Consider the following 46,947-nt stretch of genomic DNA (forward strand, 5'->3'; position numbering starts at 1 on the left):
CGCGGCGATCATCGAAGACGAGGTGAACCGTCACCTCGAGGGCGAGAGCCGCCTCGAGGACGACGAGCACCGCGCGGAGGTCACCGCCTCGAGCGAGAAGACGTTCCGCCAGCAGATCCTGCTCGACACGATCGCCGAGGCCGAGAAGGTCCAGGTCAGCCAGGACGAACTGACCCAGTACCTGATCCAGGGTGCGAGCCAGTACGGCATGGACCCGAGCGAGTTCGTCCAGGCGCTGAGCAGCAACGGCCAGATCCCGTCGATGGTGGCCGAGGTCGCCCGCAACAAGGCGCTGGCTATCGCCCTGGGCAAGGCGAAGGTTGTCGACTCGAACGGCAAGACCGTCGACCTGTCCGAATTCAGCGCGGTCGAAGACGACGACACGGCAGAGGATGCCGCGGCGGACGAGACCACCGAGGACGACAGCACCGAGGACGAGAACACCGCTGCGCCGGTCGAAGCAGAGGCCAAGGCCAAGGCCAAGAAGAAGGCCGCTGCCAAGAAGTAGCACGCGCGCGCTCCGTCACGAGCGAGCGCCTCCGGGCCGGATGTCACACGACATCCGGCCCGTTCTGCGTCCCGCCCGTCTCCGCCCCCTGTATCTGGTGCCAAATCGGACAAATGTTCCCCGCGCACCGGCCACAGTTGTCCGCTTCGACAACAGTTGGCGGTTGAGGGGCAACGCCGCGTAATCTGCCGAGGGCGAACACAGCCGTTCTTCCGGCCGGGCTCCTATAGATTCATTCTGAAGCGACAAGCGAAACGGAGCGCGACATGGCCGATATGACACCGACACCCGGCGTATTTGACCGACTGCTGAAAGACCGAATCATCTGGCTCGGCTCAGAGGTCCGTGACGACAGCGCCAACGAGATCTGTGCCAAGATCCTGCTGCTGGCCGCCGAGGACCCCAAGCTCGACATCTACCTGTACATCAACTCGCCCGGCGGGTCGATCACAGCCGGCATGGCAATCTACGACACGATGCAGTTCGTGCCGAACGACATCGTCACGGTCGGCATCGGAATGGCCGCCTCGATGGGCCAGCTGCTCCTCACCTCGGGCACCAAGGGCAAGCGCTACATCACCCCGAACACCCGCGTCCTCCTGCACCAGCCGCACGGCGGCTTCGGTGGCACGGCCAGCGACATCCAGACCCAGGCGCAGCTCATCCTCGACATGAAGAAGCGCCTGGCCGAGATCACGGCGGCGCAGACCGGCAAGACGGTCGAGCAGATCAACGCCGACGGCGACCGCGACCGCTGGTTCAGCGCGCAGGAAGCCCTCGAGTACGGTTTCGTCGACCACGTCCGCGAATCAGCCACCGACGTCGCCGGCGGCGGCGGCACCGTGGCCGCGGACAACAATAAGTAGCCCACCGAACCGAAGAGGAAGAACACTATGACCATCCCCACATTCGGTGGAACCGCATCCAGCTCGCGCGGCGGCCCCGCCGCTTCGATGCCGGACTCCCGGTACATCCTGCCCACGTTCGAGGAGCGCACGGCCTACGGCTACAAGCGCCAGGACCCCTACGCCAAGCTCTTCGAGGACCGCATCATCTTCCTCGGCGTGCAGGTGGATGACGCCTCCGCGGACGACGTCATGGCCCAGCTCCTCGTGCTCGAGAGCCAGGACCCCGACCGCGACATCGTCATGTACATCAACTCGCCCGGAGGCTCGTTCACGGCCATGACGGCGATCTACGACACGATGCAGTACATCCGCCCGCACATCCAGACGGTCTGCCTCGGCCAGGCGGCCTCGGCCGCGGCCGTGCTGTTGGCCGGCGGAACGGCGGGCAAGCGCCTCGCCCTGCCGAACGCGCGCATCCTCATCCACCAGCCGTCGGTCGGCGGATCGGGCAGCGGGCAGGCCTCGGACATCGAAATCCAGGCCGCCGAGATCATGCGCATGCGCGTCTGGCTCGAGGAGACCCTCTCGCACCACTCCAACAAGTCGGTGGAACAGGTCAACAAGGACATCGACCGCGACAAGATCCTGGGCGCGGCCGAGGCCCTCGAGTACGGCCTGATCGACCAGGTCCTGACCAGCCGCAAGAACCTGCCGACTCTCGTCAAGTAGACGCGCCACGCAGCATTCGAAACGGCGCGCCACCTTCGGGGGCGCGCCGTTTCGCTTTGGGCACGGCGTACACGCGGTGTCACAGGCACAGGCTAGGCTCGATGACAGCGACACCGATGGAGGAGGCTACAGATGGCCCGAATAGGCGAAAGCGCCGATCTGCTGAAGTGCTCCTTCTGCGGAAAGAGCCAGAAGCAGGTCCAGCAGCTCATTGCGGGGCCGGGCGTCTACATCTGCGACGAGTGCGTCGAGTTGTGCAACGAGATCATCGAAGAGCGGCTCGCCGAAGCCGGCTCGGAGGAGGGCAGCGGCGAGTTCGATCTCCCGAAGCCCAAGGAGATCTTCGGCTTCCTCGAGGAGTACGTCATCGGCCAGGAGGCCGCCAAGCGCGCCCTCGCCGTTGCCGTCTACAACCACTACAAGCGCGTGCGCTCCCGGGCGACGCTGACCGCGGCCGACGCCATCCGCGACGACGTTGAGATCGCCAAGTCCAACATCCTGCTCATCGGCCCCACCGGCTGTGGCAAGACCTACCTCGCGCAGACCCTTGCCAAGCGCCTCAACGTGCCCTTCGCCGTGGCGGATGCGACGGCCCTGACCGAGGCCGGCTACGTCGGCGAAGACGTCGAGAACATCCTGCTCAAGCTGATCCAGGCCGCGGACTACGACGTCAAGCGCGCCGAGACCGGCATCATCTACATCGACGAGATCGACAAGATCGCCCGCAAGGCCGAGAACCCGTCGATCACCCGCGACGTTTCCGGCGAGGGCGTGCAGCAGGCCCTGCTGAAGATCCTCGAGGGCACCATCGCGTCGGTTCCGCCGCAGGGCGGCCGCAAGCATCCGCACCAGGAGTTCATCCAGATCGACACCACGAACGTGCTGTTCATCGTGGCCGGCGCGTTCGCCGGGCTCGAAGACATCATCTCCTCGCGGGCCGGTAAGAAGGGCATCGGCTTCGGCGCCCCGCTGCACAGCAAGGGCGACGACGTCAACCTCTTCGGCGAGGTGCTCCCGGAAGACCTGCACAAGTTCGGCCTGATCCCCGAGTTCATCGGGCGTCTTCCCGTCGTCGCCACCGTCACGCAGCTCGACCAGGTGGCGCTCATGCAGATCCTGACCGTGCCGAAGAACGCCCTGGTGCGCCAGTACCAGCGCATGTTCGAACTCGACGGCGTCGAGCTCGAATTCGAGCAGCCCGCCCTCGAAGCGATCGCCGACCTGGCCGTGCTCCGCAAGACGGGTGCCCGCGGCCTGCGCGCGATCATGGAAGAGGTCCTCGGGCCGATCATGTTCGAGGTGCCGTCCAGCACCGAGGTGGCCCGCGTCATCGTCACCCGCGAGGCTGTGCTCGACAACGCCGAGCCCACGATCGTGCACCACAAGGCCCGGCGCGAAGAGAAGTCCGCCTGACCCCCGACCCGTGGAGATCACCCGCCCGCCCCGCCTGAGCGCGGGGGATCGCGTCGCCGTCGTCGCGACGTCCTGGCCGGGATCGAGCGTCTACCCGCACGTCTACCGAGCCGGACCGGCCACCTTGCGCGACGTGTTCGGCCTCGACGTCGTGGAGTATCCGTCCACCGTGGGTGCTCCCGCACAACGTCCTGGCCGAGCTCGACCCGGTTGCCCGGCGCTTCCGCCTGCTCGAGCCCGCCGTCTCCTAGCCCCCTTTCGCGCCTCCACCCCCGCGAAACCGCAGTTGTGCACGTTATTCGTGCCGTATTTCGCGCACAACTGCGGTTTCGCGGGAAGTTTTTGTTGACGGAGGGCGAACATTGTTCTAGGGTTTATTTAGTCCTAAACAAAGGGGAACAATGGTGTTTCGTCCCGCAGCGCGAACCGACGTCAATCGGTCCGCGATCCTGGCGCAATTGGGTGCGCACGGCCCCGCATCGCGGGCCGATCTGGCCCGCGTGCTCGACGTGTCGCCGGCGCTGATGACCCAGCTCACCAGGGACCTGCTCGCCGACGGCCTCCTCCAGGAACTGGAGCAGGCACCGTCGCAGGGCGGCCGACCGGCCCGGATGCTCGGGATCGTCTCGACCGCCGGGCACGCGATCGGCGTCAAGGTCGTCCTCGACCACGTCGCCTTCGTCGAGGTCGGAATCGACGGCGCCGTGCTCCGCTCGGCCAGTGAACCGTTCGACGCGTCGTCCTCCACCTTCCTCGCCGAGCTGACCGTGCTGCTGCGCCGCTTCATCGCCGGCGGGAGCTCGACACCGGTGCTCGGCATCGGCATTGGCGTGCCCGGCAGCGTGGACAACCAGGGCAGCGGCCTCGTCGACTCCGCCCAGCTCGGCTGGAGCCAGGTGCCGCTCGGGGCGACGCTGCAGCGCGAACTCGACCTGCCGGTGCTGGTCGAGAACAACGTCAACGCCCTGGCGATGGCCGAACGCCTGTACGGCGTCGGCCGCCGGCACGACAACTTCCTCGTCGTGACCATCGGCACCGGCGTCGGCGCCGGAATCGTCGTCGACGGCGCGGTGCTCCGCGGTTTCTCCGGGGGCGCCGGCGAGGTCGGCCACATCCCGGTCACCGAAGACGGCCCGGTCTGCTCCTGCGGGAACCGAGGATGCCTCGAGGCCTACATCGGCGAGGCCGCCCTCCTGCGCAGCGCCCGCACCGCCGGCGTCCTCGGCGCGCAGGGCGGCATGACCGCGCTCGGCGCCGCCGCGGACGCCGGCAACACGGCGGCCACGGCGATCTTCGGCCAGGCGGGCCACCGCCTGGGGCGCGCCCTGGCCGGCGTCGTACACACCCTCGACCCGGAGATCATCATCGTGCTCGGCGAGGGAACCTCAGCCTGGAAGCACTGGTCATTCGCCTTCGAGGTCGCGCTCCGGTCCGCGCTGATGCCCAGCCGCCGCCAGGTTGCCGTGGCCGTCGAGAACTGGCAGGACGAAAGCTGGGCGCAGGGTGCCGCGGCGCTCGTGCTGGCCACGCCCTTCGACTCCGACGGCCTCGCCGGCGACCAGGGTCGACTCGTTCGGGCCAGGCTGGTCGAGCAATCGGCACCGCAGGAGGCCGGATCGTGACGACCATCCCCGCCGTCCTCCCCGCCGTCGACGAGGTCGTGCAGCCGAACGCACCCCGGCCATCCGCCCGGCGCGGACGCTCCCGCAGGGCCCGCGTCACCTACGCCCTGACCGTGCTCGCCTTCATCCTGCCGAGCGCGATCCCGCTGGCCATGTTCACGCTCGGACCGATGGTCGCCGCGGCCTGGGTCAGCCTGCACGAATGGAACCTGCTCGCGCCGATGACCTGGGTCGGCCTCGACAACTACCGCTCGCTGCTCGCCGACCCGCGCACCGGCGACGTGTTCCTGCACACGATCTACTACATCGCGGGCTACCTGCCCCTCGTCTACATCGGCGGGCTCACCCTCGCCCTCGCCCTGAACACGGCACTCAAGGGCCGGTCGCTCCTGCGCGGGGTCTATTTCCTCCCGGTCATCACGAGCTGGATCGTCGTGGCCCTCGTCTGGCGCTGGCTGCTGAACCCGAGCAACGGCATCGTCAACACGGTCCTCGAGGCCTTCGGCATCGCCGGCCCCGGCTGGTGGTCCGATCCGGCCTGGGCCATGCCCTCGATCATCCTGGCCTCGGCCTGGAAAGACATCGGCTTCGTCATGGTGATCCTGCTGGCCGGCCTGCAGGCGATCAACCAGGACCTCTACGACGCGGCGAAGGTCGACGGCGCCGGCTGGTGGCGCCGCCTGGTCAGCGTCACCCTGCCGCTCCTGTCGCCGTCCACGTTCTTCGTCGTCGTCATCTCGCTGATCAACGGGTTCCAGGTCTTCGACCAGGTCTACGCGATGACCGGCGGCGGGCCCGGTGGCGCCAGCCAGGTGGTCGTGCAGCAGATCTACGACCTGACCTTCCGCTACGGCAAGGCGGGCGAGGCATCCGCACTGTCCTGGCTGCTCTTCGCCGTCGTGCTTTTCGTTACCGTCATCCAAATTCGTGGGCAAAAGAGGTGGGTCAACTATGGCTGATGCGACTATGGCTGATGCGACTACGACGGATGCGACTACGGCGGATGCCACGCCGGTCCGGTCGGTCGGCCGGCCGTCCCTGAAGCGGGACACCAGGTCGGGCACCCGCCGAACCGTCGGGTTCGTCCTGCTGCACGTCGTGATGATCATCGGCGCGCTGCTCATGTTCTTCCCGTTCCTCTGGACGATCATCACCTCGATCAGCCCGGGTGCCGGCCTGACCCTGGCGCCCGCGCTCTTCCCGGACAATCCATCGCTGGCCGCCTACCTGCAGCTGTTCACCGAGCGTCCGTTCGGCCAGGTCATGGTGAACAGCCTGCTGCTCGCCGTGATCACGACGGTCGTGCAGTTGTTCACCAGCGCCACGGCCGGGTACGCGTTCAGCCGGCTGCCCTTCCGCGGCCAGGGCGTCGTCTTCGCGATCTACCTCGCCACGATGATGATCCCGCTCCAGGTGCTGATCGTGCCGCTGTTCTCCGAGCTGAAGGCCTTCGGGCTGCTGAACACCTACCTCGGCGCGCTGCTGCCCACGTTCGCGACGGCGTTCGGCATCTTCCTGCTCCGCCAGGCCATCAACCAGGTGCCCCGGGAACTGGACGAGGCCGCCACGATCGACGGGGCCGGTCACTTCCGGATCTTCTGGACGATCATCCTGCCCAACATTCGGCCGGCCCTGGCCACCCTCGTGGTGTTCGCCTTCATGGGCAGCTGGAACAGTTTCCTCTGGCCGCTCGTCGTCCTCCGCTCGCCGGAGCTGCAAACCCTGCCCGTCGCCCTCGCCGGCCTCGTGGGTCAGTACACGACCCAATGGGATGTCGTCATGGCCGGCTCCGTCGTCAGCGTGCTGCCCATGCTGGCGCTCTACATCTTCGCCCAGAAGTACATCATCCAGGGCGTCGCAAGCTCCGGGATCAAGTAATCCCCGAGACCCCGCGCAATCCGTTTCACCCGATATCAAAGGAGATAGCAGTCACATGAATCGCAAACTCGTTGCCACAGCCGGCCTTGCCGCGTGCGCGGCCCTGGTCATGAGCGGATGCGCGGCGACCCCGTCAGCCGCACCCGCCGGTCCCGTCACCATCACCTACTCCAACTTCATCTCGAACGACGGCAACGAGGACAACCTCAGCAAGATCGTCGACGCCTTCGAGAAGGAGAACAAGAACATCACCGTGGACGTCAAGACGCTCCCGTACGGTGACTATGGAACCGCCCTGCAGACCGACCTCGCCGCCGGCACGGCCGCGGACGTCTTCGACATCGAGTACTCCAACTACGCCTCCTACCAGGCCAACGGCGTGCTGGCGGAGATCCCCGTCGACAACGCCGACGCCTACCGCGGGACGCTGCTGGACGCCTACGCCACCGACGGAAAGCAGTACGCCCTGCCGAGCTCCTTCTCCGACGTCGTGCTCTACTACAACGCCGACCTCTTCGACGCGGCCGGGGTCGACTACCCGACGAACGACTGGACCTGGGAGGACGAGAAGGCCGCCGCGCTGAAACTGACCGACAAGGCCAAGGGCGTCTGGGGCGACCACCAGCCGGTGAGCTTCTACGAGTACTACAAGGCGCTCGCGCAGAACGGCGGCGACTTCCTCGCCAAGGACGGCAAGTCCGTCGCGTTCAACTCCCCGGAGGGCATCGAAGCCGCCAAGTGGCTCGTCGAGAAGAGCGGCACCGTCATGCCGACCATCGAGCAGGGCCAGGGCACGGCGGACTTCGACACCAACCTCTTCAAGGACGGCAAGCTCGCCATGCTGCACACGGGCATCTGGGTGTTCGGCGCCGTCGCCGACGTTCCGTTCACCTGGGACATCGCCGTCGAGCCCGGCAACACGGACAAGGCCAGCGCTGTGTTCTCGAACGCCGTCGGCGTCTCCGCGACGTCCAAGCACACCGAGGCCGCGGCCAAGTGGGCCGAGTTCCTGACCAGCAGCGACACCATGGTGCAGACGCGCCTCGACGCCGGCTGGGAACTCCCGCCGATCAGCGACGAGGATGCCCTCGCCACCTACCTCGACAAGGGTGCACCCGCCAACCGCAAGGCCGTCTTCGATTCGCTGGACGGCATCGCCCTGCCGCCCGTCGTCGCCAAGGGCCAGACGGAGATGCAGGACATCACCGGTGAGGAACTCGTCGAGGCCCAGGCCGGCCGGAAGACCGTCGAGGAAGCGCTGAAGTCCGCCGAGAAGCGCATCAACGCCGTCATCGGCGGCTAGCAGCACCCCGGCCGTTCCGCGGCCGGTCGGAGGGTCCGGGGGCGCCTGTCCCCGGACCCTCCCACACACACACTTTCCGCACACATCAGCAGGAGAACCACGCCATGACCGAGGCCACCCTCAGACCCCGCCCGAGCGAAGCGCAGCTCATTGCCCTGGCCGGCTCCAGCTACGAGCTGATCCTCGAGTTGCAGGATGCCTCCGGCGCGTATCCGGCCAGCCCCACCTTCTCCGCCTACAAGGGCTACTCCTGGTTCCGCGACGGTGCCTTCATCGCCGACGGGGTCTCGAGCTTTGGCGGCGTCGACTCGGCCGGCCGGTTCTTCGATTGGTGCACCGGCATCCTGCTCGGCCGCGTGGACCAGGTGCGCCGGATCGTCGACGCGGCCGCGGCAGGGACCCCCGTCGGCGACGTGGAGATGCTGCCGACCCGGTTCACCTTCGCCGGGGAAGAGGGCGTGGATGACTGGTGGGATTTCCAGCTGGACGGCTACGGCACTTGGGTCTGGGCGGCCGTCGAGCACGCGAAGCGGCACGGGCAGGACCTGGCACGCTGGGAAGCCGCCATCGTGCTCAGCGTGGAGTACCTGGTCAGCTCCTGGCGGCGGCCGTGCTTCGACTGGTGGGAAGAGAACTCCGACCGGGTGCACGTCTCGACGCTCGGCTGCATCTCCGCCGGGCTGCGTGCCGCCCTGGGCTCGGGCTGCCTGGCCGATCCGCTGCGCGGCGCCGCCGAAGCGGCAGACGCGGACATCCAGGCGCTCATCCGGGAACGCGGAACCATCGACGGTCACCTCGTGAAATGGCTCGGCTCCCGCGATGTCGACGCGAGCCTGCTGGCCGTGGTCGCCCCGCTCGGGGCGATCGGCCCGTCGACCGACGTCGGCCTGGCCACCATCTCCGCGGTCTCCTCGGCCCTCAACGTCGACGGAGGCGTGCACCGCTACCTGGCGGACACCTTCTACGGCGGCGGCCAATGGCCGCTGCTCAGCTGCATGCTCGGACTGGCATATGCCCGGTCCGGGGAACCCGGCGCGGCGCTCGAGCAACTGGCCTGGGCGGCGGGGACGATCGGCGCCGACGGCTCCATGCCGGAGCAGGTGCGCGACCACCTGCTGGATGCGTCCCGGCGCGACGAGTGGGTCGAGCGGTGGGGCCCCGTGGCCCAGCCCCTGCTCTGGAGCCACGCAATGTACATTCGACTGGCCGTTGAACTCGACCTCAGCACACTGGAGAAGAAGCAATGATCCGCCACCGTCCCTTCGGGTCCGGCCACCCCTACTCCGTCGACACGGAGCAGCGCCGGCCGATCGACCCGGTCGCCGGCGCCGACCTCACCCTGGGCGTGCGCACCTCGGGCGACGTGGCCTCCGTCCTGTGCGAACTCGAACGCCGCACCGAGGGCCGGACCACCCGCGAGTCCCGGGAGCTCGCCCCGGCCCTGCGGTCCTCCCGCGGCCAGACCGTGGACGGCGGTCACCTCGCATCCGCCCAGGCCCGCCTGGCCCGGGCAAGCGGCGGCTGGCAGCTCACGCTGACCGACCTCGTCGCCGACGAGAACCTGCGCTACCGCTTCACCGCCACCGGCGCCGACGGGTCGGTGGAGAACACGCGCTGGTTCGAATGCGCCGTGTTCGGCTGGCGGGATGCCGCCGGGGCGGTCCAGGCGGACGGCAGCGACCGCATCGTCCCCGGCACCGTCAGCGTGCTCGTCGGCGCCGGCCGGATCCGCCGGGTGCGCTTCGCCCTGCCCCTCGCGGCGAACGAGCACGTCACCGGCCTCGGCGAACGCTTCGACACCCTCGACCACCGGGGACACGCCCTCGACTCGGTCGTCTTCGAGCAGTACAAGAACCAGGGCGCCGAGCGCAAAACCTACCTGCCGATGCCGTTCGCGCACGTGGTGGGGGAGTCCGGCTGGGGATTCCACCTGCGCACCTCCCGCCGGAGCTGGTTCGACTTCGGCGCCGAGCAGCCGGGCCGGATCCTCGTCGAGGCCGAGACGGATGCGCCCGACGACGGCACCCCGGTGCTCGCCGTCTCGTTCTTCGACGGCTCACCCGCCGCCGTGCTCGACGCGTTCCTGGCCGAGGCCGGGCGGCCGGAGGAACTGCCCGACTGGGTCTTCCGCCTCTGGGCCAGTGGAAACGAGTGGAACACCCAGGCCGAGGTGATGCGCCAGGTCGACCTGCACGAGCGGCACGAGATCCCCGTCGGCTCGGTCGTCATCGAGGCGTGGAGCGACGAAAGCACCTTCACCGTGTTCCGCGATGCCCGGTACGAGGTCGACGAGGAGGGCGGCCCGCTGCGGCTGGACGATTTCACCTTCCCGGCCGACGGCGCCTGGCCCGACCCGAAGGGCATGGTCGACGACCTGCACGAGCGCGAGGTGCGCCTGCACCTCTGGCAGATTCCGCTGGTGAAGATGCGGCCGCACCCCACCGGCCAGGCGGCGGCGGACGCGCGCGCGGCGGTGCGCGAGGGGGTGCTCATCCGGGAGGAAGCGCCCGACGGGTCGCTCCGCCCGTACCGCAACCGCGGCTGGTGGTTCCCGCTCGGCCTGATGCCGGACCTGACCGACGAACGGTCGGCCCGCTGGTGGACAGAAAAGCGGCGCTACCTCGTCGACGAGATCGGCATCGACGGGTTCAAGACCGACGGTGGAGAACACGCCTGGGGACGCGACCTCGTCTACCGGAACGGCCTGCGCGGCGACGAGGGAAACAACCTGTTCCCGGTGCACTACGCCAAGGCCTACGGCGACCTGCTCCGGTCGGCCGGCAAGGCGCCGGTGACCTTCAGCCGGGCCGGTTTCACCGGGTCCCAGGCGCACGGCGCGTTCTGGGCCGGCGACGAGAACTCCACCTGGGACGCGTTCCGCTGGTCGATGTTCGCCGGGCTGTCCGCGGCGTCGAGCGGCATGCTCTACTGGGGCTGGGACTTCGGCGGCTTCTCCGGGGACGTGCCGGACGGCGAGCTGTACCTGCGCGCGGCCGCCGCATCCGTGTTCGTGCCGATCATGCAGTACCACTCCGAGTTCAACCACCACCGCACCCCGTCCCGGGACCGCACGCCGTGGAACATCGCGGAGCGCAACGCGGATGACCGGGTGATCCCGGTCTTCCGGCGCCTGATCGAGGTGCGCGAACGGCTCGTGCCCTACCTCGCCGAGCAGGCGCGTCGCACGATCGCCACGAGCACGCCGCTGATGCGGGCCCTCTACTTCGACCACCCGCACGACGAGAACGTGTGGGCGCACCCGCTGCAGTGGATGCTCGGCGACGACCTGCTCGTCGCGCCGGTGCTCGAGGCCGGCGCCACCGACTGGCCGGTGTACCTGCCGGCCGGCGACTGGGTGGATGCCTGGACCGGCCAGGCCCTCGCCGGCGGCCGCACGCTGCGCCGCCCGGTGCCGTTGGACGAGATCCCGGTGTACTGCCGGGCCGAGTCGTGGGCGTCGCTGCGTCCCGTTTTCGGGAAGTGACGGGCATGACGGACCAGGCCGCCACGGAGACCGGTGACGCGGCGACCAGGGCGCGGTTCGACGCGTTCCTCGCCGAGCTGCGGGCGACGGCCGAGGCCGATCCCGAGATCGTCGGGCTCGTCGCGATGGGCTCGACGGCCGAACGCGACAGGGTCGACGAGTGGAGCGACCACGATTTCGCCCTGCTGACGGTTCCCGGCGCCGAGGACCGGTTCCGGGACAGCCTGGCCTGGCTCCCCGGGGCGGACCAGATCGCGCTCAGCGTGCGCGAGCATCACGGCGGGATGAAGGTCATCTACGACGACGGGCGCGTGCTCGAATTCGGGATCACCGACCTCCCCGGCCTGGCCGGGTGGCACGCGAACGCCTATGACGTGCTCTACGACGCGAACGGTGTGACGGATGCGATGGCGCGGGTCGCCGCCCGGCCCCTGCCGACCGGCGGGCCCGACGACGCGCGCGACCTGGCCCTTGTGCTCACCCAGCTGTTCATCGGGGTGGGACGCGCCCGCCGGGGCGAACTGCTCAGCGCCGGAAACAGCATCCGCTCGGAGGCCGTGGCGTACCTGCTGCCGGTGCTGGGTCGGCGCGTCCCGGCCACGGGGCCCGAGCGGCTCGACAGCCTCGACCCGAGGCGCCGCTTCGAGGCGGCCCATCCGGCCGTCGGGGCCCGGATCGACGACCTGCTCACCCTTCGCCCGGAGGACTGCGCGCGAGCGCTGCTCGACCTGGCCGAAGAGCTGCTCGCGCCCGGGTGGGCGGAGTTCCCGCACCGCGGCGTCGCCGCAGTCCGGGCCCGCCTGGGCTGGGACCCATTTCAATCCCGCGAAACCGCAGTTGTGCGCGCTAAAACGCCCGAATAAGGCGCACAACTGCGGTTTCGCGGTTAGTTGAGGCCGCGGCGGTCGAGGAGAGGCTGGATGATCGCGTCGCGGCCGCGGAAGTCGCGGTAGGCCTCCAGCGGATCCATCCGGCCGCCGACGCCGAGCAGGCGGTCGCGGAAGCGGTCGCCGTTCTCCCGGGTGAGCCCGCCGTTCTCGGTGAACCACTCGACCGTGTCCGCGTCGAGGACCTCGCTCCAGATGTACGAGTAGTAGCCGGCGTCATAGCCGCCGGAGAAGGTGTGCGCGAAGTAAGTGCTGGCGTACCGGGTGGGCACGAGCGGGTTGTCGAGGCCGACGGCGGCGAGGGCGGATGCCTCGAACTCGGCGACATCCGTCACCACCGTGTCCGCACCGATCCGGTGCCAGGCCTGGTCGAGCAGGGCAGCGGCGAGGTACTCGCTGGTCGAGAAGCCCTCGTTGAACGTGGCGGACGCGTGGATCCGGTCGACGAGCTCCTGCGGCATCGGCTCACCGGTTTCGTGGTGCCGGGCGTAGTTGGCCAGCACCTCCGGCTGGAGCATCCACATCTCGTTGACCTGGCTGGGGAACTCGACGAAGTCGCGGTACACGTTCGTGCCGGAGAACTTCGGGTAGGTCACCTGCGCGAACAGCCCGTGCAGCGCGTGCCCGAATTCGTGGAAGAGCGTGTTCACCTCGTCGAAGCTGAGCAGCGTGGGCTCGCCGGCGGCGGGCTTGGCGACGTTCATGTTGTTGCAGACGACGGTGGGCGTTTCCAGCAGCGCCGACTGGGAGATCAGCGGGTTCATCCACGCCCCGCCGCGCTTGGAATCGCGGGTGTAGAAGTCGCCGATGTACAGGCCGACGGGGGAACCGTCCTCGTTCGAGACCTCGAAGACCCGGGCGTCCGGATGCCAGGCGACCAGGTCGGGGCGCGGGGCGAAGGTCACCCCGTAGAGCCGGGTGGCCGCGTGGAAGACGCCGTCCTGCAGCACCCGCTCGAGTTCGAAGTAGGGGCGCATGGCGGAAGTGTCCACGTCGTACGTGGCCTGGCGCACCTTCTCGGTGTAGAACGCCCAGTCCCAGGCGGCGAGCTCGAAGCCCGCACCGGAGGCGTCGATGATCTTCTGCAGCTCGGCCTGCTCGACCCGGGCATTCCTGGCCGCCGCAGGGGCGAGGCGTCCGAGCATCCCGGCGACGGCATCCGGCGTCTTCGCCGTCTCGTCGGCCGTGACGAAGGCGGCGTGGCTGTCGAAGCCGAGCAGCCTCGCCCGCTCGGCCCGCAGGCGCGAGATCTCGAGGACCAGGTCGCGGTTGTCGTGCGCGCCGCCGCGGATGCCGCGGGCCGCGGAGGCCGACAGCAGCCGCTCGCGAACCTCCCGGCTGGTCAGGCTCGCCAGGTACGGGTGGGAGGTCGGGAGCACGAGGCCGATCAGGTAGCCATCCAGCCCGCGCTCCTTCGCGGCCTCGGCGGCGGCCGAGATCTCCCCGGCGGCGAGGCCGTCCAGGTCGGCGACATCGTCGACCAGGACGGCGAGCTCGTTGGTGTCGGCCAGGAGGTTCTTCTCGAAGCGCGTCGTCAGCGTCGACAGGCGCTTGTTGTAGTCGCGGAGGGTGGCCTTGTCGGCATCGGACAGCCCGGCCCCGGCGAGGGTGAACTCGGTGTGGTAGCGCTCGACCAGGTAGAGCGACTCGGCGTCCCGGCCCGGCTCCTCACGCTGCTCGTGCACGGACGCGATCCGGGAGTACAGCCCGGGGTCCAGCCGGATGGCGTCCTCGTGGGCGGCGAGCAGCGGCGCCAGTTCCTCCTCGAGGGCGTTGGTGAAGTCGTTCGAGTCGGACGAGCTCTTGTTGAAGAACACCGCGGCGACCCGCTGGAGGGTGGTCCCGCTGCGCTCGAGCGGCAGCAGCGTGTTCTCGAACGTCGGCTCATCCGGGTTGGACACGATCAGCGCGATCTCGGCGAGCTGCTCGGCGATGCCGTGGTCGAATGCCTCCCGGTAGTGCTCGTCCCTGATGTCCGCGAACGGCGGCAGCTGGTACGGGAGCGTGCTCGGAGCGAGGAAGGGGTTCACGGAGGAGTTCACGGAGTCAGCCATCCGACCACCCTAGTTGGGCCGCTACCTGAGTAGGCTCGGAGCATGACCGACTCGCCCGAACGCCCGGAGACGGCGCCGCGAGAGCACTACACTCACGGCCACCACGAGAGCGTGCTCCGATCGCACACCTGGCGGACGGTCGCGAACTCCGCGGCCTACCTCATCCCGCACCTGGCCGCCGGACTGACCCTGCTCGACGTGGGCTGCGGCCCCGGCACGATCACGGTCGACCTGGCCCGGCGGATCGCGCCCGGCCGGGTCGTCGGCATCGACGCCTCCGCCGAGATCATCGAGCACGCTGCCGGCCTGGCCTTCGACGAGGGCGTTCGCAACGCGAGCTTCCAGGTCGGCGACGTCTACTCGCTCGGGTTCGCCGACGACTCCTTCGACATCGTGCACGCCCACCAGGTGATCCAGCACGTGGCCAACCCCGTCGCGGCCATGCGCGAAATCCGTCGGGTGCTCCGGCCCGGCGGGATCTTCGCGGCCAGGGACGTCGACTACGGGGGAGTCATGTACTACCCCCGGCTGCAGGGCCTGTCGGAGTGGATGACCGTGTACCGCGACGTGCATTACTGGAACGGCGGCGACCCTGACGCCGGGCGTGCGCTCAAGGCCTGGGCGCGCCTCGCCGGGTTCTCCGACGTGGAGAGCAGCGCGTCGATCTGGTGCTTCGCCAACGCGATCGAACGTGAGTGGTGGGGCGAATCCTGGGCGGTTCGGGCGACCGAATCGAGCTTCGCGACGCACGCCATCGAGGCCGGAGTGGCCGACTTCGCCGACCTGCAGGCGATGGCCGCCGCCTGGCGCCAGTGGGCGGCCGACCCGGACGGCTGGTTCGGCATGCCGCACGGCGAGATCATCGCACGGGGGTAACGCACACCATGCCATTCCTGGATCGGCTCGAGCACTGGGCGCGCGTTCGGCCCCACGCCACCGCGGTGGAGGTGGGCGCCGACCGCCTGGGCTTCGCCGAGCTGCGCGACCGGGCGGCATCCCTCGTCGACGACGGTGCGGGCGCCGGTGTCGGCGCCGCTTCCGGTGAGGACCCACCGCTCACCGCGCTCAGCCTGCCCAACGGGACCGAGTTCGCCGTGCGCTTCGCGGCCGCCGTGGCCGGCAGCGGAGTCTGCGCCGTGCTGGATCCCGGGTGGCCGGATGCGCAGCGCGCGGCCGTCCGGGACCGCCTGCGCGAGTTCCGCCCGGGACCACCGGCCGCCGGCGCCGACACCGGACACTCCACCGGCGGCAAGCCCTCCGCCGCACTCGCGGACGGCCCCGCCGACTCCGTCTTCCTGCTCGGCTTCACCTCCGGCACGACCTCCCTGCCCAAGGCGTTCACCCGGTCCCGCGGGTCCTGGCAGCGCTCCTTCGAGCACAGCACCGCGTTCTTCGGCCTGACCGGCGCCGAACGCACACTGGCCCCCGGGCCGCTCTCGTCCAGCCTCACCCTCTTCGCCCTCGCCGAATCCCTGCACGCCGGGGCGGCTTTCTTCGCCCTGCCGAGCTTCGACGCCGGCGCCGCCATCGCTTGCGTGAGCGCCCGAAGGATCACCCGGATCGTGGCGGCGCCCGCCGCGTTGCGCCTGATCAGCGAGCGCGCCGTCGCCGCCGGCGCTGACGGAACCGGTCTGACGGGCATCGTCAGCGCCGGCGCGAAACTGGACGCCGCCACCCGGGCGCTGGTCCGACGCTGGGCCCCCAACGCGACCGTCTACGAGTACTACGGCGCCGCCGAACTCAGCTACGTCACCGCGTCGGCGCTCCGCCCCGGCGAGGAGCCCGATCCGTCGGCGACCGCCGTCGGCCGCGCCCTGCCCGGCGTGCACCTCGCCATCCGGGGAGACGAGGGCGGCGAGCTGCCCGTCGGGGTACCGGGCACGATCTTCGTGCGCAGCCCCCTCGTCAGCGACGGGTACGCCTGGGGTGACGACGGCGAGGCCTACCGCCGCGACGGCGACTGGTGCACGGTGGGCGACCAGGGATTCCTGGACGCGGATGCCGTGCTGCACCACCTCGGCCGCAGGGCCGACATGATCGTCACCGCCGGCCACAACGTCTACCCGCACGAGGTGGAGGTCGCGCTGCGGGACGTGCCCGGCGCGCGCACGATCATCGTGACCGGCGTGCCCGACCCGCGCCGCGGCAGCAAGCTGGTCGCTGCCGTGATCGGCGGCGCCGAGGCGGATGCCGCGGGCCTCCGGTCGGCCGCGGTGTCCCGGCTCGCCGCGCCCAAGCGCCCCCGCGCCTGGTACGCCCTGGCCGAAGAGCCGCTCACCGCGTCCGGCAAACTCAGCCGCCGCCTGCTCGGCGACTGGATCACGGAAGGGGACGACCGTGTCCGACCTCTCGGCTAGCGGCGGCGACGGCGCGCCCGCCGGCGTGCACGACACCGACGCGCGGGCAGTACGCCGCAACGCGGGTGATGCGCCGCCCGCGGAACGGCGCGCCGCCCGCGCAGCCGGAAACCTCCCCGGCGCGGCCCTCACGGGCGCGGCCGCGAGCGGCGCCGACCGGGAGCCGGTGGTCGTGCTCGGCCGACGCACCGCCTTCGGACGCCGCAACGGCGTCTTCGGGCGAGTTCTCGCCGACCAGCTGCTCGCGCCCGTGCTCTCCGCCGTGGTCACCGCCAGTGGCATCCCGGCGGCCGACATCGACGACGTGATCATCGGCAACGCGGTGGGCGGCGGCGGCAATGTTGCCCGGCTGGCCGCCCTCGCGGCCGGCCTGCCGACCCGTGTTCCCGGCATGACCATCGACCGGCAGTGCGGCTCGGGGCTGGAGGCCATCGTGCTGGCGTGCCGGCTCGTGGCGTCCGGCGCGGGCAACGCCTACCTGGCCGGCGGCGTGGAGAGCTGCAGCACGGCGCCGCTGCGTGCGCACCGGCTGACCTCGACGCCGGGGCATCCGGATTTCTTCGAGCGTGTGCGCTTCTCGCCCGACGTGGTGGGCGACCCCGACATGGGCGTCGCCGCCGAGAACGTCGCCGACCGGTTCGGCATCACCCGGGAGCGCCAGGACTCGTTCGCGCTGCGCAGCCACTGTCTGGCCGTCGTCGCCCAGGACACGGGCGCCCTGGCCGGTGAGATCGTGCCGTTGCACGCGGAGGCCGGCCTGGTCTCGGCCGACGAGGGTCCCCGGCGCTCGCTCACGGCCGAGTTGCTGCGCCGATTCCCGCCCGTCTTCCGGCCGGGCGGCACCGTGACCGCCGGCAATTCCTGCGCCGATGCCGACGGCGCCGTCGTGGTGCTGGTCACCAGCCGGCGGGTCGCCGAGGGCCTGGGGCTCACCGGCTTCCTCAGCTTCGTCGACTCGGCGGTGACCGGCACCGACCCCAACCACCTCGGCATCGCCGGCGCCGAAGCCGCCCGGCTCGTCCTGGACCGGCAGAACATCGCGAGCGCGGACCTGGCCCTGATCGAATTCAACGAGGCGTTCGCGGCCCAGGTGCTCGCCTCGATGGACATCCTCGGCATCCCCGAGGAGCGCGCCAATCGCCAGGGCGGCGCGCTGGCCGTCGGACATCCGTTCGGCGCCAGCGGCGCCCTGCTCGTGCTCCGCCTGCTCAAGCAGTGCCGGGCGTCCGGCCTGGCCGGCGAGCTGTCGCTGTCTGCCGTGAGCATCGCCGGCGGACTTGGTGTCGCGGCGCTCTGGCGGTGGGACGGCGCCGTGCGCTAGCGTGCGGGCAGGGACGTCGCCGGGGAAAGGGCACACATTCATGGACAGCATGGTCATTCTGATCGGCCTCATGGTCGTCGTCATCATGGGGGCGTTCGTCGTCCTGGACCGTCGCGAACGGGCGGCGCGCAGCCTGTCGGAGCGCCGCGAGCCCGGGCACGGCGAACCGGGGCACGGCGAACCTGGGCACAGCGATGATCAGGCGGATGCCCGCGCCGCCGCGCAGGCGGCGCAAATGGGGCGCGGCGGCTGGCCCGTACCGTAGCGGTCGCGGTGCCGACGGGCGTCAGGGCCCCGGTGGAAGCAAGCAGAACCAGGCAGAACCGAGTGCAAAGAAATAGTTGCAAAGAACCTGTTGCAAAGAAATCTTTGCAGACGTAGAATCGTCGCATGACCCCACAGGTGCCCGCCGATTCCCCGGACCGTGTCATTGACATGAGTGCGCTCAAGGTTCTCGCACACCCGCTGCGGGTGCAGATCATCGATGCCTTGTCGCAGCACGGGCCGGCGACCGCGAGCGGCCTCGCGGAGCGGCTGGGGGAGTCGAGCGGCGCGACGAGCTACCACCTGCGCCAGCTTGCCAGGCACGAGTTCGTGCGCGAAGTGGCGGGCAAGGGGACCGGTCGGGAACGGTGGTGGGAGCGTGTGCCCGGGCGCCTGACCCTCTCGCCGCACGACCACACGACCGAGTCCGGCCGCGCGGCGGCCACCCTGGTCATGCGCCAGTGGAGGACCGACCACGAGAACGCACTGGACAACTTCCTCGACCGGGGGATGGACGTGCTGCCCGAGCCCTGGCTCGAGGCGAGCGTGCTCGCCTCGGCCGATGTCCGCCTCACCCGGGAGCAGTTGCACGACTTCACGGAGGAGTGGCTCCGTGTCAGCGAACAGTTCCTCGGCAAATACCGGGGACTCAGCCAGCCCGGCTCGCGGCCGGTTCAAATCCAATTCAACGCGTTTCCGTTGGTCGACGGAGAGGAGACCCCGATATGAGCACCATCGCCCCCCGGGCACCAGGAATCTCGCAGTACAGTGCCGTGCGCTTCGAACGGGCGGCCATCCACGTCGGGCTCGCGCTCGCCCGCTGGGGGCGACGGCGGGCCGCACGGCGCCCAGTGCGCTTGAACGTCCCGGAGCATCCGCTCGCCGCGCTGGCGGCGGCGGACCTCGGCTCACGGCGACAGTTCTGGCTGCGCTAGATCCAGTCCTCGTCGTCTTCGACCGGACCGGCGGGCTGGGTGATCGTGGCGCTGTCTTCGCCCGCGTTGTAGCGGATGACGGTACCGTCGTCGAGTTCGATGACGGGCCTGCTCTCCAGCCAGGTCAGCGTCCAGCGCCAGGTCCCGGTCTCCTCGCCGACCGCGACGAGTTCCTCCTCGACCGCCTTGACGGCGATCTCGACGACGTGGGGGAGGCCGGAGGGCGCCGCAGCGCCGACGGACCAGCGTGTTCCCAGTTGCATGAGCGGCCTAGAGCTCGATCTCGTAGGTGACCCAGCTGGTGCGGGTGGCGACCTCGTCGTAGAGTTTCTGCGCGGACTTGTTGTCCGCCGCGGTGAGCCACTGCAGCTGCTTGAGGTGGTGTTCGCCGGCGTAGTTCTTCGCGAACTCGATCAGGGCCTTGCCCACGCCGGCGCCGCGCTTGCCGGACACGACGAAGAGATCGTCGAGGAACAGGCCCCGGTCGGCGCTGAGCGTGCGCGGGTAGGCCCGGTAGTGGGCGAAACCGATGAACTCGCCCTCGTCGTTGAGGGCGACGGCGCCGGTCAGGTCGTGGTTCTTGTCGATGATCCAGCTCCAGACCCGGAGGGCCTTCTCGTCGGTCAGCTCGCTCTTGTAGAACTCGCTGTACCCCTCGAAGAGCCCCAGCCAGGAAAAGAAGTCCTTGTCGCCAAGCGGTTGTACCTGAACAGACATCCGGTTCTCCTTAACTTTCCGACACGGTGGCAAGCACGATACCAGTCACAGCCAGTTCACTGCCTTCGACAAACGTCAATTCCGCGATGCGACCAACCGCCTGAAGATCGGCTGCGGCCTGCGCGAGCAGACCGACCTCCGGTGCGGTTCCACTAATTACAGCAGATGAAACGGCAGTTTTCTGCGAGGCCTTCGCATCGGTCTTCGCGCGCCGGATTCCGGTGAGGGCCCGGCTGGCCAAATCGAGCAGCGCGGGGTCACCCGCTTCGGCCGTGGCGAGCTCCTCGGCGGCCGGCCAGGACGCGGTGTGGACCGAGCCCTCGTTCGACCAGGACCAGGCCTCCTCGGTGGCGAACGGCACGAACGGGGCGAACAGGCGCAGCAGCGTCGACAGGGCCGTGCGCAGGGCGGCGACGGCCGAGGCCTGCGCCGCGCCCGGCTCGCCATAGGCGCGTTCCTTGACCAGTTCGAGGTAGTCGTCGCAGAAGGCCCAGAAGAAGCTCTCGCTCGTTTCCAGCGCCCTCGCGTGGTCGTAGTTGTCGAAGGCGGTCGTCGACTGGGTGACCACGGAGGCGAGGCCGGCGAGCATGCTCCGGTCGATCGGTTCGGTCACCGGGGCGTCGGCCGCGCCTTCGAAGCCGAGGATGAACTTGGACGCGTTCAGGATCTTGATCGCCAGGCGACGGCCGATCTTGATCTGGGTCGGGTTCATCGGGTCGAACGCCGCGTCGGTGCCGAGCCTCGACGATGCCGCCCAGTAGCGCACGGCGTCGGAGCCGTGCTGCTCGAGCATCCCGGCCGGGGTGACCACGTTGCCCTTGGACTTGGACATCTTCTTGCGGTCGGGGTCGACGATGAAGCCGGAGAGGGCGGCGTGCTTCCAGGGCGACATCCCGTGCTCGAGTTCGGAGCGCAGCAGGGTGGAGAACAGCCAGGTGCGGATGATGTCCTGGCCCTGCGGACGCAGCGAGAACGGGTAGACCAGGTCGAACAGCTCCGGGTCGCGCTCCCAGCCGCCGGCCAGTTGCGGGGTGAGCGAGGAGGTCGCCCAGGTGTCCATCACGTCGACCTCGCCGACGAACCCGCCGGCCTGGCCGCGCTGGTCGGCCGTGTAGCCGGGGGCGGTCTCCGAGGACGGGTCGACCGGGAGCATCGGGCGGGTGGCGAGGATCGGGGCGTCGAAGACCGGGTTCGCGTCGGCATCCAGCGGGTACCAGACCGGCAGGGGCACGCCGAAGAAGCGCTGGCGGGAGATGAGCCAGTCGCCGGTGAGCCCGTTGACCCAGTTCTCGTAGCGCACCCGCATGAAGTCGGGGTGCCACTCGAGGTCGGTGCCGTGGGAGAGCAGGCGTGCGCGCAGCTTCTCGTCGCGGGCGCCGTTGCGGATGTACCACTGGCGGGTGGACACGATCTCGAGCGGCTTGTCGCCCTTCTCGAAGAACTTCACCGCGTGCACGATCGGCCTGGGGTCGCCGAGGAGGTCGCCGCTCGCGCGGAGCAGCTCGACGACGGCCTGCTTGGCCGAGAACACGGTCTTGCCGGCGAGCTGGGCGTAGGCGGCCTGGCCGTCCTCGGAGACGATGGCCTCGGGGGCCTCGGCGATGATCCGGCCGTCGAAGCCCATGATGGCCCGGTTGGGCAGATCGAGTTCGCGCCACCAGACGACGTCGGTCACGTCGCCGAAGGTGCAGATCATGGCGATTCCGCTGCCCTTGTCCTTCTGGGCGAGGTGGTGCGCGAGAACGGGCACCTCGACGTCGAAGAGCGGGGTGCGCACGCTTGTGCCGAAGAGCGGCTTGTAGCGCTCGTCATCCGGATGCGCCACCAGGGCGACGCAGGCCGGGAGGAGCTCGGGGCGGGTGGTCTCGATCTCGATGGTGGAGCCATCCGGCTTGAGGAAGGAGACCCGGTGGTACGCGGCCGGAACCTCCTTGTCCTCGAGCTCGGCCTGGGCGACGGCCGTGCGGAAGGTGACGTCCCAGAGCGTCGGCGCCATGGCCTGGTAGGCCTCGCCGCGCTCGACGTTGCCGAGGAACGCCGACTGCGAGGTGACCAGCGAGTCGGGGCCGATCGTGCGGTAGGTCTGGGTCCAGTCGACGCTGAGGCCGAGGGTGCGCCAGAGGGCCTCGAACTGCTTCTCGTCTTCGATGGTGAGTCGCTCGCACAGCTCGATGAAGTTGCGGCGGCTGATCGGCACCTGGTCGGCGGCCTTGGTGCTCTTGCCGTCTCCGCCCTCGAAGGGCGCCACGAAGTCGGGGGTGTAGTGCAGCGACGGGTCGCAGCGCACGCCGTAGTAGTTCTGCACGCGGCGTTCGGTGGGCAGGCCGTTGTCGTCCCAGCCCATCGGGTAGAAGACGCTCTTGCCGCGCATCCGCTGGAAGCGCGCGATGACATCCGTGTGCGTGTAGGAGAAGACGTGGCCGATGTGCAGCGACCCGGAGGCGGTCGGCGGCGGCGTGTCGACCGAGTAGATGTTCGCGCGGGTCGATGACGCGCGGTCGAACCGGTAGGTGCCGGACTCTTCCCAGCTGCCGCCCCACTTGGCTTCGAGCCCTTCGAGGGCTGGTTTGTCCGGAACGCTGGCGATGGGCATGGTTCTCCGATTCGAACTTGGCGGCACTGTGTCGATGGTGAAGTGCCTGAATGCTGGGACGTTCCCAGTCTCCCAATCTATCGGAGGCCATCTCTCCCCGCGAAACCGCAGTTGTGCGCGCCAAACGGCACGAATAACGTGCACAACTGCGGTTTCGCGGGTCGGGGCGGGGGATTAGGGGAGGGAGGGGACGGCGGAGAGGAGACGGCGGGTGTACGGATGCTCGGGGGCGGTGAAGACCTGCGCGCCCTGTTCCACGATCCGTCCCTCGCTCATCACCGCGACCCGGTCGCTGACGTGCCGCACCACGCCGAGGTCGTGCGAGATGAAGAGGAGGCTGAGCCCCAGATCACGCTGGAGCTCGTCGAGCAGGTCGAGCACCTGCGCCTGCACGCCCACGTCGAGCGCGGAGACCGGCTCGTCGCAGACCAGGACCTGCGGCCGGGACGCCAGGGCGCGCGCGATCCCCACTCGCTGCCGCTGGCCGCCGGAGAGTTCCAGCGGCCGGCGGGCGAGGAGCGCGGGGGACAGCCGCACCCGGTCGAGCAGCTCGGCCACCCGTGCCCGTGTGCCGGCCTCGGCGGCCCGTGCCCGCGCGGGCCGCGAGCCGGGCGCGAGCAACCCCGATCCGGGCGGGTGCCGGCTGTCCGGGGCGACGGCATGGTGCAGGATGTCCCGGACGCTCAGCCGTGGGTCGAAGGAGCCGAGGGCATCCTGGTAGATCGCGCCGACCGAGGTGCGCAGCGGGCGCCTCGCCTGTTCCGACACGGCGCTCCACGCCCGGCCGAGCACCCGCACCTCGCCGTGGTCCGGGGTGGCGAGGGCGAGCACGAGGCGCGCCGTCGTGGTCTTGCCCGAGCCGGATTCGCCGACGATGCCGAGGGTGGTGCCGCGCTCGAGCCGGAACGAGACGTCGTCGACCGCGAGCAACCGGGTGCCGTCGGGCATCCGGAACCCCTTCGTCAGGCCGGTCGCCTCGAGCACGACGGCCGGGCCGACGCCGGGGCCCGGGGTTCCCGCGGGCACCGACGGCGGGCGCGGCTCGGTTCTCGCCGAGGCCGCTGTCGGAGCCGCCGTTGCCGTTGCCGGTGTCGCTGTCGCAGGTACTGCCGCTGTCGCCGGCACCGCCGCCGCGAGCCGCGTGCCGCGGGGCTTCCCGGCCGGGACGGCGGCGACCATGGCCCGGGTCTCGGCGTGGCGGGGGCGGCCGAGGACCTCGCGGGTGGGGCCGGTCTCGACGATGCGCCCGTTGCTCATCACCGCCACCCGGTCGGCGATCCGGCTGACGACGGCCAGGTCGTGGCTGATCAGGATCAGGGCGGTGCCGCCGCGTTTGACCCGCTCGAGCAGCTCGAGGATCTGTGCCTGCACCGTGACGTCGAGCGCGGTCGTGGGTTCGTCGGCGATCAGCAGGGGTGGGTCCAGGGCGATCGCCGAGGCGATCAGCGCCCGTTGCCGCTGGCCGCCGGAGAGCGCGCCGGACCGCTGCCGGCTCCGCAGCTCACCGTCCGGCAGACCCACCGAGTCGAGGAGTTCGAGCACGCGGCGGGATCGGTCGGCCGGTCCCAGGCCGGTGTGCAGCCGGAGGGAGTCCGCGATCTCCCGGCCGACCGGGCGGAGCGGGTCGAGGGAGGCCAGGGCGTCCTGCAGCACGAGCCCGACGTCCCGGCCGCGGCGCCGGCGCCAGGCCGCCTCCGACAGCCCGAGGACCGACTGGCCCGCGATCGACAGCTCGTCGGCATCAACCCGTGCGCCCGCCCCGGCGAGGCCAAGCAGGGTGCGCGCGGTGACGCTTTTGCCCGAGCCCGATTCGCCCACGATGGCCAGGCACTCGCCGGCCGCGACCTCGAACGAGACCCCGGACACGACCGGTTCGGCTCCGAAGCGGCCGAAGCCGACGCTGAGGTTCCGCACGCGGAGCGCGGGCCCGGAATCGGGCGCGGGGGGTATCGGCCGCGCGCTCATGCGTGCCGCATCCGTCGTTCGATGGCTCGGCCGAGGGTCGTCGCGGCCACGGCCGTCAGTACGATGAACAGCCCGGGGAAGAAGCTCATCCACCAGGCCGAGGTGATGTAGGTGCGGCCCGCGGACAGCATCGCGCCCCATTCCGCGGCCGGCGGCTGGGCGCCGAGCCCGAGGTAGCTGAGCGCGGTCGCCCAGACGATCGCCTGGCCGATGCCGAGGGTGGCGAGCACGAGCAGGGGAGCGAGCGTGTTCGGCAGGATGTGCCGGGCCAGGATGCGCCACGCCGTGAGCCCCTGCACGGTGGCGGCCTCGACGAAGGCGGAGGAGCGCACCGAGACGAGCTGGGCGCGGATGATGCGCGCATAACCGGGCGCGGTGGACAGGCCGACGGCGATCGTGGCCGTCGCCACCCCCGGGCCGTAGATCAGGATGACCAGCAGAGCCAGCAGCAGGCCGGGAAAGGCGAACAAGACCTCGAGCACGCGGTTCACCGTGAAGTCGACGAAGCCGCCGAGCATGCCGGCGAGGGTGCCGAGCAGCACGCCGAGCCCGAGTCCGATCGTCGTGGCCAGCACGCCGATCAGCAGCGAATTGCCGGTGCCGTGGACGACCCGGGTGTACAGGTCGCGCCCGGACTCGTCGGTGCCGAACCAGTGCGGCAGGGACGGCGGCTGGAACGCCGAGAGCGGGTCGATGGCGAGCGGATCCCCGGGGGCCAGGAGCTGCGGCACGACGGCGGCGAGCACGAGGAACAGCGCCACCGCGCCGGCCAGGCCCTCCGCCACGCCGATCCGGCGCGGGCGAGGGCTCGCGCCCTGCCGCCGGGCGCCGAGGCCGAGCTCAGCCTGGAGCTCGAGGTCGCTCATCGTGCCCTCACCCGCGGGTCGGCGACGCGGGTGGCCAGATCGGTCAGGAGCGTCATCAGGATGTAGGCGACGGCGACGAGCATCACAACGCCGATGACCACGGGGACGTCCCGCACGGTCACGGCGTTCAGCAGGGTGCGCCCGAGGCCGGGACGGGCGAACACGGTCTCCACCACGACGGCGCCGCTGATCAACGAGCCGAACGCCCAGCCCGACAGGCTGATCGCGGGAATCGAGGCGTGCCGGATGGCGTGGATCCAGCGAACGCCCCTGGCGCTTTCGCCCCGAGCCAGGGCGGAGAGCACGAACGGCGATTCGAGGGCGGTGAGCAGCGGCTCGCGGATGACCTGGCCGAGGAAGCCGGCCAGGGGCACCGCGAGGGTGAGGACGGGCAGAACGAGCCCGGCGAGTCCGGGGGTGCTGATCGGCGGCAGCACCCCGAGCCAGATGCTGAAGAGCACGATCAGGGCGGTGGCGAGCCAGAAATGCGGCAGGGACGCCGCCACGATTTCGAGGCCGGAGCCCACCCGCGCCGCGACGCGTCCGCCGCGGGTCGACCACGTCGCCAGGGCGAGGGCGATGATCCAGGCCAGCGCCAGGGACAGGACGGCGAGGACGAGCGTGCCGCCGAGCTGGCCGAGCACGAGAGGCCCGACGTCGAGCTTGAGCGCGTAGGAGCGGCCGAGGTCGCCGGTTGCCAGCCGCCCCAGCTGGGCGAAATACTGCACGAGGAGCGGCTGGTCGAGGCCGTATTCGGCGCGAACGGCGGCCAGCGCCTCGGCCGAGGCCTGCGACCCCGGGCCGCCGAGGATGGCCTCCGCGGGGTCGCCGGGGATCAGCCGGACGGCGAAGAAGGTCAGCGTGGCGACGGCCCAGAGCACGAACACGGCACCGCCCAGCCGCGCGGCCAGGAGCCGGGGCAGTGGAGTGCGCCTTACCGGCTCAGCCACGCGTCGTAGAACGTGGGGGTGGAGACGGTCGGCAGGGCGCGGGCGCCCTCGACGTCGGCGCCCAGCAGGAAGTGGTTCTGCTGGTCGTAGAGCGGCAGGATGTAGAACCCCTCGAGGAGGAGGTTCTGCGCCTCGGTGTAGAGATCCTTGCGCTTGTCGGCGTCGGACTCGCGGCCGGCCTCGGTGAGCAGCTCGTCCAGTTTCGGGTCATTCACCTGCGCGTGGTTGGCGAAATAGCCGCTGGGCGCCGGGGTGATGCCGTCCGAGTGGAAGAGGATCCGCAGCACGTCGGGTCCGACCTTCGTGTACGGCGCGCTCACCGCGTCGTACTCGCCGTTGCCGAGGGCTCCGTACCAGCTGGACAGGTCCATCGGGGTGAGCTTCACCTCGAAGCCGGTCTCCTTCGCCGTCGCCTGGATCTGCTCGAACAGCGACTGCTCGGCCGGGATGGACTGGTTCGTGCTGACCGGGAAGAACACGGTCAGGCGCACGCCGTCCTTTACCCGGTAGCCGTCGGCATCCGTCTCGCTCCAGCCGGCGGAGTCGAGCAGCTTGCCCGCGGCCTTCGGGTCGTACTCGAAGAGTTCCGGCCGCGACACGGCGAGGGCCTCGGCGCTGGAGAGGGCCGAGTAGGAGCGCTTCGCCGTGCCCTGGAAGAGGCTGGCGACGCCGTCGTCGACGTTGGCCGAGCGGATGAACGCCTCCCGGACCTTCGGGTCGGTGAACGGTCCAGTGCCGGAGTTGAGTTCGATCCGGTTGGCTGCCCCGGGCCGCGGTGCGTCGAGGTGCTGGATCGAGTCGCCCTTGTCGGCCTGCACGATCGTGTCCGGCTGGGCGTTGTCGATCACGTCGACCTCGCCGGCCTGGAGCGCCGCGTAGCGGGACGCCGACTCGGGGATGAACCGCCAGACGATCTTCTCGAGGTAGGCGGGACCCTCGTGCCCGGCGTCGGCCGGCGGGGAGTCGTAGGTGTCGTTACGCACGAAGGTGATGGCGTCCTGCTTCACCCAGTCCTTGATCACGAACGGGCCGGTGCCGATCGGGGCGGCGCAGTTCTCCTCCATGCCGCGGGCGAGGCCTTCGGGGGACTCCATCGCCAGCCACGGCTGGGAGAGCGATTCCAGCAGGGCGCTGTCCGGTTCGGCCAGGGTCAGGCGCACGACGGTCGCCGAGACCGCCTCGGTGCCGGTGACCTTCTGCAGAGCCAGGTAGCCGGTGGACGAGCCCGTCGCCGGGTCCTGGAGGTGGGCGATATTGGCCTGCACAGCGGCAGCGTCGAAGGGGGACCCATCGCTGAAATAGACGTTCTCCCTGAGCGTGAACTCCCAGGCCAGGCCGTCGTCGCTCTCCGACCATTCGCTGGCCAGCCAGGGGATGATGGCGCCGCTCTTGTCGCGGGAGACCAGCGACTCGAGGAATTGCGTGCCCGTGAGCGCCTGCGGGTAGTTGCCGCCGACGTGCGGGTCGAGGCAGTCGGGTTCGGCGTCGCCCGAGGCGTAGGTGAGGGTGCCTCCGACGACGGGTTTGCCGCTGGCCGGCGCGTCAGGGGCGGCGGTGCAGGCGCTGAGCAGCAGGCCGGCGACGGTGAGGGTCGCTCCAGCGAGCAGGGCGCGGCTGGTGCGGGTGTTCCCGGAGGACTGCATGCGTTTTTCTCTTCTCCCGGCCGGGCGGCGGCCGAGTGTGCAAATGTTGGGCGCGGTACACAGGGGAAATGAACCGAGTCCAATCGTACGTCGACGCCGGATACCCGGGCGCCCGGGTCGCAGGGTAGAATCGGCTGATCGACTGTGAACCGGCCATCACCGGTGAGTCTTCGGAAGAGCGGCGGCCACCCTCGGGTGCGCGGCCGGGTAGAACCGAACGGGTCGGGCCCGTCACAGCCTCTGAACAAGCGGTCACCCAGGTGAACTCCGGGGCGGCAAGCGAGGTGGTACCGCGGTGGATCCCGTCCAGGGTCCGGCGTCCTCGTGGAACAGGCAATATTTCCGTAACCTCGCCTCGTCCAGGAGAAGCATGACGTACCCCAAGGGTCAGAACACCAGCGGTCAGAACGCCCACGACGGCGAACCGAGCGGCCACCGCCGCGAGCAGGCGGCCGGCGTCGTCCCGTCGCCGAGCTTCCCGCAGATCGAGACCGAGGTGCTCGCGTTCTGGGAGGCCGACGGCACGTTCCAGGCGTCGATCGACAACCGCGCGGATGCCCCCGAGTGGGTTTTCTACGACGGCCCGCCGTTCGCGAACGGCCTGCCGCACTACGGCCACCTGCTGACCGGCTATGCCAAGGACCTGTTCCCGAGGTTCCAGACCATGCGCGGCAAGCAGGTGCACCGGCGCTTCGGCTGGGACACCCACGGACTGCCGGCCGAACTCGAGGCGGAGCGGAAGCTCGGCATCACCGACAAGAGCGAAATCGACAAGATGGGCATCGCGGCCTTCAACAAGGTCGCCCGCGACTCCGTGCTGGAGTACACCGACGACTGGCAGAAGTACGTCACCCGCCAGGCCCGCTGGGTCGACTTCGAGAACGACTACAAGACCCTCGACATCACCTTCATGGAATCGGTGATCTGGGCCTTCAAACGCCTGCACGACAAGGGCCTGGCCTACGAGGGCTACCGCGTGCTGCCCTACTGCTGGCGCGACCAGACGCCGCTGTCCAACCACGAACTGCGCATGGACGACGACGTCTACAAGATGCGCCAGGACCAGACCGTCACGGTGACCTTCCCGCTCGTCGGCGCGAAGGCGGAGAGCCTGGGCCTCACCGCCGTGCGCGCCCTGGCCTGGACGACGACGCCGTGGACCCTGCCGACGAACCTCGCCCTGGCCGTCGGACCGGAGATCACCTACGCCGTCGTGCCCGCCGGCCCGAACGGCACCCCCGACGCCACCGTCGTCCGCGAGGACGGCGCCGCGCCGCACGCCGGAACGCCCACCGAGGTGCTCGGCGGCGAATACCTGCTGGCGATCGACCTCGTCGGCAGCTACGCGAAGGACCTGGGCTACGACACCGCGGAGGAGGCATCCGCGGCGATCTCGCGCACGGTGCTCGGCCGCGACCTCGAGGGCGTGTCCTACGACCGTCTCTTCGACCACTACGCGGATGCCGAGACCTGGGGCACCGAGAACGCCTGGCAGTTCCTCGTCGCCGACTACGTCACCACCTCCGACGGCACCGGCATCGTGCACCAGGCGCCCGCCTATGGTGAGGAGGACCAGAAGGTCTGTGAGGCCGCCGGCATCCCGGTGATCATCTCCCTCGACGACGGCGGTAAGTTCCTGCCGGCCGTCACCGAGGTGGCCGGGCTGCTCTGGTCCGATGCCAACAAGCCGCTGACCCAGCTGCTCAGGGCCGAGGGGCGCCTCATCCGCCAGGCCAGCTACGAGCACTCGTACCCGCACTGCTGGCGCTGCCGCAACCCGCTGATCTACAAGGCCGTGTCGAGCTGGTTCGTGCGCGTCACCGAGTTCCGCGACCGGATGGAGACGCTCAACCAGGACATCAACTGGGTGCCCGAGAACGTCAAGGACGGCCAGTTCGGCAAGTGGATCGGCAACGCCCGTGACTGGTCGATCAGCCGCAACCGGTACTGGGGTTCGCCCATCCCGGTGTGGAAGAGCGACAACCCGGAGTACCCGCGGATCGACGTCTACGGTTCGCTCGACGAGCTCGAGGCCGATTTCGGCGTGCGCCCGACCGACCTGCACCGTCCGTACATCGACGCGCTGACCCGCCCGAACCCCGACGACCCCACCGGGCAGTCGACCATGCGCCGCATCTCCGACGTGCTCGACGTCTGGTTCGACTCCGGCTCGATGCCGTTCGCCCAGGTGCACTACCCGTTCGAGAACGCGGACTGGTTCGACAGCCACAACCCGGCCGACTTCATCGTCGAGTACATCGGGCAGACCCGGGGCTGGTTCTACACGCTGCACGTGCTGTCGACGGCGCTGTTCGACCGCCCGGCGTTCAAGAACGTCGTCAGCCACGGCATCGTGCTCGGCAACGACGGCCAGAAGATGTCCAAGTCGCTGCGCAACTACCCCGACGTGAACGAGGTGTTCGACCGGGACGGGTCGGATGCCATGCGCTGGTTCCTGATGAGTTCTTCGGTTTTGCGCGGCGGCAACCTCGTCGTCACCGAGGAGGGCATCCGCGAGGGTGTTCGCCAGGTGATGCTGCCGCTGTGGAACACCTGGTACTTCTTCTCGCTCTACGCCAACGCGTCGGGGCCGGAGGGCTACGAGGCCACCTGGCGCACGGACTCCACCGACGTGCTCGACCGGTACCTGCTGGCCAAGACCCGCGACCTGGTCGAGCAGGTCACCGTCGACCTGGAGGCGCTCGACAGCACCCTGGCCGCGGCCACGCTGCGCGACTTCACCGACGTGCTGACGAACTGGTACGTGCGGCGCTCGCGCGACCGGTTCTGGGCCGGCGCCGGCGGGGTCGCGACCGGCTCGACCACCGCGACCGGCTCGACCACCGCGACAGGCTCGACCACCGCGAACGACGCCTTCGACACGCTCTACACCGTGCTCGAGACGGTCACCCGGGTCGCGGCGCCGCTGCTGCCGCTCGTGTCCGAGCGCATCTGGCAGGGCCTGACCGGGGGCCGCAGCGTGCACCTCGAGGACTGGCCGGACGCGGCATCCTTCCCGGCCGAGCACGAACTGGTCGCCGTGATGGACCAGGTACGCGCCATCAGTTCCACCGTGCTCTCCCTGCGCAAGCAGGCCGGCCTGCGCGTGCGGCTGCCGCTGGCGAACCTGACCGTCGTCACCTCGAACACGGCGGCCCTGGCCGCCTACGAGGGAATCCTGCGCGACGAGCTGAACGTGAAGACGGTCACCCTGGTCGAACTCGCCGGCGACAGCGCCGACGCGTACGGGATCACCTCCAGGCTCACCGTCAACGCCCGGGCGGCCGGACCGCGCCTCGGCAAGCGGGTGCAGCAGGTCATCCAGGCCGCCCGGGCGGGCGACTGGAGCGAGAAGGACGGAACCGTCACCGCCGGCGGGATCGACCTGGTCGCCGGCGAATACGAGCTGGCCCTCGCTGCTGGCGCGTCGGGCGACGGCTCCGGCGACACCGCCCTCGCCCTGCTCGCGGGCGGCGGTTTCGCGCTGCTCGACACCGCGACGACCCCCGAACTCGACGCGGAAGGCTTCGCCCGCGACATCATCCGGGCCGTGCAGGACACCCGGAAGTCCGCCGGGTTCCAGGTGAGCGACCGCATCCGCCTCGACCTCGTCTTCTCCGACGAGCAGGACGCCGCATCCTTCGGGCTGGCTTCGGGAGTGGACGTGGCGGGGGAGACCCTGGCCACCCGGCTCGCGACGCACCAGGCCACGTCCGCCGACGCCGGCACGCTTCCCTCCGAGTGGCTCGAAGGCCTCACTGGGGCGCCGGTCGAACACTACGCGCGCTTCGACGCAGGGCGCTACGCCAACCGGGGCCTCGTGCTCGTTGCCGTCGCCCGGGAGAAGGGACTCACCCATGTCTGATCGTCACTCTGATCGAAGCGATGACGCCGCGGGCGCCTGGCGCGAAGCCGGGGACGCCGTCCTCACGGCGCTGCTCGGACGGGTCGGCGAGGCCGCCCCACGGCCGCGCCTCGCGCCCACCCGGCGCGCGGTCGAGCTGCTCGGCGACCCGCAGAACGCCTATCCGATCATCCACATCACCGGCACGAACGGGAAGACGAGCACGAGCCGGATCGCCGAGAGCATCCTGCGCGCCTACGGTCTCCGCACCGGGCTGCTCACCAGCCCGCACCTCGTGCGGCTGAACGAGCGGATCATGATCGACGGCGAGCCGATCAGCGACGAGGACCTGGCCGCCAACTGGGTCGACATCCAGCCCTACCTGCAGATGGTCGACGCGGAGCTGGTCACCGACGGCGACGAGCCGCTGACCTTCTTCGAGGCCCTCACAGTGCTGGCCTTCGCCTGCTTCGCCGACGCCCCCGTGGATGTCGCGGTGATCGAGGTCGGGATGGGCGGCGAGTGGGACTCCACCAACGTCGCCTTCGGCCAGGTGGCCGTGTTCACGCCGATCGCCCTCGACCACACCGCGCGCCTCGGCGGCACCGTCGCCGAGATCGCCCGCACGAAGTCCGGGATCATCAAGCCGGCGGCGAACGTCGTCACGGCGAAGCAGGGAAGCGAGGCCCAGGCCGAACTCGAACGCGCCGTCGAACTGACCGAATCGACCCTGGCCAGCGAGGGCGAGGAGTTCGCCCTGCTGAGCAGCCAGGTCGCCGTCGGGGGACAGCTCATCTCGGTGCGCGGCCTGGCCGACACCTACACGGACCTTTTCCTGCCGATGTACGGCACCCACCAGGCGCAGAACGCCGCCGTGGCCATCGCCGCCGTCGAGTCGTTCCTCGGGGCCGGCACCCGGCCGCTGGTGAACGACCTGGTCGCGGAGGGGCTGGCCACGGCCACCTCGCCCGGCCGGCTGCAGCTGGCCGGCGTCGAGCCGACCGTCCTGGTCGACGCGGCCCACAACCCGCACGGCGCGTCGGCCCTCGCCGCGGCCCTCGAGGCCTACTTCGACTTCGACGAGATCGTCGCGGTTGTCGGCATCCTGGCGGACAAGGACGCGCACGGCATCATCGAGGCGCTGCGTCCGCAGGTGGCCCGGTTCCATGTGACCCGCTCGCACTCCGAGCGCGCCGTGCCCGTGGACGACCTGGCCGACAAGGTCGCCGACTGGGCCGGTGACGACGTCACCTTCCGGTTCGACGACCTCACCGCCGCGCTCGACGGCGCCCGGGAGTGGGCCCAGGAGGCGCCGCGCCGCGCCGTCATCGTGACCGGTTCGATCACCCTCGTCGGCGAGGCGCTGGCCCTCGCGGACGCCCGGGAATGGATGAAACAGTGAGCGTCGCGCGCGCCGCCCGGGACTCCGGACCCCGGTCGGTCAAGCGGACCCTGGCCACGATCGTGCTCGGCTTCGAAATCTTCGTCGTCGCCCTCGCCGCCCTCGTCATGTTCGGCCTGGACCAGCTGCCGCCGGCCGTCGCCCTCGGCGGCGGAGCGGCCCTCTGCCTCGCCATGGTCGCCCTGATCTGGCTCCTGCGCTTCGACTGGGCCTACGCCCTCGGCTGGGCGCTCCAGGCCGGCCTGGTCGCCACCGGATTCCTCAACCCGGCGATGTTCTTCGTCGGGGCAATGTTCGCCGCCATGTGGACCTACTGCATGATCACCGGCACCCGAATAGATCACCAGAAGGAGATCGCATGAGCACCCAGGTCGAAGAAACCCTCGTACTGATCAAGCCCGACGGGGTTGCCCGCAACCTCACCGGCGAAATCCTGCGTCGCATCGAGGCGAAGGGCTACTCGCTCGTGGACATGAAGCTGCTCCAGGCCGAGCGCAGCCTGCTCGCCGAGCACTACGCCGAGCACGAAGGCAAGCCCTTCTACGAGCCGCTGATCGAGTTCATGGAGAGCGGCCCCATCGTGGCGTTCCGCATCGCCGGCAACCGCGTGATCGAGGGCTTCCGCGCCCTGGCCGGCACGACGGATCCCACCACCGCCGCGCCCGGCACCATCCGCGGTGACCTCGGCCGCGACTGGGGCGTCAAGGTGCAGCAGAACCTCGTGCACGGCTCCGACTCGCCCGAGTCCGCCGCCGCCGAACTGGCCCTCTGGTTCGACTAATCGCCTCACGCCCCCATTCGCCGAACTGTGAGTTTGGCACCTTCCCGGGCCCCGCGAAGGTGCCAAACTCACGGTTCGGCGTGGTTAAGCGAGGGGTGTGTCGGTGAGGATCAGAGGCGGTTGAGGAAGTCCATCTGCAGCTGGGCGATGACGGCGACGGTGATCAGGCAGCCGAGAGTGATCAGGGGAACCCAGGCGTAAGCGACGGATGCGACGCGGCGCACGGACTCCGGGACCGGGATGTTCCCGGACTTCAGGTTGTAGAACGTCACGGCCAGGAAGGTCGGGAAGGCGACCGCCCAGGTGACCATGCACCACGGGCACAGGATGTCGAGCACGAAGATGCTCTGGCCGATCAACCAGATCACCAGCGCGATCGCGCCCGTCGCCCCGACGTTCAGCCCGATCCAGTACCAGTGGGCGAAGCGGGCACCGGCGAGGATCGCGGCGCCGGTCGTGATCACGACGCTCCAGCCCATGACGCCGATCAGCGAGTTCGGAAAGCCGAAGATGTTGCCCTGGGGCGAGGAGAGGTTCGTGGCGCAGCCGATCAGCACGCTGAAACTGCAGGACAGCTGCGCATTCGGGTCGGCGAGGAGATGCAGCTTGTCCAGCGTCAGCGTGAAGGCCGCGGCAAGGCCGATCGCTCCGGCGACAATCAGGAAGACGGCGAGCCCGGTGGGGCGTGCGGAAGGCTCGAGGCGGGGCATCCTCGGATTATGTCACGTGGCTCTGCACGCGTTCTGAAGAATGCATGCGATAATCGAAGCAGTCGCTCGAGCCGCGCTCGGGCAGACGCAAAGAAGCTTAATGGGCGGTAAAAGCCCAGATTCATTGGTCCCACGACCAAAGGTATTAGCAGCCAGAGCCACGGGCCGGCTGCGAAACAACAAGGATTCGCGGGGGTTTCGCGCAGGCGCAGCCCTCGCCGAGAGAGTAAACCGGATGGATGGCGCGGTCGCCCATTTCGGTCAAGGAGCGCACCAGAGATGGTGGAAGACAAAGAAATCAAGAAGCGCAAGGGCCTGTTCGGCACTCGCAAGACGTCCCGCAGGGCCGGCGCGGCCGTGACGCCGGTCGTCCCGACGGATGGCCCGAGCACCCCCACGGACGTCCCGGTGGCAACACCCACAGAGACGCCGATCGACGCGGCGCGCACCGACGCGGCGCAGAAGCCTGTGACGGAGCGAAAGCCAGTGACGAAAACCCCGACCTCAGCCGAAGACGGCCAGGCCACAGCGACCGCCGTGAACGAACAGGCAACGGATGCGCCCGCGGGCGCCCCGGCAGAGAAGGCCTCGCCCGCGGTGGAGCCGATCGGGCGTCGTCCGTCGCTCTCCCTCCTGTTCCAGGCTCCCGAGATCGTGCCGCTGCCCGCCCGCGCACCGTCGCGCCAGGACGCCCGCCAGGACGCCCGCCAGGATGACCGCGCCGGGGTCCGCCAGGACGAGGACGAAGACGAAGAGACCTCGACCGTGCGTCGCCGCGCCCGTCGTCGTTCCGGCGACGAGGGCCGCTCCGGCTCGAATGACCCCGCGAACACCGTCGTCAAGGTCCGTGCCCCGCGTGAACCGGAACAGATCACCGAGCCGCAGCGCATCAAGGGCTCGACCCGGCTGGAAGCGAAGAAGCAGCGTCGCCGCGACGGCCGCGACGCGGGCCGCCGCCGTCCCGTGATCACGGAGGCAGAGTTCCTCGCGCGCCGTGAATCGGTCGACCGCTCCATGGTCGTGCGCGCCAAGCACAACAAGATCCAGATCGGCGTGCTCGAAGACGGCGTGCTGGTGGAGCATTATGTCGCGAAGAACCAGGATGCGTCGCTGATCGGCAACGTCTACCTGGGCAAGGTGCAGAACGTCCTGCCGAGCATGGAGGCCGCCTTCGTCGACATCGGACGCGGCCGCAACGCCGTCCTCTACTCCGGTGAGGTCGACTGGGAAGCCGCGGCGGCGAACTCCGGCAACAACAGCCAGGCCCGCCGCATCGAACTCGCGCTCAAGCCCGGCGACAAGGTTCTCGTGCAGGTCACCAAGGACCCGATCGGCCACAAGGGCGCTCGCCTGACCAGCCAGGTTTCGCTGCCCGGCCGCTACCTCGTCTACGTGCCCAACGGCTCGATGAACGGGATCAGCCGCAAGCTTCCGGACACCGAGCGTGCCCGGCTGAAGAAGATCCTCAAGGAAGTCCTGCCCGACAACGTGGGCGTCATCGTGCGCACCGCGGCCGAGGGCGCCACCGACGAACAGCTCACCCTCGACGTCAACCGGCTCACCTCGCAGTGGGCTTCGATTGCCAAGCAGGTCGACTCGGTCCAGGCCCCCGCCCTGCTGCACAGCGAGCCCGACCTGCTGATCAAGATCGTCCGGGATGTCTTCAACGAGGACTTCCACAAAATGGTCATCGCCGGCGAGGATTCCCGCGAGACCATCGAGGCCTACCTCCGTCAGGTCGCCCCTGACCTGGTCGAGCGCGTGCAGAAGTACGAGGGTGACGTCGACGTGTTCGACGAGTACCGCATCTCGGAGCAGATCGAGAAGGCGCTCGACCGCAAGGTCTGGCTGCCGTCCGGCGGTTCGCTCGTGATCGACCGCACCGAGGCCATGACGGTCGTCGACGTCAACACCGGCAAGTTCGTCGGCTCCGGCGGAAACCTCGAAGAGACCGTCACCAAGAACAACCTCGAGGCGGCGGAAGAGATCGTTCGCCAGCTCCGGCTGCGCGACATTGGCGGCATCATCGTCGTCGACTTCATCGACATGGTGCTGGAGACCAACCGCGACCTCGTCCTGCGTCGCATGGTCGAATGCCTCAGCCGCGACCGCACCAAGCACCAGGTCGCCGAGGTCACCTCGCTCGGCCTCGTGCAGATGACCCGCAAGAAGCTCGGCCTGGGCCTCCTCGAGTCGTTCAGCGAGAACTGCGAAGCCTGCGCCGGACGCGGGATCATCGTGCACCACGATCCCGTCGTGAAGCACCGCCAGACCGCGCAGCCCGCCCAGGAGCGCCGTCCACGCAGCAAATCCGGCGGCAACGGCGAGAACGGCGGCCGCGACAACCGCGGCGGCAACGGCGGCGGTTCGCAGCACTCCGAGACGGCCAAGGTCGGCGGAGGCACCCACGGAATCACCGAGGATGCCAAGCACGCACTTGCCCTGATTGCCGCACGCACGATCGCCCGCCCGGTCACGGCCTCCATCCCGGTCATTGCCGAGAGCCACGCCGAGACCCGCGCCGAGACCCGCGCGCCCGAAGCCACGGCAGCCGAAGCCACGGCACCGGTCGCCGCTGCACCCGAGGCTGCCGCGCCTGAGGTCGCCGCGTCCGAGGCTGCCGCGTCCGAGGCTGCCGCGTCCGAGGCTGCCGCGCCTGGGACCGCCGAGTCGGCTCCTCGCCGGTCGCGTCGGTCCTCCTCCCGCGGGACCACGACCGGCACGGCGGCCGTCACCGCCCGCGCCACCACGGTCGAGACCGTGCTCGAGACCCCGGCCGCGCCCGAGCCGTCCAGCGAAGCGGTCGCCATTCTCGACATCCCCGTCAAGAAGGCCACGCGCACCCGGCGCCCGGTGAGCAAGCAGGTCACCGACCAGATGCTCGACTCCGTGCTCGAATCCCTCCCGGAGCCCAAGCAGCCCGGCCAGGGGCGTTCGCGCAGCCGCCGGGTGACCACCGCCGGCGGTTCGACCTCGGCGGCTCAGCCGATCGTCATCCCGGATTCCGGCAAGTAGGCAGACAGCACGCCCGGTACGGAAACACCGGCAGTGCCGAACGAATAGCAGCACCGAAACGAATAGGCAGCGCACCCCGGCCGGGCGCGCTGCCTATTCTTCTGCCCGCTTGTGTGCGGCTTTCTTCTGTTCGTCCTGCTTCGCGGCGCGGTCGCGGCCGGGCACCCGAAGCCCGCTCGCGCGGAGCCGGGTGACCAGCTCGCGGTTGGTCACCGGGAGAGCTCCGGCGGCCACGAGGGCGTCGTAGCGCTCCGCCGGCACGTCGTAGTGGTCCAGGTCGAATCCGCGGCGGGGGATGGCATTGGCGGCCGCGAACGCATGCAATTCCGCCAGCGAGCTGTCGCTCACCAGGTGGGACCAGAGCATGCCGTGCGCCGGCCATGCCGGCTGGTCGATCAACACGGTCATTCCCAAAGTGTACGGACCCCGCCCCGGTTTGACCGGGGGTGGCGGATCAGCTAAAGTTGACCGTTGGTGTGCGGTGGGCCTGAGTCCCCGCGATCGCCAAGGTTTTCTGATGGTGTGCGGCCGATTTGGCCTGTTCGCCCCAGTAACTTTCCATCATAGGAAATTGGGCCTCACGGCTCCCCAGAGATAGGTACGTAAAGTGGTTTACGCAGTTGTGCGCGCCGGAGGGCGGCAGGAGAAGGTAGAGGTCGGGACCATCGTTACGATGGACCGAATCAAGGCTGACAAGGACGGCAACGTCGAGCTGGCCGCCGTGCTTCTCGTCGACGGCGACAAGATCACCTCTGACTCCCAGTCGCTGGCCAAGGTCAAGGTCACTGCCGAGGTCCTCAACGACCTCCGCGGCCCGAAGATCGTCATCCAGAAGTTCAAGAACAAGACCGGGTACAAGAAGCGTCAGGGGCACCGTCAGGAGCTCACGCGCGTCCAGGTCACCGGCATCGCCTAAGGCCTGAGGAGAAGAACAGATGGCACACAAAAAGGGTGCGAGTTCCACTCGCAACGGTCGCGATTCCAACGCTCAGCGCCTCGGCGTGAAGCGCTTCGGAGGTCAGGTTGTCAGCGCGGGCGAGATCATCGTTCGCCAGCGCGGCACGCACTTCCATCCCGGCGTCAACGTCGGCCGCGGCGGAGACGACACTCTCTTCGCCCTCGAAGCCGGCTCCGTCCAGTTCGGGGCAAAGGGTGGCCGCAAGGTCGTCAACATCGTGGTGGCTGCCGAGTAGGTATCCACAGCTAGAGAACGTGAGGGCGGGCTTCGGCTCGCCCTTACGTGTTTTACCCCCCACTTGAAAGGTTTTCCATGGCTACATTCGTCGACCACGTCACGCTGCATTTGCGAGCTGGCCACGGAGGGAACGGCTGTGTTTCCGTCAAGCGGGAGAAGTTCAAGCCCCTCGCCGGCCCCGACGGCGGTAACGGCGGAAGCGGCGGCGACCTCGTGCTCGTCGCCGACCCGAACGTCACCACCCTGCTCGGCTACCACCGTTCTCCTCACCGGTCGTCCGACAACGGCGGCCCCGGCATGGGCGACCACCGCAACGGCCATACCGGCGAGCTGCGCGAACTCGCGGTCCCGCTCGGCACCGTGGTCAAGGACATGGAGGGCAACGAGCTCGCCGACATGACCGAGCCCGGGATGCGCCTGGTCGTGGCCCCCGGCGGGCAGGGCGGCCTGGGCAACGCCGCCCTCGCCTCCACCAAGCGCAAGGCCCCCGGCTTCGCGCTCCTCGGCACCCTGGGCTGGGAAGGCGACGTCCAGCTCGTCCTGAAGACCGTGGCGGATGTCGCCCTCGTCGGCTACCCGTCGGCCGGCAAGTCGAGCCTGATCGCCGCCATCTCCGCGGCCCGGCCGAAGATCGCCGACTACCCGTTCACCACCCTGCACCCGAACCTCGGCGTCGTCGATGCCGGCGAGGTGCGCTACACTGTCGCCGACGTCCCCGGCCTGATCGAAGGCGCCAGCGAGGGCAAGGGCCTCGGCCTCGACTTCCTTCGCCACGTCGAACGCTGTACCGCACTGCTGCACGTGCTCGACTGTGCCACGCTCGATCCCGGTCGCGACCCGATCAGCGACCTCGACGTCATCCTCGGCGAACTCGCCGCCTACCCGGTGCCGGAGGGCCAGAAGCCGCTCCTCGACCGCCCCCAGCTGGTGGCGCTGAACAAGATCGACGTGCCCGAAGCACGCGAACTCGCCGAGTTCGTGCGCACCGACCTGGAGGCCCGCGGATACCGGGTCTTCGAGATCTCCACGGTCAGCCATGAGGGTCTCCGCCAGCTCAACTACGCGCTGGCCGAAACGGTCGAGGCCGGACGAGTCGAACGGGCCGCCGCCCTGGCCACGAAGCCGCGCATCGTCATCCGTCCGAAGGCCGTCGACGACAGCGGCTTCGTCGTGCGGGTCGAGGGTGGCTCCTTCGGCAACATCTACCGGATCCTGGGCACCAAGCCCGAGCGCTGGGTGCAGCAGACCGACTTCACCAACGACGAGGCGGTCGGCTTCCTCGCGGACCGCCTGGCCAAGCTGGGCATCGAGAACGAACTGTTCAAGTCCGGAGCGGTCGCCGGTTCGACGGTCATCATCGGCCCGGGCAACGGCGTCGTCTTCGACTGGGAGCCCACGCTCACCTCGACGGCCGAACTGATCACGGCCCCGCGCGGTACGGACACGCGACTGGACGACTCGAAGCGACGCACGAGCAACGAGCGCCGCGAAGAGTACTTCGGCCGGATGGACGCCAAGGCCGCGGCGCGCGCCGAACTCATCCGCGAACGCGAGGCCGGCATGTGGTCCACCGGCGAAGAGGAATTCAACGGTCCTTCCCCGGCGGAGGACGCGGAGGAGAAGGCGGCCAGGGAATGACCGTCTTATCGCGCGACCAGGCCGCTGCCGCCAAACGCATCGTGCTGAAGGTCGGCTCCTCGTCCATCACCGGTGACAACGAGGACCAGATCAATCGGCTCGTCGACGCCCTGGCCGAGGCGCACGGGCGCGGCACCGAGGTCGTGCTCATCTCCTCCGGTGCGGTCGCGGCCGGAATGCCGTTCCTCAAGCTGGAGGAGCGCCCGGCGGACGTCGCCACCCAGCAGGCCGCGGCATCCGTCGGTCAGAACGTGCTGATCTACCGCTTCCAGGAGAGCCTGGACCGGTACGGGATCGCGGCCGGCACGGTGCTGCTCACCGAGGGCGACGTGCTCACCGAGCCGCACAAGAGCAACACCCGTCGGGCCCTGGACCGCCTGCTCGACCTCGGCATCCTGCCCATCGTGAACGAGAACGACACGGTGGCCGTCTACGGCCTGCGCTTCGGCAGCAACGACCGGCTCGCCGCCCTCGTCGCGACGCTGATTCGCGCCGACCTGCTCATCATGCTCAGCGACGTCGACGCGCTGTACACCAGGGCGCCGCACCTGCCGGGGGCGGAGAAGCTCGACTTCATTGCGGCGGATGACCCGCTGACCGGATTCGAATTCGGCGCCGGCGGGCCCAGCGGCGTCGGCACGGGCGGCGCGAGCACCAAGGTGGTGGCCGCGCGGATCGCGACGAAGGGCGGCACGGCCGTCCTGGTGACCTCCACCGACCTGGCCGCGGAGGCGCTCCGCGGCGAGCACGTCGGAACCTGGTTCGAAGCGGTCGTGAGGCCCGACGGCTACTCGCTCCTATAGGCTCGATTGGCGACGCGGACCGCACTCGGTGGGCCCCGCAGGGAAGGCTCGGTCGAGTGAACACGCTGGCGCGCGGCGACGTCCAATCCGCGGCACGAATCGTCGTGAAGGTCGGCTCATCGTCGATCAGCGGCGCGAACGCCGGGCAGATCGCACGGCTGGTCGACGCCATCGCCGAGGCGCACGGCCGCGGCACCGAGGTGGTGCTCGTCTCATCCGGCGCCATCGCGATCGGGATGCCGTACCTGCACCTCAGCGAGCGGCCCACCGACCTGGCAACCCAGCAGGCCGCGGCATCCGTCGGCCAGAACCTCCTGATCTTCCGCTACCAGGACAGCCTCGACCGCTTCGGCATCGTCGCCGGCCAGGTACTCCTCACGGCGGGCGACCTCGAAAACCCCGCTCACCGCAGCAACGCCCGGCGAGCCATGGACCGCCTGCTCGCCCTGCGCATCCTGCCGATCGTGAACGAGAACGACACGGTCGCCACCCACGAGATCCGCTTCGGCGACAACGACCGCCTCGCGGCGATGGTGGCGACGCTGATCCAGGCCGACCTGCTCGTGCTGCTCAGCGACGTCGACGCGCTGTACACGAAGCCGCCGCACCTGCCCGGCGCGGAGCGGATCGACCACGTCGCTGCCGGTGAAGCGCTGGCCGGGATGGAGTTCGGCACGGCCACCGGGTCGGGGGTGGGGACCGGGGGAGCGAGCACGAAGGTGTCGGCGGCCCGCATCGCCGCGGATGCCGGAACCGCCGTGCTCGTCACGGCGACCGGCCTGGTCGCCGAGGCCCTTCGCGGGGAGCATATCGGCACCTGGTTCGCCCCCGCGACCACGCCGAGCGGGCACCCGCTGCCGTAGCCGGCCCGCCCCGGCAGACAGCCGGGTCCGCGAACCGGGGGCGTAAACTGGTCCGATGTCCCCGTCGCAGCAGTCCGTCACGCCCGTCGCCGCACCCGTCACCGCGCCCCTCACTGCAACGCTCGAAGCGGCCAGGAACGCGTCCCGCGCCCTCGCGTCCGCGCGGACCGAGGTGAAGAACCGCGCACTCGAGGCGATCGCCGCGGATCTGCGGAGCAGCGTCGACGAGATCATCGCCGCGAACCGGCTGGACCTCGCCGCCGGCGAAGCAAACGGACTGACCGCCGGCCTCCTCGACCGGCTCGCCCTCGACGCCGGCCGGATCCACGCCCTGGCCGACGCGGTCCTGCAGATCGTCAACCTCACCGACCCGGTCGGCGAGGTCGTTCGCGGCAGCAGCCTGCCGAACGGGATCAAGATCAGCCAGGTGCGCGTCCCCTTCGGCGTCGTCGGCGTGATCTACGAGGCTCGTCCCAACGTCACCGTCGACCTCGCCGCGCTGGCGATCAAGAGCGGCAACGCCGTCGTCCTGCGCGGCGGCTCCGCGGCGGAGAACAGCAACCGCGTGCTCGTCGCCCTGATCCAGGCGGCCATCGAGTCGGCGGGCCTGCCCGCCGCGTCGGTGCAGACGATCGACCCGTTCGGCCGCGCCGGCGCCACGGAACTGATGCAGGCGCGCGGCTACGTCGACGTGCTCATCCCCCGGGGCAGCGCCAGCCTGATCAATGCCGTTGTCACCCAGTCGAAGGTGCCGGTGATCGAGACCGGGGCCGGCGTGGTGCACGTCTTCCTGGACGAGAGCGCCGACGCCCAGTGGGCGATCGACATCGTGCACAACTCCAAGGTGCACCGTCCGAGCGTGTGCAACGCCCTCGAAACACTCCTGGTGCACGAGAACGCCGCCGAGCGGCTGCTGCCGGACGTGCTGGCCAGGCTCGCGGCATCCGGGGTGACGATCCACGCGGACGCCCGCGCGCGGGAGATCTTCCCGGACGCGGTGCCGGCGACCGAGGACGACTGGTCCACCGAGTACATGAGCCTCGACATCGCGGTGAAGGTCGTCGACTCCCTCGACGCGGCCATCGACCACATCCGCCGGTACTCGACCGGGCACACGGAGTCCATTGTCACGAACGACGTCGTCAACGCCGAGCGGTTCCTGAACGAAGTGGATTCGGCAGCGGTGATGGTTAACACGTCCACCCGATTCACCGACGGCGGCGAGTTCGGCTTCGGGGCCGAGGTCGGCATCTCGACCCAGAAGCTGCACGCGCGGGGCCCGATGGGGCTGCCGGAGCTCACTAGCACGAAATGGATTGTGCGCGGCACAGGCCAGGTGCGGGCGTAGGCCCCGCTAGAATGAGTGCGACGGCGGGGGCCCCGCCGTTGTGCCTTGAATGGAGAACCCCATGTCGTTTGTGACTGCAGTGCTGGCCGAGATCGAGCACACCCCGCTGCCCATGCCGACCCTGATGTACGGCGCCATCGCCCTCGTGGTCTTCTTCGCCCTCGGTTTCGTCGTCTGGACCTACCGCGACGTCGCCAACCGCCACCAGGCGAAGGCGGATGCCTACGCTGCCGCGCACGGCGGAGCGCGCAGCCACGACGGTCACTGACCCATCGACCGCCCTGTGGCTTCGCGTCGCCCCCGCATCGGCGTGATGGGCGGAACCTTCGACCCGATCCACCACGGGCACCTGGTCGCGGCCAGCGAGGTCGCCCAGAGCTTCGACCTGGACGAGGTCATCTTCGTGCCCACCGGCCAGCCGTGGCAGAAGCACGGCGTGTCCAAGGCGGAGCACCGGTACCTGATGACCGTCATCGCCACGGCGTCCAATCCGCGATTCACGGTGAGCCGCGTCGACATCGACCGCTCGGGCCCGACCTACACGATCGATACCCTGCGGGATATCCACGCCGAACGGCCCGACGCCGAACTCTTCTTCATCACCGGGGCGGACGCGATCCAGCAGATCCTCGGCTGGAAAGACGTGCGCGAACTCTGGGACCTGGCCCATTTCGTGGCTGTGAGTCGCCCGGGACATGAGCTGAGCATTTCTGGATTGCCTGACCAGGACGTAAGCTTGCTGGAGGTTCCGGCTCTGGCCATCTCGTCCACTGACTGCCGGGAACGCGTGAACCGGGGATTCCCGGTCTGGTATCTGGTCCCCGACGGGGTTGTCCAGTACATCTCAAAGCATCATCTGTATCGGAGTGTGGCATGACGTTGGGTAACAGTCCCCAGCCTCCGCTGACCCGTCGCCAGGAACGTGAATTAGCGCGCCAACAGGCGTCTGCGCCGGCCGAGCAGCTCGAGCAGCCCGAGATCCAGCCTGCGCCCGGCAAGCGTGCCGTCGTCGCAGAATCCGTTCCCGTGTCGGCCTTCGCTCCGCGCGGAACAGAGCCTGCCCCGGCCGAGAAGCCGATGACCTCTGCCAAGCGGCAGGCCCCCGAGCGCACGCTCACCCGGCGGCAGTTGCGCGCCATCAAGGCCGCCGAGTCCGGCGAGACGGTGTCCGCGGACGTCGAGGACGTTGCCCCCGACGCGGAGACGCACACCACGGGAGGGCTCAACCCGCCCGTTGGCCACTGGTCGGTCGACCGCGGCGAGGACGAGCACACCCCGACGATCGACCCGGGCCAAACCTTCGACCAGTTCATGTCTCGAGGCACCGGCGGAAGCGGAAGCCCGACGACGACGAGCGCGCTCATCCTGCCGTCGATTCCGCAGCAGGGTTCGAGCTCCGGTCCGCTCACGAGCACCGGTGAGATCCTCATCACCGGTTCGTACGACCTTCCCCGTAGCCTCGGTTCGACCGGGCACCACCCGGGCAACTTCGACTCCTCGGACATCGACCAGACCGACGATCACGACGACGCGGGCTACAACTCCACCGTGGCGCCCGTGAGCGCGAGCAGGGCCGTGAGCACGCACGCGTCCAACCGCGGCCTCGTGGCCCCGCCGCAGAAGAGCGGCAACTCCCTCCCGACCGTGCTCGCGGTCACCGCGGCCGTGCTGGCCGCCGGTGTGCTCGCGCTCTTCGTGCTCGGCTACGTTTTCAACATCTTCTAATGCCAATCATTTCGACTTCACAAACCCAGGGACTCATTCGATGACCGCTTCTGCCCACGCTCTCGAGCTCCTCAAGGTGGCCGCCGCCGCCGCCGACTCGAAGGCCGGGGAGGACCTCGTCGCCATCGACGTCTCCAACCCCCTGCCGCTGACCGACATCTTCCTCATCGTCACCGGCCGGTCGGAGCGCAACGTCGTTGCGATCGCCGGCGAGATCGAAGACAAGCTCATCGAGGCCGGTTACAAGCCGCTCCGCCGAGAAGGACGCGCCGAAGGCCGCTGGATCCTCGTCGACTTCGGCGACCTCGTCGTGCACGTCTTCCACGAGGAAGAACGCCAGTATTACTCCCTCGAGCGCCTGTGGAAGGACTGCCCGGTCATCCCGATCGAGCTTCCCGCGCCCAAGGCCGCGGAGTAGCGCTGGTTCGCGCGGGGCTCTCGCGTGTAGTAGCCTAGACAAGTTGTTTCGGAGCAGTCCGAAACACAATCTGGGTCCGTGGCGCAGCTGGTAGCGCACCTGCATGGCATGCAGGGGGTCAGGGGTTCGAATCCCCTCGGATCCACCAGGTTCAACGAAAAGCCCCAACTTCGGTTGGGGCTTTTTTCGTTCCCCGGCTCCTTTGTCGGAATATTTGTCGGAATCTTTTTGGGGTTCTTTTCACTCTCTTCTTGGATCCTGTCGGTTTCTCTTGCTGAGGGCGAACCGTCGATAATTGGGCTGTGTCCTCGCCATCCTCGCCTCTGGTCCCCGTCACCGCGACGACGCGCTGCCCCTGCCTGAGCGGGGAGACCTACGGCGAGTGCTGTGGCCCCCTGCACGCCGGGCAGGGATCCGCGCCGACAGCCGAACGCCTGATGCGCTCCCGCTACGCGGCGTTCGCAGTGGGCGCCGCGGGGTACCTGCTGACGACCTGGCACCCGAGCACTCGACCCGACTCCCTCGAACTCGATGCCGAGATGAAGTGGGTGCGGCTCGACATCCTGAGGACCGTCCGCGGAGGACCGCTCGACACCGACGGGGTGGTGGAGTTCGTGGCGCACTACCGGCTTGACGGGCAGCGAGGCCAGCAGCACGAGTCCAGTCGATTCCTGAAGATCGACCGCCGCTGGTTCTACCTCGACTCACTGGGCTGAACCGCGCCCCATGAGCGGCGGCGCGGTTCAGCAGAGCCGGGCGTCAGAACGGCGGTGGCGGGTCGATCCGGGTGGCCGGTTCGGTCGTGTATTTCTGGCCGGCGGGCGAGGTCCAGGTGAGGGTGCCGTCCCTGGCGTGGGTGACTGCCCAG

Annotated in this window: 43 protein-coding genes and 1 tRNA gene (1 of these 44 only partly in view); 34 read left to right on the top strand and 10 right to left on the bottom strand. The window is 69.5% G+C overall.

Features of this window, described 5'->3' with window-relative positions:
• The 11 genes from tig to E3O23_RS17395 form a co-directional block, all read left to right on the top strand.
• Nucleotides 1–508, top strand: the final stretch of a protein-coding gene (gene tig / locus E3O23_RS17345; protein WP_166790570.1) for a trigger factor. The gene continues 902 nt to the left of window position 1, outside the view; the window shows 508 of its 1,410 coding nt (coding positions 903–1,410); its start codon lies beyond the left edge, outside the window; it ends in the stop codon at nt 506–508.
• 266 nt (nt 509–774) lie between these two features.
• On the top strand, nt 775–1,374 hold the full coding sequence (locus E3O23_RS17350) for an ATP-dependent Clp protease proteolytic subunit (protein WP_134493225.1): 600 nt from the start codon (nt 775–777) through the stop codon (nt 1,372–1,374).
• A gap of 27 nt (nt 1,375–1,401) precedes the next feature.
• Nucleotides 1,402–2,085, top strand: a complete 684-nt coding sequence (locus E3O23_RS17355) for an ATP-dependent Clp protease proteolytic subunit (protein ID WP_277613970.1) — start codon at nt 1,402–1,404, stop codon at nt 2,083–2,085.
• A gap of 132 nt (nt 2,086–2,217) precedes the next feature.
• Entirely contained in the window at nt 2,218–3,498 is a 1,281-nt protein-coding gene (gene clpX / locus E3O23_RS17360; protein ID WP_134493227.1) for an ATP-dependent Clp protease ATP-binding subunit ClpX, read from the top strand.
• A gap of 401 nt (nt 3,499–3,899) precedes the next feature.
• Nucleotides 3,900–5,120: an ROK family transcriptional regulator gene (locus E3O23_RS17365; protein ID WP_134493229.1), complete on the top strand. Its 1,221-nt coding sequence runs from the start codon at nt 3,900–3,902 to the stop codon at nt 5,118–5,120.
• A complete protein-coding gene (locus tag E3O23_RS17370) occupies nt 5,117–6,079 on the top strand; it encodes a carbohydrate ABC transporter permease (protein ID WP_241983535.1) in 963 nt (320 codons plus the stop codon). Before E3O23_RS17365 ends, E3O23_RS17370 begins: the two co-directional genes overlap by 4 nt.
• 7 nt (nt 6,080–6,086) lie before the next feature.
• Nucleotides 6,087–6,998: a carbohydrate ABC transporter permease gene (locus E3O23_RS17375; protein WP_198415210.1), complete on the top strand. Its 912-nt coding sequence runs from the start codon at nt 6,087–6,089 to the stop codon at nt 6,996–6,998.
• Between the two features lie 55 nt (nt 6,999–7,053).
• Nucleotides 7,054–8,301, top strand: coding sequence for an ABC transporter substrate-binding protein (locus E3O23_RS17380; protein ID WP_134493231.1), 1,248 nt, complete (start codon nt 7,054–7,056; stop codon nt 8,299–8,301).
• Nucleotides 8,302–8,405: 104 nt separating this feature from the next.
• Nucleotides 8,406–9,548 (top strand): glycoside hydrolase family 15 protein, encoded by a 1,143-nt coding sequence (locus E3O23_RS17385; RefSeq protein WP_134493233.1) that lies wholly within the window; start codon nt 8,406–8,408, stop codon nt 9,546–9,548.
• Nucleotides 9,545–11,785, top strand: a complete 2,241-nt coding sequence (locus E3O23_RS17390; RefSeq protein WP_134493235.1) for a glycoside hydrolase family 31 protein — start codon at nt 9,545–9,547, stop codon at nt 11,783–11,785. The genes E3O23_RS17385 and E3O23_RS17390 overlap by 4 nt, the downstream gene beginning before the upstream one ends.
• A 5-nt stretch (nt 11,786–11,790) precedes the next feature.
• The gene (locus E3O23_RS17395) at nt 11,791–12,648 is read left to right on the top strand and encodes a hypothetical protein (RefSeq protein WP_134493237.1); all 858 of its coding nucleotides are present in this window, start codon (nt 11,791–11,793) and stop codon (nt 12,646–12,648) included.
• A gap of 23 nt (nt 12,649–12,671) precedes the next feature.
• Here the strand turns inward: E3O23_RS17395 and E3O23_RS17400 are convergent, their stop codons facing one another.
• Nucleotides 12,672–14,726 (bottom strand): M3 family metallopeptidase, encoded by a 2,055-nt coding sequence (locus E3O23_RS17400; protein WP_134493239.1) that lies wholly within the window; start codon nt 14,724–14,726, stop codon nt 12,672–12,674.
• 42 nt (nt 14,727–14,768) lie between these two features.
• Here E3O23_RS17400 and E3O23_RS17405 point away from each other — a divergent pair, with 42 nt between their 5' ends.
• From E3O23_RS17405 to E3O23_RS17430, 6 genes are all read left to right on the top strand, one after another.
• Nucleotides 14,769–15,602, top strand: a complete 834-nt coding sequence (locus tag E3O23_RS17405) for a methyltransferase domain-containing protein (RefSeq protein ID WP_134493241.1) — start codon at nt 14,769–14,771, stop codon at nt 15,600–15,602.
• 8 nt (nt 15,603–15,610) lie between these two features.
• A complete protein-coding gene (locus E3O23_RS17410) occupies nt 15,611–17,083 on the top strand; it encodes a class I adenylate-forming enzyme family protein (protein WP_134493243.1) in 1,473 nt (490 codons plus the stop codon).
• Entirely contained in the window at nt 17,064–18,404 is a 1,341-nt protein-coding gene (locus E3O23_RS17415; protein WP_241983536.1) for a thiolase family protein, read from the top strand. Before E3O23_RS17410 ends, E3O23_RS17415 begins: the two co-directional genes overlap by 20 nt.
• 49 nt (nt 18,405–18,453) lie before the next feature.
• On the top strand, nt 18,454–18,669 hold the full coding sequence (locus E3O23_RS17420; protein WP_166790571.1) for a hypothetical protein: 216 nt from the start codon (nt 18,454–18,456) through the stop codon (nt 18,667–18,669).
• A gap of 125 nt (nt 18,670–18,794) precedes the next feature.
• Nucleotides 18,795–19,397 (top strand): ArsR/SmtB family transcription factor, encoded by a 603-nt coding sequence (locus tag E3O23_RS17425; protein WP_134493247.1) that lies wholly within the window; start codon nt 18,795–18,797, stop codon nt 19,395–19,397.
• Complete coding sequence (locus E3O23_RS17430; protein WP_134493249.1) at nt 19,394–19,603, top strand: hypothetical protein; 210 nt, start codon at nt 19,394–19,396, stop codon at nt 19,601–19,603. Before E3O23_RS17425 ends, E3O23_RS17430 begins: the two co-directional genes overlap by 4 nt.
• On the opposite strand, the gene E3O23_RS17435 is transcribed toward E3O23_RS17430, so the two are convergent.
• The 7 genes from E3O23_RS17435 to E3O23_RS17465 form a co-directional block, all read right to left on the bottom strand.
• Nucleotides 19,600–19,866 carry a hypothetical protein gene (locus tag E3O23_RS17435; RefSeq protein WP_134493251.1) on the bottom strand — a complete coding sequence of 89 codons (267 nt, stop codon included), beginning with the start codon at nt 19,864–19,866 and terminating at the stop codon, nt 19,600–19,602. The genes E3O23_RS17430 and E3O23_RS17435 overlap by 4 nt on opposite strands.
• A 7-nt stretch (nt 19,867–19,873) precedes the next feature.
• Entirely contained in the window at nt 19,874–20,320 is a 447-nt protein-coding gene (locus tag E3O23_RS17440; RefSeq protein WP_134493253.1) for a GNAT family N-acetyltransferase, read from the bottom strand.
• A 10-nt stretch (nt 20,321–20,330) separates the two neighbouring features.
• Complete coding sequence (valS, locus tag E3O23_RS17445; protein ID WP_134493255.1) at nt 20,331–22,913, bottom strand: valine--tRNA ligase; 2,583 nt, start codon at nt 22,911–22,913, stop codon at nt 20,331–20,333.
• 174 nt (nt 22,914–23,087) lie between these two features.
• A complete protein-coding gene (locus tag E3O23_RS17450) occupies nt 23,088–24,878 on the bottom strand; it encodes a dipeptide ABC transporter ATP-binding protein (RefSeq protein ID WP_134493257.1) in 1,791 nt (596 codons plus the stop codon).
• Nucleotides 24,875–25,744: an ABC transporter permease gene (locus E3O23_RS17455; protein ID WP_134493259.1), complete on the bottom strand. Its 870-nt coding sequence runs from the start codon at nt 25,742–25,744 to the stop codon at nt 24,875–24,877. Before E3O23_RS17455 ends, E3O23_RS17450 begins: the two co-directional genes overlap by 4 nt.
• The gene (locus tag E3O23_RS17460) at nt 25,741–26,694 is read right to left on the bottom strand and encodes an ABC transporter permease (RefSeq protein ID WP_134493261.1); all 954 of its coding nucleotides are present in this window, start codon (nt 26,692–26,694) and stop codon (nt 25,741–25,743) included. Before E3O23_RS17460 ends, E3O23_RS17455 begins: the two co-directional genes overlap by 4 nt.
• On the bottom strand, nt 26,679–28,337 hold the full coding sequence (locus E3O23_RS17465) for an ABC transporter substrate-binding protein (protein WP_134493263.1): 1,659 nt from the start codon (nt 28,335–28,337) through the stop codon (nt 26,679–26,681). Before E3O23_RS17465 ends, E3O23_RS17460 begins: the two co-directional genes overlap by 16 nt.
• 370 nt (nt 28,338–28,707) lie before the next feature.
• On the opposite strand from E3O23_RS17465, the gene ileS reads away from it, so the two are divergent.
• The 4 genes from ileS to ndk are packed head-to-tail and all read left to right on the top strand — an operon-like array spanning nt 28,708 to nt 34,364.
• Nucleotides 28,708–32,202, top strand: a complete 3,495-nt coding sequence (ileS, locus tag E3O23_RS17470; protein WP_134493265.1) for an isoleucine--tRNA ligase — start codon at nt 28,708–28,710, stop codon at nt 32,200–32,202.
• The gene (locus E3O23_RS17475; protein ID WP_134493267.1) at nt 32,195–33,583 is read left to right on the top strand and encodes a bifunctional folylpolyglutamate synthase/dihydrofolate synthase; all 1,389 of its coding nucleotides are present in this window, start codon (nt 32,195–32,197) and stop codon (nt 33,581–33,583) included. Before ileS ends, E3O23_RS17475 begins: the two co-directional genes overlap by 8 nt.
• Nucleotides 33,580–33,945 (top strand): DUF4233 domain-containing protein, encoded by a 366-nt coding sequence (locus E3O23_RS17480; protein ID WP_166790572.1) that lies wholly within the window; start codon nt 33,580–33,582, stop codon nt 33,943–33,945. Before E3O23_RS17475 ends, E3O23_RS17480 begins: the two co-directional genes overlap by 4 nt.
• Nucleotides 33,942–34,364: a nucleoside-diphosphate kinase gene (gene ndk, locus E3O23_RS17485; protein ID WP_134493271.1), complete on the top strand. Its 423-nt coding sequence runs from the start codon at nt 33,942–33,944 to the stop codon at nt 34,362–34,364. The genes E3O23_RS17480 and ndk overlap by 4 nt, the downstream gene beginning before the upstream one ends.
• 110 nt (nt 34,365–34,474) lie before the next feature.
• On the opposite strand, the gene E3O23_RS17490 is transcribed toward ndk, so the two are convergent.
• On the bottom strand, nt 34,475–35,074 hold the full coding sequence (locus E3O23_RS17490; RefSeq protein WP_134493273.1) for a vitamin K epoxide reductase family protein: 600 nt from the start codon (nt 35,072–35,074) through the stop codon (nt 34,475–34,477).
• 279 nt (nt 35,075–35,353) lie between these two features.
• Between E3O23_RS17490 and E3O23_RS17495 the strand changes: the two genes are divergently transcribed.
• Nucleotides 35,354–38,089, top strand: a complete 2,736-nt coding sequence (locus tag E3O23_RS17495) for an Rne/Rng family ribonuclease (protein WP_134493275.1) — start codon at nt 35,354–35,356, stop codon at nt 38,087–38,089.
• A gap of 93 nt (nt 38,090–38,182) precedes the next feature.
• Here E3O23_RS17495 and E3O23_RS17500 read toward each other — a convergent pair whose 3' ends face one another.
• Nucleotides 38,183–38,497 (bottom strand): DUF4031 domain-containing protein, encoded by a 315-nt coding sequence (locus E3O23_RS17500; RefSeq protein WP_134493277.1) that lies wholly within the window; start codon nt 38,495–38,497, stop codon nt 38,183–38,185.
• A gap of 199 nt (nt 38,498–38,696) precedes the next feature.
• Between E3O23_RS17500 and rplU the strand changes: the two genes are divergently transcribed.
• From rplU to E3O23_RS17560, 12 genes are all read left to right on the top strand, one after another.
• Nucleotides 38,697–39,005 (top strand): 50S ribosomal protein L21, encoded by a 309-nt coding sequence (gene rplU, locus E3O23_RS17505; RefSeq protein WP_134493279.1) that lies wholly within the window; start codon nt 38,697–38,699, stop codon nt 39,003–39,005.
• A 19-nt stretch (nt 39,006–39,024) separates the two neighbouring features.
• Complete coding sequence (rpmA, locus tag E3O23_RS17510; protein WP_092323831.1) at nt 39,025–39,282, top strand: 50S ribosomal protein L27; 258 nt, start codon at nt 39,025–39,027, stop codon at nt 39,280–39,282.
• A 77-nt stretch (nt 39,283–39,359) separates the two neighbouring features.
• The gene (gene obgE, locus E3O23_RS17515) at nt 39,360–40,922 is read left to right on the top strand and encodes a GTPase ObgE (protein WP_134493281.1); all 1,563 of its coding nucleotides are present in this window, start codon (nt 39,360–39,362) and stop codon (nt 40,920–40,922) included.
• Complete coding sequence (proB, locus tag E3O23_RS17520; RefSeq protein WP_134493283.1) at nt 40,919–41,725, top strand: glutamate 5-kinase; 807 nt, start codon at nt 40,919–40,921, stop codon at nt 41,723–41,725. The genes obgE and proB (E3O23_RS17520) overlap by 4 nt, the downstream gene beginning before the upstream one ends.
• A gap of 56 nt (nt 41,726–41,781) precedes the next feature.
• Nucleotides 41,782–42,588 (top strand): glutamate 5-kinase, encoded by an 807-nt coding sequence (gene proB / locus E3O23_RS17525; RefSeq protein ID WP_134493285.1) that lies wholly within the window; start codon nt 41,782–41,784, stop codon nt 42,586–42,588.
• Between the two features lie 55 nt (nt 42,589–42,643).
• The gene (locus E3O23_RS17530) at nt 42,644–43,936 is read left to right on the top strand and encodes a glutamate-5-semialdehyde dehydrogenase (protein ID WP_134493287.1); all 1,293 of its coding nucleotides are present in this window, start codon (nt 42,644–42,646) and stop codon (nt 43,934–43,936) included.
• Nucleotides 43,937–43,997: 61 nt separating this feature from the next.
• A complete protein-coding gene (locus E3O23_RS17535; protein WP_134493289.1) occupies nt 43,998–44,204 on the top strand; it encodes a hypothetical protein in 207 nt (68 codons plus the stop codon).
• Nucleotides 44,205–44,219: 15 nt separating this feature from the next.
• Complete coding sequence (gene nadD / locus E3O23_RS17540; protein WP_255453323.1) at nt 44,220–44,813, top strand: nicotinate-nucleotide adenylyltransferase; 594 nt, start codon at nt 44,220–44,222, stop codon at nt 44,811–44,813.
• Nucleotides 44,810–45,661 (top strand): hypothetical protein, encoded by an 852-nt coding sequence (locus E3O23_RS17545; protein WP_134493291.1) that lies wholly within the window; start codon nt 44,810–44,812, stop codon nt 45,659–45,661. Before nadD ends, E3O23_RS17545 begins: the two co-directional genes overlap by 4 nt.
• A gap of 40 nt (nt 45,662–45,701) precedes the next feature.
• The gene (gene rsfS, locus E3O23_RS17550; RefSeq protein WP_134493293.1) at nt 45,702–46,079 is read left to right on the top strand and encodes a ribosome silencing factor; all 378 of its coding nucleotides are present in this window, start codon (nt 45,702–45,704) and stop codon (nt 46,077–46,079) included.
• A 72-nt stretch (nt 46,080–46,151) separates the two neighbouring features.
• Nucleotides 46,152–46,227 (top strand) — tRNA-Ala (locus E3O23_RS17555).
• Between the two features lie 154 nt (nt 46,228–46,381).
• Nucleotides 46,382–46,795, top strand: a complete 414-nt coding sequence (locus tag E3O23_RS17560) for a YchJ family protein (RefSeq protein WP_241983537.1) — start codon at nt 46,382–46,384, stop codon at nt 46,793–46,795.
• Nucleotides 46,796–46,947: the final 152 nt, after the last annotated feature.

Source organism: Cryobacterium tagatosivorans, from assembly GCF_004402215.1.
Classification (GTDB): domain Bacteria; phylum Actinomycetota; class Actinomycetes; order Actinomycetales; family Microbacteriaceae; genus Cryobacterium; species Cryobacterium tagatosivorans.

Coding starts and splice junctions, on each gene's coding strand:
- ileS (WP_134493265.1), top strand. CDS start 28,708: ATGACGTACCCCAAGGGTCAGAACACCAGCGGTCAGAACGCCCACGAC.
- valS (WP_134493255.1), bottom strand. CDS start 22,913: ATGCCCATCGCCAGCGTTCCGGACAAACCAGCCCTCGAAGGGCTCGAA.
- E3O23_RS17395 (WP_134493237.1), top strand. CDS start 11,791: ATGACGGACCAGGCCGCCACGGAGACCGGTGACGCGGCGACCAGGGCG.
- E3O23_RS17365 (WP_134493229.1), top strand. CDS start 3,900: ATGGTGTTTCGTCCCGCAGCGCGAACCGACGTCAATCGGTCCGCGATC.
- E3O23_RS17430 (WP_134493249.1), top strand. CDS start 19,394: ATGAGCACCATCGCCCCCCGGGCACCAGGAATCTCGCAGTACAGTGCC.
- proB (WP_134493283.1), top strand. CDS start 40,919: ATGACCGTCTTATCGCGCGACCAGGCCGCTGCCGCCAAACGCATCGTG.
- E3O23_RS17435 (WP_134493251.1), bottom strand. CDS start 19,866: ATGCAACTGGGAACACGCTGGTCCGTCGGCGCTGCGGCGCCCTCCGGC.
- E3O23_RS17440 (WP_134493253.1), bottom strand. CDS start 20,320: ATGTCTGTTCAGGTACAACCGCTTGGCGACAAGGACTTCTTTTCCTGG.
- obgE (WP_134493281.1), top strand. CDS start 39,360: ATGGCTACATTCGTCGACCACGTCACGCTGCATTTGCGAGCTGGCCAC.
- E3O23_RS17455 (WP_134493259.1), bottom strand. CDS start 25,744: ATGAGCGACCTCGAGCTCCAGGCTGAGCTCGGCCTCGGCGCCCGGCGG.
- E3O23_RS17465 (WP_134493263.1), bottom strand. CDS start 28,337: ATGCAGTCCTCCGGGAACACCCGCACCAGCCGCGCCCTGCTCGCTGGA.
- E3O23_RS17530 (WP_134493287.1), top strand. CDS start 42,644: ATGTCCCCGTCGCAGCAGTCCGTCACGCCCGTCGCCGCACCCGTCACC.
- rsfS (WP_134493293.1), top strand. CDS start 45,702: ATGACCGCTTCTGCCCACGCTCTCGAGCTCCTCAAGGTGGCCGCCGCC.
- E3O23_RS17400 (WP_134493239.1), bottom strand. CDS start 14,726: ATGGCTGACTCCGTGAACTCCTCCGTGAACCCCTTCCTCGCTCCGAGC.
- E3O23_RS17425 (WP_134493247.1), top strand. CDS start 18,795: ATGACCCCACAGGTGCCCGCCGATTCCCCGGACCGTGTCATTGACATG.
- E3O23_RS17490 (WP_134493273.1), bottom strand. CDS start 35,074: ATGCCCCGCCTCGAGCCTTCCGCACGCCCCACCGGGCTCGCCGTCTTC.
- E3O23_RS17420 (WP_166790571.1), top strand. CDS start 18,454: ATGGTCATTCTGATCGGCCTCATGGTCGTCGTCATCATGGGGGCGTTC.
- E3O23_RS17450 (WP_134493257.1), bottom strand. CDS start 24,878: ATGAGCGCGCGGCCGATACCCCCCGCGCCCGATTCCGGGCCCGCGCTC.
- E3O23_RS17375 (WP_198415210.1), top strand. CDS start 6,087: ATGGCTGATGCGACTACGACGGATGCGACTACGGCGGATGCCACGCCG.
- clpX (WP_134493227.1), top strand. CDS start 2,218: ATGGCCCGAATAGGCGAAAGCGCCGATCTGCTGAAGTGCTCCTTCTGC.
- E3O23_RS17475 (WP_134493267.1), top strand. CDS start 32,195: ATGTCTGATCGTCACTCTGATCGAAGCGATGACGCCGCGGGCGCCTGG.
- rpmA (WP_092323831.1), top strand. CDS start 39,025: ATGGCACACAAAAAGGGTGCGAGTTCCACTCGCAACGGTCGCGATTCC.
- ndk (WP_134493271.1), top strand. CDS start 33,942: ATGAGCACCCAGGTCGAAGAAACCCTCGTACTGATCAAGCCCGACGGG.
- E3O23_RS17355 (WP_277613970.1), top strand. CDS start 1,402: ATGACCATCCCCACATTCGGTGGAACCGCATCCAGCTCGCGCGGCGGC.
- E3O23_RS17410 (WP_134493243.1), top strand. CDS start 15,611: ATGCCATTCCTGGATCGGCTCGAGCACTGGGCGCGCGTTCGGCCCCAC.
- E3O23_RS17405 (WP_134493241.1), top strand. CDS start 14,769: ATGACCGACTCGCCCGAACGCCCGGAGACGGCGCCGCGAGAGCACTAC.
- E3O23_RS17390 (WP_134493235.1), top strand. CDS start 9,545: ATGATCCGCCACCGTCCCTTCGGGTCCGGCCACCCCTACTCCGTCGAC.
- E3O23_RS17380 (WP_134493231.1), top strand. CDS start 7,054: ATGAATCGCAAACTCGTTGCCACAGCCGGCCTTGCCGCGTGCGCGGCC.
- E3O23_RS17350 (WP_134493225.1), top strand. CDS start 775: ATGGCCGATATGACACCGACACCCGGCGTATTTGACCGACTGCTGAAA.
- E3O23_RS17535 (WP_134493289.1), top strand. CDS start 43,998: ATGTCGTTTGTGACTGCAGTGCTGGCCGAGATCGAGCACACCCCGCTG.
- E3O23_RS17385 (WP_134493233.1), top strand. CDS start 8,406: ATGACCGAGGCCACCCTCAGACCCCGCCCGAGCGAAGCGCAGCTCATT.
- E3O23_RS17495 (WP_134493275.1), top strand. CDS start 35,354: ATGGTGGAAGACAAAGAAATCAAGAAGCGCAAGGGCCTGTTCGGCACT.
- E3O23_RS17500 (WP_134493277.1), bottom strand. CDS start 38,497: ATGACCGTGTTGATCGACCAGCCGGCATGGCCGGCGCACGGCATGCTC.
- E3O23_RS17545 (WP_134493291.1), top strand. CDS start 44,810: ATGACGTTGGGTAACAGTCCCCAGCCTCCGCTGACCCGTCGCCAGGAA.